This window comes from Vibrio glycogenivorans (assembly GCF_051660965.1).
In the GTDB taxonomy this organism is placed as follows: Bacteria; Pseudomonadota; Gammaproteobacteria; order Enterobacterales; family Vibrionaceae; genus Vibrio.
This window is the reverse complement of sequence record NZ_JBPVIS010000005.1, coordinates 1-57,671: the sequence shown is the minus strand read 5'-3', so window position 1 is coordinate 57,671 and position 57,671 is coordinate 1. Positions and strand designations below refer to the sequence as shown.

Here is a 57,671-nt window from a genome sequence, read left to right as displayed (position 1 = left end):
GAAGTGAATAGTGTCCATGCGAACCGTGAGTATGAGTTGAACGAGGTCATGCGTGACCAAGCGCTTGAAGCCGCTTTACGTGAATACAACGTTGATGTGACCCTTCATCACGACCGCTGCCTAATGGTGCCAGGGAGTGTGACCAATAAACAAGGGCACTATTTCAAAGTTTTTACCCCGTTCAAGAAAGCTCTACTATCGCAATGGCAGCCCGCACAAATCGTCAAGAACAAACCGGCCAGCCATATTGCGACGACTGAGGCTGACTGGCCACTGCTCGATGGCGAAACCTCTTCGTTTAGCTATCCGCGTCAAGCGAGTGATGATTGGGCGGTGACTACCTCGGCGATTCGTGCGAAGTTGCGTGAATTCTGTCAGCAAAGTGTCGGGCACTATCACCAAGAGCGGGACTTTCCTTCTCTGGATTCCACCAGTCGCCTATCGCCTTACTTGGCGATAGGCGCACTCTCGGTCAGGCAATGCGTTGCACGTATGGCAGTCAATGGGCAACACCAAGAGCAGGGGGGGGAGGTGTGGCTTAGCGAGCTTATCTGGCGAGATTTTTATCAACACCTTATCTACTTTGAGCCACGTCTTTGTCAGCACCAGGACTTTATTGCTTGGGGAGCCAACGTCAAGTGGAGTGAGTCTGAGCAACATCTGTTGGCGTGGCAACAGGGGCGAACTGGTTACCCGATTGTCGATGCAGCGATGCGCCAGTTAAATCAGACGGGTTGGATGCACAATCGATTAAGAATGGTGGTAGCGAGCTTTTTAACCAAAGATTTGCATATCGATTGGCGCAAGGGTGAACACTATTTTATGACGCAATTGATTGATGGTGATTTTGCCTCCAACAATGGCGGCTGGCAATGGTGTGCTTCCACCGGTTGTGATGGCCAGCCCTACTTTCGCATCTTTAATCCCACCAGTCAGGGAGAAAGATTTGACCCTGAGGGTGATTTTGTCTGTCACTGGATACCTGAGCTAAAACAAGTGCCTACACGATATGTCCACACACCTTGGCTGTGGAGTGGATTCAATGGTCTGGATTATCCGCCACCAATAGTTGATCACAAAGCAGAAAGAGAGATAACCTTAGCGGCGTATAAACAAGCAAAGGATGTCGAATGAAGCTACGTAACTGCTTGTCTCTGTGCTGGTTGGTCAGCACATCTGCGCTATCTGCAGCCTACAGCCTGCCTCCGGAAGGCAGCAGTATTGTTGGTCGCACTCAGTATCATGTTGTAGAGCAGGGCGAGACACTGGCGAACATTGCCAAACATTATGATGTGGGCTTTCTGTCTTTAACTGCAGCAAACAAAGGTGTGGACCCATTCTTACCACAGGCTGAGCACGTCCTGACGATACCGAGTGAGATCATTTTGCCACAAGTGGAGCGGACCGGGATTGTGATCAACCTGGCCGAGCTGCGTTTGTACTATTTTGAGCCGGAGGAAGAGATCGTACACATCTTTCCTGTTGGTATAGGTCGAATTGGTCGTGATACTCCAGAGATGACCACACGCATCAGTCAAATGCGTGAGGCGCCAACTTGGACACCACCACAATCAGTACGAAGAGACTATCTTGCCAAGGGAATTGAGCTGCCTGCGGTTGTCCAAGCCGGTCCCGACAATCCATTGGGCGAGTACGCGATGCGACTTGCTTATGGCAACGGTGAGTATCTGATCCACGGCACCAATAAAGAGTTTGGTATTGGGCTTAGGGTGAGTGCTGGCTGTATCCGTATGGAGCCAAAAGACATTGAGTGGTTATTTCACCAGGTTGAGCGTGGCACACAGGTTAGGATCATCAATGAGCCAGTCAAAATGACGCTTGAGCCAGATCGCAGCGTGTTTATTGAGGCGCACGAGCCTTTGACGCGCAGTGATGGGTCGAAAAAGTCACTCGAGCTACCGATTGAGCTAGAGTGGTGGTTAGAAGAATATGAGCTCTCTCCAAGTAAAGCCAACTCGGTGTTACGGGCGCAAAATGGTGTACCCGTTGAGGTTGTCGCCTCTCAGCTGTGAGGTCGCCTTAATATAGTGTGAAAATAAAAAAGAGCCGTTGTTAGGCTCTTTTTTTCTGAGTTTGAACGATAACAAACGCTTACTTAGTGTATGACTGCGCGATGTTGTCGATGCGCTCGTTAGCTCGCGCCGCTTCTCTTTGAGCTGACATCGCTGCATCAGCAACTTTCTGCATATCAGCATTTTGCATTGCCTTCATTGAAGAAACTTCTTGGCTTAGTTGGCTAACTTGTGCGTTTAGTTCGTTTAGTTGAGCAGTGGTTTCCTCATCTGGACCTGATGCACAGCCCGCTAATAGAAGTACAGAAGACGCCGCAGCTGCGATTAACATTTTGTTCATCATGAACTCCTTGCATGGATTTTGGTATCAAATAACGCCCTATACATTCTTTTCATATAGTGACACAGCAAGTGTAGACAGTTTCCGACGTAACACAAAGGTCAGAAAAGTTAAAAAAAACCAAGAATTTAAGGATTGCGTAAATATGTTGACCAAGTTCTCACATTTGATAAGAATTTTGACTATTACAGTCGATCTTTTCGCCTAGTGTTGCTACCCAAATAAAAAAGTTAATTACTATTATATAGTTAAGTAGTGAAGATTACTTGCTACAGATGTCAAGTTGGCTTTTGGCTGCATTTTCACTGGAAGGGACTACAATCGAACTAGATTTGGGTCAAAGTAGGTTTTGATGTACTATGACGCGCTTTTTATTCTTTCCTTGGAGATAGCTTTTGCAGTTTAAAGATTTGGGCCTTGATAATCGCCTTTTAAAGACACTCAATCATTTTGATTTCCGCAAGCCAACGGAGATCCAACAGAAGGCAGTGCCGGTGGTGATTGCAGGTAAGGATTTGTTGGCGTCATCGAAGACAGGGTCGGGTAAGACACTGGCTTTTGTGTTGCCGATGTTACACAAATCACTCAAGACCAAAGCCTTCTCTGCGAAAGATCCTCGCGCTGTGATCCTCGCGCCGACGCGTGAGTTGGCCAAGCAGGTATACGGCGAACTGCGTTCAATGCTCGCTGGTCTCTCTTATGAAGCAACCTTGATTCTCGGTGGCGAGAACTTCAATGACCAAGTTAAGGCTCTACGCCGCTATCCGAAGTTTATTGTGGCAACGCCAGGGCGTTTGGCTGACCACCTTGAACATCGCTCACTATTTCTTGATGGCCTAGATACGCTGATCCTCGATGAGGCGGATCGTATGTTGGATCTCGGCTTTGCTCCAGAGTTGCGCCGCATTCACAACGCCGCTAAGCACCGTCGCCGTCAAACTTTGATGTTCTCTGCAACGCTGGATCACGCTGAGGTTAATGATATCGCGGCAGAGATGCTCGACAATCCAAAGCGTATTGCGATTGGCGTATCAAATGAAGAACATAAAGACATTACCCAGCGCTTCTATCTTTGTGATCACCTCGACCATAAAGAAGCCATCTTAGAGCGTGTCTTGGAGGAGGCAGAGTATCGCCAAGTCATCATCTTTACTGCAACGCGTGATGATACTGAGCGTCTAACCTCCAAGTTGAATGAGAAGAAACTCAAGGCAGTCGCTCTGAGCGGCAATCTGAACCAGACTCAGCGTAATACCATCATGAGTCAGTTTGAGCGTGCAGTATTCAAGATTTTGGTGACCACCGATGTCGCCTCGCGAGGTTTGGATATTGCTAATGTGACCCATGTAATTAACTTTGATATGCCAAAGCATACCGAAGAGTATGTGCACCGTGTTGGACGTACTGGTCGTGCGGGTAATAAAGGGGATGCTATCTCCTTGGTGGGCCCTAAAGACTGGGCGAGTTTCAAGCGTGTTGAGACTTACCTGCAACAGGATCTGAGCTTTTCTGAGCTCGAAGGACTGAAGGGTAAGTTTAAAGGTATCAAGCCACGTAAGCCCGATTTCCGCAAGAAGAAAGCAGACCCGCGTAAGACTAAAGGCACTAATAAGCGCGTAGCAAAGAAGCAGCCAGCCAAGCGAGATAAGGGCTTTTATCAAAACGTTGCTGTGGGTGACGCTGTTTTTGTTCCAAAAAAGAAAGTCGCACCAAAAGTTGACGATGAGTAATCATCTTTAATCATCAAAAAGGTGGCCCGTTGGCCACCTTTTTTGTATTTGTTGTCTTCTCTGTCAGGTGATTTTGGCAAATATTACGGTTAATAAGAGCAAAAAATAGCCGTTCGCAATAAAAAAAATACGGTTTTTCTGAGGTTTTTGGCCACATAAAACGGCGGCATTTTGTACAAATTTGCACGTTGAAAATCATGTAACGAGCTAAGCCTAATCTGTGTGTGAGTTCAAGCTTGCAACAACTAATTCGTATACTTTACAACGTGTACAGCAACGTATACTTGATGGTTTCAATTCAACAAGGTACCAAAGTCGATTTATAACAATGACTTAAGTTGAGCTTTAGGTTTTTGATTAAGAGCTTTGATTAGACGGGCGTTAACAGGTAGCTAACATTGCAGCTTCGATTTCGTGATTCTAGCCACCTTTTAACAATACGAGATGGGCACAAGATCCCAAAATGACACAAGGTCATCTATGTGTCACATGTCACCGAGACTTCAATTTACTGAAACATAACTGTCATATTCACAGCCTAAAGTGGGCACCGTTCAAGTAAACAACGGCAATGATGCCAACAAAGGAATTTTGTGATGAAAAAGACAGTACTCGGTGCAATCGCACTTCTAAGCGCAATGGCAGTGACTCCTGTTTCTGCTAAAGAAACCATCTCTGCAGTAGGTTCTAGCAGCGTAACTCCACTAATGGAAGTTTTCTCTGAAACATACATGAAGACGAACAACAACGTTTTCATTGAAGTACAAGGCCCTGGCTCTTCAGCTGGTGTTCGCGCTGCAAAAGCAGGCACTGCTGACCTAGGTATGTCTTCACGTGCTCTTAAGGCAGATGAAAAAGAGCCATCTCTAGTTGAACTAACTGTTGCTCTAGACGGTATCGCTGTTGTTGTTAACCCAAACAACAACATCGAAGGCCTAACAGCTGAGCAAGTAACAGCTATCTACAAAGGCGAAGTAGCTAACTGGAAAGAAGTTGGCGGCGAAGACAAGCCAATCGTTGCGGTTACACGTGATACAGCATCTGGTACTCGTGGTGCATTCGAAGACATCATGGACCTTAAGCAAAAAATCGGTGACGTAACTGTTACTGCTATCTCTCAGCGCGCTCAAGTTGCTAACGGTAACGGTGCTCTAAAAACTATGGTTGCTTCTAACCCATACGCTATCGGTTACATCTCTCTAGGTACAGTTGACGCAACAGTTAACGCACTACCTATCGACGGTGTTGAAGCGTCTGTAGACAACGTTAAGAACGGCTCTTACAAAGTTGCTCGTCCTTTCCTAGTTCTTTACAAAGAAGGCCAGCCTTCAGCTGAAGCACAAAAATTCCTAGACTGGATGGTTGCATCTGAAGCGCAATCTCTAGCGGAATCTAAAGGCTACATCTCTGCTCAATAATCAGCAGACCATACAGTAAAAATTAAGTTGCTCAGCCCGCATTTTGGGCTGAGCCTTTTCCATCTCTTTCGATAACTGTTTCGATTTTGAGAATTTTAATATGACCATCGCATCTAGTAGTGAAAAGCTTATGAACTCTGAAGCTAATGCTATCAAAAAGTCTGGTTTACGCGAGCAAAAGCGCGTTGACTGGAGAGAACGTATTTTCCACGGCCTGTTTTTAACCAGTGCCGTAATCGGTATTGTATCCCTAGCGATCATCGCGTACTTCATCGTGCGTGAGAGTATCCCGGCCTTCCAGCAAGTGGGTGTTGCGGGTATCGTTATGGGTCAACACTGGCTACCGCCAGCACTTTACGGTGTTGCAACCATGATTGTTGCCTCACTGGTATCGACGCTAGGCGCTGTGATTGTTGGTGTGCCAATCGGCGTACTGACCGCCATCTTTATCGCAGAAATCGCACCAAAGCGTGTTGCTAACATTATTCGCCCAGCGGTTGAGCTTCTGGCGGGTATCCCATCGGTGGTATACGGCTTCTTCGGTCTAGTTATCATCGTGCCGCTGATTCAACAGATCTTTAATGTGCCTGCAGGTAACACCATCCTTGCCGGTATCATCGTTCTGGGTGTGATGATCCTGCCAACGGTAATCACCGTCTCTGAAACGTCTATCCGCGCGGTGCCTCGTACTTACAAAGAAGGCTCACTGGCGCTAGGCGCTTCAAAAATCTACACCATCTTTAAGCTTCTTGTCCCAGCGGCGCGCTCAGGCATTATGACTGGCGTTATCTTGGGTATCGGTCGTGCACTGGGTGAAACCATGGCAATCATCATGGTTATGGGTAACGCACCAGCGATGCCTGAAGGCCTGCTTGACTCTGCGCGTACGCTAACAGCGAACATCGCGATTGAGATGTCATACGCAAGTGGTGTTCACGCTAACGCACTTTATGCAACCGGTGTTGTACTTCTAGTGTTCATCATGATGTTGAATGCTGCTCTTCTATACCTAAACCGTGAGAAAGCGAGATAAGAACTATGGATCGCGTAAAACTAAAGCAGTCACGAGACTTTAAAGACAAGATTCTTAATGGCTTTGTATGGGCAGCAGCAGCAGCGACTGTGGGCTTCCTGTTCTGGATTATCTGGTACATCCTTGCTAACGGTCTACAACACGTAGATTGGGCATTTATTACTGGTAACTACACGCGCACCGGCGACAGTCAGGGTATCTTCCCAATGATTGTCTCGACAATTTACATGGTTATCGCATCGATTGCTGTAGCCGCGCCTCTGGGCATTATGACGGCAATCTACCTAACTGAGTACGCTCAAGTAGGCAGCCGTTTGGTGAAAGTGATCCGTTTCTGTACGGAATCACTGGCGGGTATCCCGTCAATCATCTTCGGTCTATTTGGTATGACCTTCTTTGTAACGATTCTTGGCTTTGGCTTCTCGATTCTATCGGGTGCACTGACGCTAAGTATCCTGATTCTTCCGGTTATCATCCGTACTACCGAAGAAGCATTGATGGCAGTACCACAGACCTACCGTGAAGGCTCATACGGCCTTGGCGCTTCAAAAATTTACACTATCTGGCGTTTGATCTTGCCAAGCGCAATGCCAGGTATCTTAACCTCGGTCATTCTAAGTATTGGTCGTGTCATCGGTGAATCTGCTCCTGTATTCCTTACAGCGGGTATGGTTGCGCGTATTCCTGACTCGCTATTCGATTCAGGTCGTACGCTAACGGTTCACCTATTTAAGTTGACTACTGAGCTGTTCTCTATTGAAGAGTGGAACCAAGCTTACGGTACGGCCACAGTGCTTATCGTTGTAGTACTTCTGATCAACATGATTACTAAGCTGATTGCGAGCCGCTTCAATACGGCAACTTACTAATTACGCACATTACAAGTTACGCATAGCTATTTAGACACGAATTTAAGATTTAAGAGATTAAGACAATGAACAAGTTTGATATTGAAAACCTAGACCTATTCTACGGCGACAACCAGGCACTAAAATCGATCAACCTACCGATCCCGACTAAGCAAGTAACAGCGCTTATCGGCCCATCAGGCTGTGGTAAGTCAACGCTACTGCGCTGCTTGAACCGCATGAACGACCTGATTGAAGGCGTTAAGATCACCGGTAAGCTTGAGATGGATGGTACAGACATCTACGGCAACATCGATGTGGCGGACCTGCGTATCAAGGTTGGCATGGTATTCCAGAAGCCAAACCCGTTCCCAATGAGCATCTACGAGAACGTAGCGTACGGCCTACGTGCTCAAGGTATCAAAGATAAGAATCATATCGACCTAGTGGTAGAGCAATCACTGCGCGGTGCAGCGCTTTGGGATGAGGTGAAAGACCGCCTCAAATCTCACGCCTTTGGCCTTTCTGGTGGTCAGCAGCAGCGTCTATGTATTGCACGTACGATTGCGATGCAACCTGATGTCATCCTAATGGATGAACCAACATCAGCGCTTGACCCAATCGCAACCCACAAAATCGAAGAGCTGATGGAAGAGCTTAAGAAAAACTACACGATCGTTATCGTAACTCACTCAATGCAGCAGGCGCGTCGTATCTCTGACCGCACAGCATTCTTCCTAATGGGTGAGCTTGTTGAGCATAACGACACCGCAGTTATCTTTAGTAACCCAAGCGATGATCGCACTCAGGGTTACGTAAACGGTGACTTCGGCTAATCGCATTTACTGGCATATAACACTATAACTATAAGCGATGGTAACTTTGCCCCTCTTGATGAGGGGCTTTTTTATGCCTCAAACAAAAGGGGGGCGGGGTTCGGGGGCGGGCGTTGCCCTTCGGGGAGCGGGGTGTTTCTCGGGCGCTTGTAGTTTGGGGGATTGTTTTGGCTCAAGGAGCCTCCTGCGGGTCTTGGGCGAATAAAACCAAGGAGCGGGGTTCGAGTTCGGGCGTTGCCCTTCGGGGAGCGAGGTGTTTCTCGGGTGCTGGTAGTTTGGGGGAATTGTTTTGGCTCAGGTAGCCTCCTTAGGGTCTTGGGCGAATAAAACCAAGGAGCGGGGTTCGAGTACGGGCGTTGCCCTTCGGGGAGCGAGGAGTTTCTTGGGCGCTTGTAGTTTAAGGCATTATTTTGGCTCAAGTGGCACGAATAAAACACAGGGGCGGGGTTCGAGTACGGGCGATGCCCCGCGAGGAGCGAGGTGTTTCTTGGGTGCTGGTAGTTTTGGGACAGTGTCTGGGTTCAATTGGTTGCGAGTAAAGCCAAGGAGAGAGGGTAGGCGCTGCTTTTCGAGGAGCGAGACGTTTCTTGGGGGTAGGCGGTGTCCTTCGAGGTTTTATGCGCTGGTTATGGGAGAATTTACTGAGAGTGTTCTAGGGCCTTACGAGGTATGGTTAATTTCAGGTTTTGGCAATACACTCGCTCCTCGAAACGAAGTGTCCTCGAACCCCGCCCCTAAAAAAAAGCCCAGCAACTGCTGGGCTTTTTTGGGTTCGTGTAACTCAGTTAGAAAATGAGATGCGCGACACCTGCAATCACAGGCAGGGTGACTAGCGTGCGCAGGATAAAGATAATAAACAGCTCACCGATGTTGACTGGGATCTTGCTGCCTAGTAGTAGGGCGCCGACTTCTGACATGTAGATCAGCTGAGTGACTGACATGGCTGCGATAACGAAGCGGGTCATTTCGCTGTCGATAGAAGCAGCTAGGATTGCTGGGATAAACATGTCTGCAAAGCCCACCACGATGGTTTGAGAGGCTTGTACGGCTTCTGGTACGCCTAGCAGCTCAAGGAATGGGATGAATGGCTGACCTAGGAATGAGAAGACTGAGGTGTACTCTGCAATCACGAGGGCAATGGTGCCAAGGCCCATGACAACGGGCAATACGCCAAACACCATATCAAGCGCGTTCTTGATCCCCTCGCTAGCCACCGATTTGGCTGATTTGACTTGGCTTGCTTTGAACATGGCAAGCTTAAGGCCCCACGACCAAGTGGTTTGCCCCTCAGGGATGACATTGTCGTCTTTACTTGGCGCGCTGCCATCGATGTATAGGTCTTGTTTGCGGCTCAGTGGTGGTAAGCGTGGCACGATGATCGCAGCCACTAGGCCAGCTAGGCAAACCGCGCCGTAGAATGGCAGGAACAGGTACTCAAGCTCAACCTGTGCAATCACAACTAGGCTGAACGTGATCGATACCGCTGAGAAGGTGGTGCCGACAATCGCCGCTTCACGTTGGGTGTAGAACTTCTGCTCATACTGTTTGCTGGTCATTAGGATGCCGACGCTACCATCACCAAGCCAAGAGGCAATACAGTCGATTGCGCTGCGGCCCGGCAGGTTGAAGATTGGGCGCATCACTTTACTCAGCAGTGTACCGAAAAGCTCAAGCAGGCCAAAATTTAGTAGGAATGGGAGTAGTAGACCGGCAAAGATAAACACTGAGAATAGCGTTGGTAGCAGGCCTTCTAGGACCAAACCACCGGTGTCTTCATGCCAAATCGCCTCCGGTCCCATTTGTAGGTAGGTCATGACAACCGCGATGCCACCAATCACACGCACAGCGAGCCACAGTGGCGAAGGTGACAGCAATCCATCGACAAAGGTGTTGTTGGCAATAAAACGCGGTTTTACGAAGCGGTACAGGACCGAGGCCAGCGCCATAAAGGCGATAATGGCGGTGATCAATGGCACAATGACATTGCTCATAGCCGCTTGCAATGATTTAGCCAGCACGGCTACAGGGATGGTTAGGTCACCATTAAAGCTGATCGGGGCCATAAACAGGAACAGGCCAATCAGTGATGGGATCAAAAAGACCCAGAGGGTGGATTTCTTGTGTTTTTTCTCAAGTATAGATGCGTGGTCTTGCATGGCGTGACTCGTGTTACCGCTAATTAATGGTGATTGCCTATCTGGGAATACTTATGCACTAAAATTCTGCTTTTAGTCATGGGCGCAGATAATATATGCAATCTAGGTGTACTGGCAATAGATATTCACGTTTTTTTGCTAACTATTCAGAGTAATATGTTGCAAAAAAGTGAAAGCGTCTGCTTTTCATTTATTTACTTCTCAGGTAACGTGTTTTTTGACCTTCGCTTATTGGAGACCGTGATGGGACGACGAATCTTCTCTATGCCAGTACTGCTGTTTATTCCACTTGCTTTGCTTGTGATAGTGAGTGTAGCCGCTGTTTATCGCTTTTCCCTTAGTGATGAGCAGATAGTCGCGAAGTTTATTCCTGCCCAAGAGGCTAATCCGGTCGTCAAAGCGGTCTTTGGTCTCTCTTTGCCCGGTGCTTTGGTCATGCCAGTTCCCGAGACTAACGCCAACGTCGTCTTCAATCGCATTGATGTCGATAAGGCATTGGTGCTTGGGGATTACGACTCTGGTCAAGAGCGAGGTCAAGCAGCCTTGTTGTTTGCGCCCATCACCGCTGTCGAGTTGGCACTTGGACGTGGCTTTATCGCCGTGGTGGTGGTGTCCAATCAAGGCAGCGGGCATTTCTACTACTTGGCTTCTTTTGGTGTCGATCGGCAGCAAACTCGGCTTGTGGCGCTTGATAGCTACTTTCTCGGTGATCGCATTGTCCCGGAAGGACTGTCGTTGGAAGGTCATTCATTGACGGTCAATTATCTGCAATACGCTCCCGGACAGGCACTGGCTGAGGATCCACAAGAAAAGGCTGAAAAACAGTTGTTTGTCAGCATAAACGGTACATTTAGCGATAAATAGCCTCATTACAATTGTGTGACATACGTTTTGATTCTCAATGTAACAATGACTTTTTATTGAAAAACAGATATTCTTACTGGGTTTTAGTCCTGAGCTTTCTTAACATAACAGTTACCAGGACATCGGGTAATTCCTAACTTTTTGACGATATTGATGTGTTTTTCAAAGATTTTACTAAACGTTTTGTGAGATTGAGCTACAAACAGAAGCTTGCTCTGTGTTCCTCCCCAATCTTGCTTGCTGGCGTACTTGGGTTTGTTCCCGAGGCGAACCAGCCACAAGTGATTACTCTCAATGTTGAGCCTTTGTCACTCTCAGTCCAGGCTGAGCTAGAGGTGATCGACGTACCCGACTACCCAAATTATGAGTATGTCATCCAAAAGGGTGACAACCTAAGCACCATCTTTAATAAACTTGGCTTCGGTTATCAAGAGATGATGCGCGTTCAAGAGACGGACGTAAACTTCCTGTCTCTCGATACCCTGCGCCCAGGAAACACATTGCGTTTCTGGAGTGAAGAGCAGCACCGTCTGAGCAAGATGATGCTCGAGTTCAGCCCTGTTGATAAGGTGGTTTACACTAAGCTCGATGATGGTAGTTTTGATTACGAGCGCATAGAAGAGCCAGGTGAGTGGCAGAATCGGGCCTACATCGGTGAGATCCATGGTAGTTTCTCGCAGTCAGTCAATGGGGCTGGCATGGGTAATACGGAAATCGAGAATGTGGTTGGCTTGCTAAAAGACAAGCTTAACTTTTCCAGAGATCTCCGCGCTGGAGATCGCTTTGAGATTGTACAATCTAGACAGTATTACCAAGGGGAGTTGACCGGCAACTCAGAGGTTCAGGCCATTCGTATATTTAACCGTGGGCGAGAGATCACGGCCTATCTGCATAGCGATGGCCAGTATTACGATAAGGACGGTGAAAGCCTGCAGCGCGCGTTTCGTCGCAAACCGATGGATGGCAACTATCGCTTAAGCTCTCACTTCAATCCAAATCGTAAACACCCTGTGACAGGGCGCGTATCGCCGCACAACGGGACGGACTGGGCAACGCCGACTGGTACCCCGATTGTTTCGACGGGCGATGGCGTGGTGGCAATGACGCGTAATCACCCTTACGCAGGGAAATACGTGGTTATCCAGCACGGCACTACCTATAAGACTCGTTACTTGCACCTAAGCAAAATTTTGGTCAAGCAAGGGCAAGCTGTTAAGCGTGGGCAACGCATTGGTCTAGCTGGGGCAACGGGTCGAGTGACCGGACCGCATATCCACTATGAATTGATTGTTCGTGGTCGCGCTGTAAACCCAGTGACCGCCGACATTCCAATGGCAACCTCAGTGCCGAAGAATGAAATGGCGAAATTCACTGCCAAGCGTGACGAGCTCAACAACTGGCTCCGTGAACAAGAAGTCCTCTTGGCGAGCCAAAGCGAAGAAGACGCTAACGCAAGCTAACTTAGGCTTTTGGTTAAAATAGATAGTGAAAACGGCGCTGATGCTTCAGCGTCGTTTTTTATTATGCAAGCTTGAGTTTCGCTGCGCTCCGAGGGACGGGGACGCTTCGCTACGGGGAGCGAGTAATCCCAGCGCGTGATAAGTTCCTTATTCCCCAGAGGACCCTCAGAGGGTGGTAAACTCCTCGCATCTCGGAGGCTTTGCCCGTACTCGCACCTCGAAACTGTTTTTTAGGAGTAGATTTAGTTGAGATTTTTGTCGAATTTTAAGTTTAGGGCCTGGGTTATAGGGTGCGGTTTGCTGTTTCCTTTAGCTGGGTTTGCCAGTCATCCGTTGTTTGCGCCGTTTACTAGCCTTGATACACCGATGATGGATGTCCAAGGTGTTTATCAAGATCAGGCCACCTTTGAGTGTGCATTGGGAGAGGATGAATGGCGGTATTGTGCGGAATTTAGTTATTATGACCTGCCTGTTTTTGCCCAGTTTTTTTCAGATGAAGGGCAAATCAACCAGGTGCGGTTAGAGTTGGCTAGCAGTGCTTTTCACTTAAGTCAGCTGCAGTTCAATTTACGACGAGATGGATTTCAGCCACACAGGGTGAGTTACGCCGAGCATGACTTTAATGTACAAGAGGCGCTCAAGCACAGCCCCCCTGAAGTGGTCGATCGTCAGTTGATTGAGTTAATTAATCAGCGGCCAAGGAATAGCATCCTATCCATGCAGTGGGTCAAGTCGAGTAACGAGGTGTTGATTCAAGCTAAAATTCAAGATGATGGCACTGACCTCGTGCTAGAAATGACCCGGCAATAGCGTCAGAGATCAAGTACGAATAAGCAAAATTATGACTTAGCTTATGGAGATCGGATGTTGCAGTCGCGTGCTAGTATCAGTTGGATATACTCAGCGTAACACTGACTATGGAGAGAAACACAGATGTTAAATCGAGTTCAGATTGCGCCACAAGGCCCAGAGTTTTCTGAGGTAGTGCAAGGTTATTGGCGTCTAACTGAGTGGGGTATGACTGCGAAGCAGCGACTAGATTTTATCAAGCAACACATTGCTCTTGGCGTGACGACTGTGGATCATGCCGACATATATGGCAACTACGAGTGTGAGCACTTATTCGGTGAAGCACTGGCGTTGGATAAAAGTATTCGTCGTCAAATTGAGATCGTCACCAAGTGTGATATCAACTTATGCAGCGATAAGTTCCCTGCTCGCAAAGTGAACCACTATGACACCAGTGCCGCGCACATCTATCAGTCGGTGAACAATTCACTGCAACGCTTGGGGGTGGATGATATTGATGTGTTGCTCATCCATCGACCTGATGCGCTGATGGACGCAGATGAGGTGGCAAAAGCCTTCCAAGAGCTGCATAAAGTGGGCAAGGTTAAACATTTTGGCGTATCTAACTTTTCCACCCATCAATTTGACCTGCTGCAATCTCGTCTGGGCAAGTCGCTGGTGACGAATCAGGTTGAGATCAACCCACTCAATTTTGAGGTGGCGCATGATGGTACGCTTGATCAACTGCAGCGTCTGCGAATCAGGCCGATGGCCTGGTCATGTCTGGCCGGTGGTCAGCTGTTCCATGCTCAATCTGAGCAGTCAAAACGCGTAGTGCAAGTACTGGAGGAGATCCGCGTTGAACTGGGTGCCGATAGTATCGACCAAGTGATTTATGCCTGGGTACGCCGCTTGCCATCGGGTCCACTGACGATTGTTGGTTCGGGCAAGATTGAGCGCGTTGAGGCGGCAGTGAAAGCCACAGAGCTCGAGCTGACACGCGAGCAGTGGTATCGCGTCTGGGTTGCTTCAAAAGGACATGGGGTGCCATAGAGCGCTCTTCCTGCCAGCGCGCATCTAGCGCTGGCAGTCTGTGACAAGCATGAGTCGTCTAGGGTTGTTCGGTGATGGAAATAGGGTCACCGTAGCAACTTGGCTCACGCGGACATGCCGTGCCACGCGCACAAATCACTTGGGCAGGGACATTTGCACCGCGCTCAATCCAGTTAATATTGAGAATCTTGGCGATGGTGACCAGGTCTTTGCGAATTGGCGCAGGAATCGTGGTGCTACCTCCCGATTGGACGCAGGCAATTTTCAGTTGCTCTGCCATACTCGCCGCATCTCCTCCCTGTGCCTCAATGGCTGGATTTAGGTCGATACCCGCACACAAGACTCGGTTGTTTCCCGCCAGATCAAGCATATTGGCAGATTCACAGCAATAGATCCGTGGCTCATTACCGACATTGAGTATCGAGATCTGCGCAGAGCTTCCTGCTTGTGGCTGTGAGAGTCGACGGAACACTGCCCAGTGCTGACACGGGTCGTTCACTTGACGCATGTTGCCCCAAGGCAGTGGGATGCCGTTCCCACGATAAACGGCCTTAAGTTTATTCTGTCCGTACGCATCGAAGTAGTGCCAGTGAGGGTAGGGTGAGACAACAGTCATGCGTCGCATCGCGACAGAGGGCGAGACGCCGGCCTTGATATGAGCACTGATTTCGTAGCCGTTACGATCGAGCAGTTGACGAAAGGGTACTTTAGGGCAGAGTAGTGCCCCCGCAAAAAAACTCGATTCAAAGTCGCGCCAAGCCTGCAAGATATCTTGTGAGTTAAGCTCGACATGATCACTTTGGTGGATATTATCCTCCCAAGTATTGGCGGAGCCAACCAGCAAGACATTCTTGAGACTTTCGCGGTTGTGTAGCACACAGTGCCCAATATAAACACTCAAGTCGTATTTGAGCCTAGTTGGAAATTTCTTAAGTATTTCATTGAGGTAGATAGTGTTAGGTGGCTCAAAAAAAGAGCTGATCACCTGCTTAGCACTCACCCCCAGCTCATCCACCACATCTTGTGGCGTACGCTGTGTCCAGCGAATGGTTACGCCCAAGGATTTAGCAATATCGATGAGATCCTCGACGCTAAGGTTGAGCCGCTTTAATCCCACCTCTTCTGCAGCGCGCTCTAGGTCGGGAAAATGGTTTTGATGGCTCTCTTGGTGAGCACGGATCAGCAGGTGAGCAAATTGACGACCGGTGATCCCAGCCTGAGAGAGCATCTCAGGGATAGCAATTTGCAAAATATCATTAGAAAACAAGAACCCAGGCTCAAGTGCCATCCCACTGATACCACCTCTACGCCCCTTATCTGGTGTGATCGCCTCCTGCTCGGGCTCATCATCGAGAAACCACACTGGCTCTTTTTGAAACACCTGGGCGATCACCGAAAGCATGTCCACACTCGGGACACGTTTACCGCGCTCTATCATAGATAGATAGGAGACTGAGGGGGCGTAATCGGGGTCAATACGAATACAACGGGCCGATAGGTCTTCCATGGTCAGGTGATTGCGCTTGCGCAGGTTTCTGATCTTGGTCCCGAGAAAGTGTGACTGACGAACAAGGCTTTTTGACAGGCTCATTTTGTAAAATTCACAGTGTAAAATTTTTGTTGTGAAATTGTAGTTAATATTCGGCTAATCTTCCAAGTAAGCAGCAACACAAATTGATCTAGAACAATAAATGCTCAATGACAATGCCTGCGCTAACGAGACGAATTTTGAATGCGGTGTGAGGGGACGACCATGAACATGCTAACGATGAATAACTCATCCTATAAGAACTCTAATAAACCATTTATCGCCCAAGCTGTCGTTGCAGTCGAGACCCTAGCGTCTGACGCAAGAGAGCAAAAGACCTGCCAAGGAAAGCAGATCTTAGACGAGCTATTTCCACTTGAAACCGGCTCTCACCAAGAGGTGACCGCCTACATGATCGACTATCGCCACCTAGTGGCGTACTTCAAGGACGGCACCCACACAGGTTTGCGTCATCCTAAACACTTCGTGGCCTACAACGGCGAAAAAGAGACGCCTTGTTCAATCCTATTGCGTGATGGAAAAGAGAGCCACGTCGAGGTAATGATAGGCTGTAACCGCGGCACAGGCTGCGTAGAGCTCACCACGATTGAAGACATCCAGATCGAGTGCAGCTCAACCCTATCCCAGCAAAATTCCCCTTGTCAGTTCGCCATGCGCCACTGGATAAGCCTGATTAAGAGCGACCGCAAAGGCAAACCCGCCGCCCGCAGCGAAGACAAAGAGTTCACCGCCAAAGACGGCAACGACTACGTCCTAGAAACTTCGTACCAGCTTTAAACAACGCGCAAGTCTCGAAGGTGTTTTTCTCGCCTCTCGACTCTCGACTCTCGCTTCTCGCAGCAAAGCGATCTGGACGCCAATAGCAGTCCAAAAAAAAAAACCAGCCAAGGCTGGTTTTTGTCGTAGTTTGCTTTGCTGAGCAATGTGTAGAAACTGTAGTTACGCTTATGCGCACTCTAGCGCGTCGAAGTCTACGCCGCGTTCTTTGTATAGGCGCTGACAGGCACGGCCGTCGTTGTGGAATAGGTGACAGCGGTGAGCTGGGATACCGATGCTCAGAGAATCGCCCACTTCAACTTCTAGTGTATCTGGCTGGCGGTAGATAACGTCGGCATCAGAGCCTTTGAGATTGAGGTACGCTTGAGTTTCGTTACCCAGCTTCTCAACAATCATGATCTCGCCATCGATGGTTGCATCACCTTCACCCGCTTTCAGCAAGTGCTCTGGACGTACGCCCATTGACATACGCTCGCCGCGAACCACAGTGGTGCCATCAACTGGAATCCAGAATGAAGTACCGTTCGGCAATTGAACCTTCACGCGTTCTTTCTCTGTCTCTTCAATGAACACACTCATAAAGTTCATCTTTGGTGAGCCGATGAAGCCTGCAACGAAGCGGTTTTGTGGGTAGTGGTAAAGCTCAAGTGGACGGCCTACTTGCGATACGTAACCGCCGTCTAGTACCACGATTTTATCTGCCATGGTCATCGCTTCAACCTGGTCGTGTGTTACGTAGATCATGGTACAGCCAAGTTTACGCTGCAGCTTAGTGATTTCAGAGCGCATCTGTACGCGCAGCGCCGCATCAAGGTTAGATAGAGGCTCATCGAGTAGGAACACGTTTGGTTGAGAAACCAGTGTGCGACCAATCGCAACACGTTGACGCTGACCGCCAGAAAGTGCTTTTGGCTGACGCTCTAGAAGGTGGCTTAGCTGCAGGATATCTGCCGCGTGCTCGACACGTTTGCTGATCTCGTCTTTGTCGGCTTTAGCCAGCTTAAGACCAAACGACATGTTGTCATAAAGGTTAAGGTGTGGGTAAAGTGCGTAAGACTGGAACACCATACCAACGCCACGCTTAGACGGCTCAACGTCGTTCATGCGCTCATCGCCAATGTACAGGTCACCAGAGGTGATGTCTTCAAGACCAGCGATACAGCGTAGCAGTGTTGACTTACCACAGCCTGATGGACCAACGAAGACAACAAACTCGCCTTCTTTAATGTCCAAGTCAACATTTTTTGAAATCAGTACATCTCCGTACGCTTTACATACGTTTTTTAACGTGACATTCGCCATCTTAGCTCGTCCTCGATCAATATTTTTATCATAGTTACTGCCTCTGCTGTCCCAGCCATCGGCAGTAATTGTGGGCATTTTGTAAGGTGTTATACCTAAATCACCTCGAAACCGACGCCACCTAGAAGTTCAACTCACCAAGAAAAATAACGACACTGTAGAAAAACGCAAATGATTTCCTGATGGTGGTTGATTTGGAGTTTTACAAAGGTTCCTGATTTCTGAAGTTACTTAGGTATAAGTAGTTACTTAGCTATATATAGTGGCAATACCTTAAGAAAAAAGGGTGATGAACACAAATGGGAAGCTCTGTGTTCCATCACCCGTCACGCCAAAGGGTTGAATTGCCTCCCCCGTATAGCAAAGACGTCTCCCCCGTAAGTACTAACTACCACGAACATCTTTGCTATAACAGCAATCCAACTCGGCAATGCAAGCCAGTTACAAGCAACTGGAAAGGGTTCTTACCATCCACTCTTGGATAGCTGTAGTTTCTCGATTTTAATCAAGCCTCACATCCTCCCAGTCAACTTTTTTGCAGGGGGAGTAGAAGGGGAGGAGGGATAAAAGGGATGAACCGGCAATAAGAGATCGAGGTCAAAAAATCTCCGCCATCTTTGGTGAATTTGGTCACAATTGATTTCGGTTTTGTGATCGAGGTCGTCAACATCTGCAGATTTGGATCACGGATTTACGCCATACTAGCGAGGGCGTAGAAACTAGGATGATGAGGTTATTGCTGTTTTCTCTAATTATATATGAGGACTAGGCGAAACCTCTGAAGACGGTCGAGCCCTACAACAAAAGTATAAAAAGGATATAAAGATGAAAAATGCCCTAAGCACAGTAGCACTAGGTACCCTTGTCGCACTTGGCTCGTTTGGCGCACACGCTGCTATCGAAGAAGGACAACTAACCATCTGGATCAACGGTGACAAAGGTTACAACGGTCTAGCAGAAGTTGGTAAGAAGTTTGAAGAAGACACAGGTATCAAGGTGACAGTAGCTTACCCTGATGGCCTAGAAAACCGTTTCCCACAAGTAGCGGCGACTGGTGACGGTCCTGATATCGTGTTCTGGGCACACGACCGTTTTGGTGGTTACGCAGAAGCGGGCCTTCTAACAGAAGTTAAGCCTTCGAAAGAAATTAAAGACGGTATCGTAGATTTCGCATGGGATGCGGTACGTTTTGATGGCAAATTCATCGGCTACCCAGTAGCGGTAGAGTCTCTATCTCTTATCTACAACAAAGACCTAGTTCCAAACCCACCAAAGAACTGGGAAGAAGTTGAAGCACTAGACAAAGAGCTACAAAAAGACGGCAAGAAAGCCATCATGTGGAACCTAAAAGAACCGTACTTCACTTGGCCACTAATGGCTGCTGACGGTGGTTACGCATTTAAATACACCTCTGCAGGCTACGACGTGACTGACGCAGGTGTTGCCAACGAAGGCGTAAAAGACGCAATGAACTTCGTTAAAGGCCTAGTTGATAAAGGCGTGATCTCGCCAGACATGGACTACTCAGTATCTGAGGCTGAGTTCAGCCAAGGTAACGTAGCAATGACAATCAACGGTCCATGGTCTTGGGGCAACATCGAGACTGCAGGCATCAACTACGGCGTGACAACACTGCCTAAGTTCCAAGGTCAGTCTTCTAAGCCATTCGTTGGTGTACTAACAGCAGGTATCAGCACTGCATCACCAAACAAAGACCTAGCGGTTGAGTTCATCGAGAACTACCTACTGACTAACGACGGTCTACGTATGGTTGATAACGACAAGCCACTAGGCGCGGTTGCACTGAAATCGTTCCAGAAAGAGCTAGACGCTGACGCGCGCATCGCAGCGACTATGGACAACGCGATGAACGGCGAAATCATGCCAAATATCCCACAAATGAACGCATTCTGGGGTAGCACTAAGAGCGCAATCATCAACGTTGTTGATGGTCGCCAATCGGTTGACGCTGCACTGACTGATGCAGAAAAACAAATGACTAAGTAATTGCTTAACTTTTTTAGGAGGGGGTAACCCCTCCTTTATTTCTCTATTTTTTTATTTTTTATTCGCTAGCAGGTTTCTCTATGCAGTCAGTTCAAGGTACAGATGTGATGACATCTTCCGCACCGAGTATGCCGTCAAGTAAGAGTGTGTTTATTAAATGGTCTTTACTTGGCCTAGTCGGTTTGGTTAATGGTTACGCGACAATTTTGATGTATTCGCGTGGTGAGTTGGCTTTTGCTCTGCTAACCCTAATATTAACGGCACTTGCCCTGTTTATATTCGGTAGTAAGAAGACATACGCCCACCGTTACATTTACCCAGGTATCGCGGGGATGATTCTGTTCATCCTATTCCCTCTTGCCTATACCGTTGGTCTTGCTTTTACCAACTATAGTGCCAAGAACCAACTCTCTTTTGAACGCGCCCAGAGCGTACTCTTAGATCGCACTTACCAAAGTGGCGATAGCTACTCATTCAACCTATACCACGTGGGTGAGGGGCATCAAATCATCGTCAACAAGGATGATGAGCTTCTGGCAACTCCCGTGTTCAAAGAGTCTGAGCTGGCTGACCAAGATTTTGAATTAACCCCAATTTCTGCAGAGCAGGGCGACAAAGCGGTGATCAAAGACATCATCGCCCTGCGCTCTAAACTCTCCGGTATCGACCTTGTGTTCCCATCGGGTGACGCCATCCGTATGAGTGGCCTGCGCAAGTTCGCTGCGGTTGAGCCTCTCTACACATTGCAAGAAGATGGCAAAGGTCTCATCAACAACAGCACAGGCGAATGGTTACAGCCAAACATGGAAACCGGTTTCTATCAGCCTGTCGACGAAAACGGTGAGTTTACCGGCAATACAGTGGCACCGGGCTTTATCGTTGGTATTGGTAGCCATAACTTTGAGCGTGTGTGGAAAGATGATGGCATCAAGCAGCCATTTATCAGCATCTTTATCTGGACCATCGTATTCTCTGCCGTGAGTGTCGGCCTAACCGTGATCATCGGTTTGATTTTGGCCAGTGTGGTTCAATGGGAAGCGCTAAAAGGTCGCGCTATCTATCGAGTCCTACTGATCTTGCCTTACGCCGTGCCTGCGTTTATCTCGATCTTGATCTTTAAAGGTCTCTTTAACCAGAGCTTTGGTGAGGTCAACATGGTGCTCGAGGGCCTATTTGGTATCAGCCCATCATGGTTCTCAGACCCGTTCTTGGCAAAATTGATGATTATTATCGTCAATACCTGGCTTGGTTTCCCTTACATGATGATCCTGTGTATGGGTCTATTGAAGGCGATCCCTGATGACCTGTATGAAGCATCGGCGATTGATGGCTCGAACTTTATCTCGAACTTCACCAAGATCACTATGCCACTGATGATCAAGCCGCTTACGCCGCTATTGATTGCAAGTTTCGCATTTAACTTCAACAACTTCGTACTGATTCAGTTGTTGACTAATGGTGGTCCAAATATGATTGGTACCTCCGAGCCTGCGGGCCATACCGACCTTCTGGTTAACTTCACCTACCGAATCGCATTCGAGGGTGCAGGCGGTCAAGACTTCGGTCTAGCAAGTGCAATCGCGACGCTCATCTTCCTATTGGTAGGCGCACTCGCACTGTTGAACCTACGTGTCACTAAAGTAGCTCAAGACTAAGGAGGCTCAAAATGGCAATGGTACAAGGAAAATCATTAAAATACCGCGTTTGGGCAACTCACATCGCTATGTGGGCATTCCTATCGCTTATCATCTTCCCACTGCTGATGATCATTGCGATCTCGTTCCGTGAGGGTAACTTCGCAACGGGTAGCTTGATCCCTGAGAATCCATCTCTTGAGCACTGGAAACTGGCTCTGGGTTTCTCGGTTGAGAAAGCGGACGGCACTATCGTACCACCGCCGTTCCCAGTACTAACCTGGCTGTGGAACTCAATCAAGGTTGCGGGTATCTCCTCGATTCTGATTGTGTGTCTGTCTACCACTTCGGCTTACGCGTTTGCGCGTATGAAGTTCAAGGGTAAGAACACCATCCTTAAAGCGATGATGATCTTCCAGATGTTCCCAGCCGTACTGGCGCTTGTGGCTCTGTATGCCTTGTTCGACAAGTTGGGTCAATACATCCCATTCCTTGGCTTGAACACCCACGGTGGTCTGATCTTCGCCTACCTAGGTGGTATCGCACTGCACGTGTGGACTATTAAAGGCTACTTCGAGACGATTGATGGTTCTCTAGAAGAAGCAGCAGCACTGGATGGTGCGACGCCATGGCAGGCATTCAGACTGGTTCTTCTGCCTCTGTCTGTGCCAATTCTAGCGGTTGTATTTATTCTGTCGTTCATCATGGTGGTGGGTGAAGTACCGGTAGCATCACTACTACTGTCTGATGTAAACTCGTACACACTAGCAGTGGGTATGCAGCAATACCTACACCCTCAGAACTACCTGTGGGGTGACTTTGCAGCGGCAGCCGTGCTGTCAGCATTCCCAATCACAATCGTATTCCTGCTTGCACAGCGCTGGTTGGTTGGTGGTCTAACCGCCGGTGGTGTTAAAGGATAATAACGAACAGGGTGGCCTTCGGGTCACCCAGTTGATTTGATTAACTCTTCTTGATTGATGTGGAATTAGGTTAAGAAGAAACTTTGGTTTGGCCGCCGACATGTTAGTGAAATCAACACCTTTGCAGTTACGCATAGCTGGCTGTCAACGTATTCCTTACTAGTTGTAACCGCGACAGTAATTTGTAACGAGAGCTCGGATTTACATCCGGGCTTTTTTTATGTTTTTCAAACATAAAAAATAGGGGCGGGGTTCGGGTTACACTTCGTTCCGAGTAGCGAGGTGTTTTTTTGTGCTGTCAGCCTTTCATAGCTCATGGTTTGTTATGAACTGAAGCTAGAAGGGAGTATGGCGAAGTTCTTTAGAGGGTAAAGGCGTGCTTTGTTAAGAGGTATGAGGCGTTCACCACATGCACCAAACTCCTCGCTCCTCGTAGGGCGTTAGCCCGTCCCCGCACCTCGAACCTGTGGTTTAGAGTTCTTTATTCGAAGGCGCACAACCAAGGTGCTGGAGCAGAATATACAAGCTCTCTTGGTCAAGGGCGACGCGGCGGAAGAGGTCGGCAAACAGGTCATCACCGCCAAAACAGGTTTGGATGTAGTGATTGATCTCTTGGTCGTTGTAGCCTTCAACGTACATGGTTCGCACCCATTGATACTCGACCGATTGAAGGTTATTAAGGGTTTTCTCGCTAAGAGTGGTGCGTGCCAAAGGGGAACTCCATGCATTAATGAAGCTGCAGTGGGTGCAAAGCACGTGCAACTTTCCTAAGATGCCGCCGATTTAACCAGCTTAACGTTAAGGAATGATGACAGCGTGAGTCAAAGATGGCCGATTGGCGCAGATATGAGCGGGTTAATAGAAAAAAGCCCAAGCAAAGCTTGGGCTAGGGAAGGGGCTGATGCATTCAACTAAGCTTGCTCAAGCTGATCGATAGGGAGCCAGTTGACCTTGACTCCGGCTTGGAGAAACATATCTTGGCTGACCTTAATCTTGTCTCCCCAGCGTGACAGAAAGTCCTCACTTTGCTCTGGGCAGTGCACGGCAGCAATGCCGGTTTGAATGATCTTGGCGGCACAGTTTGGGCAAGGAAAGTGGGTCACCCAGATGTCACAACCATCGAGGTCGCGCTTAGCAAACAGGATCGCGTTTTCTTCGGCATGCAGTGTTTTTAGGTACTTCATGTCGCGATCATCGGTATCAGCACTGTCAGAGATCCCGTGTGGATAGCCATTGAAACCCACCGAGACAATACGGTTATTTTTGGTGATCACAGCACCGACTTGTGTCGAGGGATCTTTACTCCACGACCCCACCAGTTGTGCCATTTGGTAAAAGCGTTGTGCCCATTTTGTAATCATAGGTTTTCTTCAGATCTAATCATTGAGTTATAAGAACTATGTAACCGGATTATTCCTTAAATTCAAGGCTTTTCACATTTTGAAACCAAACGGTCATCTGTGTCTAAAGACCATTACAAGCGGCCTAAATTAGCCAAGCAAGACTAAAACCAACTATAAAATAGCGTGTGGTTTATAAGGTTATGATATTAAAGAGAAATAACCCTTTCGGCATACGCGTGTTCGCAACAAACCTTTTGCACCTTGACCATAAGCGAGTAAAATTGTGGTCTGTCCAGTTTTTTCTGGAATGATTTTTTGAGGTATTTATGAAAGTTGTGGACATCTTTAAACATCGCAGTGAAGCGGTCTCTAAGTATCAAGAGGAGCTGTTGCGGAAGGTATCTCCAAGTGTTCTTGAATATTGGCATGAGATCCGTAGCAAAGCGAACAATCGCGCCCTGTTTACTCGCCTGAGAGATTTGAGCGAGCCAGCGGTGAACGAGCCGAGCATTGAGCCGGTTGAAAAGCCCGCTGCGCCGACCTTTGAGATCAAACCAGAGGCACAAGCCCTCTACACCGAGCTGCAAACCAAACTTGGTGAGGTCATCCACACCGGTGACTGGATAACAGTTGATCAAGAGCGCATCAATAACTTTGGTGCGGTAACAGAAGATCAGCAGTGGATCCACACCGACCCTGAACGCGCTGCCGACGAGTCGCCATTTAAAACCACGATTGCCCATGGTTTTTTGACCCTGGCTCTGCTCCCGCGTCTCACCGACTCAGTCGACCCAGGAAACAATCTTTTCCCAACGGCGAAGATGGTGGTCAATATCGGCCTGAACTCAGTACGCTTCCCGTACCCAGTAAAATCAGGCAACAGAGTACGCGCCGAGAGTACCCTAACCAAGGTGACCCCAATCAAAAAAGGCCTAGAAATCGAACGCGAGATCAAGGTCCAAATCGAAGGCGTCCGCCGCCCTGGCGCCGTAGTCACCTCAGTGATCCAATTACACTTCTGATTTGCCCCAATATTCACAAAGCCGAGCACAAGCTCGGCTTTGTCGTATAAGAAACCAATAAAGGAGCGGGGGAGCGAGTATTTGACCGCGTGCCTTGAACTCCTCGCTCCTCGTAGGGCAAAGCCCGTACCCGAGCCTCGCCCCTCAAAGGATTACTCATCCTTTGCTAGAGGAGTATACCCATGCTCCTCAATCAATTCCCGAGCGCGCTCACTTTGCAAATAAGCAAGAAACTGCTTGCCCTCTTGGCTGAGTTTCTCTGGGTTATACACCAAGAGAAATGGACGAGAGAGTTGATACTTACCCATTGCGATACTGTCATTGTCCCCTTCAATACCCTCAAACAAGACGGGTTTGACTGAGCGATCCACCGAGCCCGTAGAAATAAAACCAATCGCCTGGCGATTGTGATTCACAATCGTCTTGACCATGCTGTTGCTGTTCACAACCAAGTTGTTTGGGTCAATGGCAGAGACAGAGCGATCATTGATCACTTTGGTCAGGCCAAGCAGGCTCTCAAAGCTGTAACGTGTACCGGATGAGGCTTCTCGAGTCACAACGGCAATGGTTTGGTCATGTCCACCTAACGCCTTCCAGTTGGTCACTTTGCCTTTGTAAATGTCATAAAGCTGCTCTCGGGTGAGATTACCCACGGGGTTAGCGCTGTTTACTACTACGGTCAGTCCATCATGGGCCAGTTGGGTGACAGTATATTCAGCACGCTGCTCTCGCTCGGTCAGATAGCGAGATGTCATGGCGATCTCGACTACGCCATTAGCGACTAAGGTAATCCCTGCTGTAGAACCGATGCCCTGCACAGCAACAAACGATTCTGGGTGACTACGGTTATACTCTTCTGCCAGCACGTCCATTAACCTTGCCACGGACGTCGAACCTGAAATGGTGATTTCTTTTGCCATCACTGAGCTCACCGTGAGTCCCAGAGACAAAACCAGTGCCATTAATACTCGATACATACTACTCTCCATGTGTTAGCCGGTTAATGATTCTATCGCTATCTTGCGACACTTTTATGGAACTGTGAAGCTGCCGAGAGGAAAATAGTAGATCCCGTAGCCAAATCAATGGCAAAGTAAAACGTAGTCTATCAGTTGGTGTTTAAACTGCTTGAAAACTTGCCTGGTGGTGGTTCAGGTAGTCTAAAATTGGATTGAGATTCGTACCGCCTATAACGGCCTTGGACGTTCGGGCTGCGGGGACGTTTCGCACAGGGAGTTTGTATGAGTTTAGTCAACTTACTGCAAAGGCAAGTCGAGAGCCGAGCGAGCGCGGCATGCCATAATCGCAATCGTAATCTACCGGTCGACTTTGGCGTGTCGTGCTTTGAAGCGATCCCCAATGGCGTTGAGTTTATCAAGCGCCACTATCTCCTTGATTCCGCCCACAGCGACTACTCAACAGGCGTTGCCCGCATTGTATGGAACCAGGATACCAAGCTATGGGAGTTACAAATCCCCGTTGAGTCAGACACCATCAAAAACCCACAAACCCTCTCCGATTGGATGCACTACCCCTACCTAGCCAGCAGCAACGACCTAACGGCTTTGATCCGTGAAGTAGAAAAAGACCCGAAAGGTTGTTTTTGGTAACCGGCTTTCGCCAGGTACGCTTCGCTCCGAGGAGTAAGTACGCTGCGCTTTGGGGTACAGGTTCGCTTCGCTCCGGGGTGCGGGTACGCTGCGCTTCGAGGAGCGAGGAGCTCGAAGCGCGCTAGAAACACCTCGCTCCCCGTAGGGCAAAGCCCGTCCACGCACCTCGCCCCCCTATGTTTTAGGTGCGAAAAGTTCACAGCGCGCTGAAATCTCGCCTCTACCCCTTAGGGTAGCCCGCAGGGTTGTAGCGGCCGGGCTTATGGTTCATTGCTAGGATCAGGTTGGTCAGAATAGCTGCGCCAATCGAAAGGCCGATGATCCACAACGGCATGATCAGCAGTGAGAGTGCGACGATGGTGCAGTCTAGGCCCATCTGAACTTTACCCGCGCGTAGGTTAAACCGCTCTTGTAAAAACAGCGCGAGGATATTAAATCCGCCTAGGCTCATACGATGGCGAAAGATCACAAGCATGCCCATGCCAATCAAAGTGCCGCCCATTGCTGCGCCATAGACAGCGTTGACCATAGCAAAATCGATAACTAGGTAAAGGTAGTCCACCATCACTGACACTAGAGTCACGGCGATAAAGGTGTTGATGGTAAAGCGCCAACCCATACGGGTGACTGATAAGAGGTAAAAGGGCAGGTTAATGGCAAAAAACACCTGGCCAAAGGAGAGCTCAGAGATCTTGGTGATATACAGCGCCAAACCCGCTGTCCCGCCAGTAAGCAGGCCCACCTGATTAAACAAAGCCACGCCAAGCGACACCAAAGCGCACCCGGTGACCAGTGCTAGCAGGTTTTCTACTAGTGAGTGCTCATTATCCATATGAATACACATCCTATTGTTCTTTAAAGACTTATTGCTCAAGGATAGTGATTGGCGCACGATTGTCGAATTGGGGAACGAATTAGGTTGTTACGTAGTGTAAAGCTTTAAAGACAGAGGCGAGAAGCGAGAGTCGAGAGGCGAGGAAAACATCGTGCGCTGAATGTGTCAGTTCCCAAAGTTAGATGGCGTCGGTAGTGGAACGTTCGCGTATCTTGTTGTTTAGGGTGTAAAAAAAGCCAGACAAAATGTCTGGCTTAAAATTAGATGCGGGGAGCGCACACTATGTTCTGAATAGCGACAATTTGTCTGCGCGCGCCAAACTCCTCGACTCTCGAAGGGCGATAGCCCGCTCCCGCTTCTCGCTACTGCTCTTCTGCCGGTTGGTCAGCGAACACTTCAACAGGTTTGGCAACAAGACTACGCGTCTCTTGGTTAACCTCAACAAGCGTAACCTTAAGCGTGTCGCCTAGGCGGTATACGACCTCTTTGTCGATCGATAGTGTACCTTGGTCGCCGTCGCAGGCAAGGCGCTGCTTGTTGTCTAGCACAACTGAGCCTGGGATAAACGCGCTTGCGCCGTTTTCTAGTAGGCGTACGCGCATACCCGCGCGGTTGATATCGAAGATCTCTGCGGTAAATGCTGTCTGTGTGCTTGGCTCTTCAGATAGCGTGCGTGCATATAGCCAGTCACCCACGGTGCGCTCAGCAATTTTGTGGAACTTACGGTGCAGGGCAAGCTCTTCACCGACGGTCTCGTCTGGGCGCTGCACTGGCTCTTTGTTCATGATGTGCGCTTTGAGCATGCGGTGGTTAATCATGTCACCGTATTTACGGATTGGCGATGTCCAAGTTGCGTAGATATCCAGACCCATGGCGAAGTGTGGTAGTGGCTCGTTGCCGACCTCGCTGTAGGTTTGGAACTTGCGAATGCGGTTATCAAGGTAAGCTGTCTCTTGCGTTGATAGCCAGCGGCGCAGCTCAGCAAAGCCTTCTAGAGTGGCGATTGATTCAACCGTAAACGGCTGCGCTTGGTCCGCGTTGACTAGTTCAATCACATCTTGCAGCTTCTCGGTCTTGATGCCCGCATGGGTATTGAACACACCTGAGCCAAAGTGGCTTTGTAGCGTCTTACCAGCACAGATGTTGGCGGTGATCATCGCTTCTTCAACCAAGCGGTTGGCGCTGCGGCGCATATCGGCATGGATAGCCACCACATCGTTGTCTTCGCTTAGCTCGAAGCGGTAGTCAGGGCGGTCAGGGAAAACCACTGCATTGTTTTCACGCCAATCGGCACGCGCCAGTGAGAAGTCGTAAAGGTCACGCACAACCTGCGCAATCTCATCGCTTGGTGTCCAGTGCTTTGAGCTGCCGTTCTCTAGCCAGTCAGAGACATGGTCGTAAGCTAGGCGAGCGTGTGACTTCATATTGGCTGCAAAGAATTGGATATCGTCACCAATCACGCCATCTTTAGACACGGTGACGGTGCAGCATAGCGTTGGACGAACTTCACCTTCGATCAGTGAACACAGCTCATCAGCCAGATCGCGAGGTAACATTGGGATGTTGCGACCTGGTAGATAGATAGTGTAGCCACGTTGGCGCGCTACTTTGTCCATATCATCTTCTGGCACAATGTACGCAGTAGGATCAGCGATAGCGATGGTCAGCTCAAAGTCACCGTTGTCGGTCTTTTTCGCAAACAAGGCATCGTCCATATCCTTGGTTGACTCACCATCGATAGTCACAAACGGCACGTGGGTCATATCGACACGCTCAAGGTCTGCATCATCTTTGATTACCCAGTTCTCGATGCCTTCAGGCTCGGTATTTGGCAGATCGTTCTGTGCAAGTGTTACCCACCAAGGCGCAATCTTGTCGTTGGCATCGGTGATTTTTTCAGAGATCTCAACGAAGAAGTCGTTGTCACCCTTAAGTGGGTGACGGATCAGGTGCGCAACAACCCAGTCACCCTCGGCAAACTGATCTTGCTTAAGACCCTTTTTGGTTTTTGCTTTCAGTGACAGCTTTTTCAGCTGTGGGTGATCAGGAACTACGTTCAATTTACCCTTAAACAGCTTAATGCGACCAATAAAGCGGCCCACGCCTTGCTCGATCAGCTCTTGCGGCTCAGCGACTTCTTTTTCTTTTTCAGTGCGGATGATGGCACTGACCTTGTCACCATGCATACACTTTTTCATGTACGGTGGCGGGATAAAGAAGCTGGTTTTGTTGTCGACTTCTAAAAAGCCGAAACCACGGTCGGTCGCTTTGATGGTGCCTTCTTTTTTAGGCAGGTTTTCTTGGATTTGCTGCTTAAGTTGAGCCAGTAGAGGATTGTCTTGAAACATAGTCTCGGGTGTTAGTTACAGAATCTGCGCCCACTATAATCATTGAACGTGACAATATCTATACTATTGTGTGTACGGAAAAGGCATTTAGCGCGATGTTGAGCGTGAGGTGTGTTCAAAAGTTGAACAGCATGAATCGCTTGCGAGTTAGCAATAAATTGCGACAAAATGATTGCGTTGGCGTTTTTGTGCTGCATTTCATACAAGTGTAAAGAAAATATGTGAGCAGCCTCAATTTTTTCTGGCTTTTTTTGTGTATTTGCGGAATAATCCCCGCCCTTGATGATGTCCCTAGTGCTTGATGCGATTTAAAACTTATCCGCATCTGAATGGAATCAGCTCTTTATTGGATTGGTATTGGATTTGGTAGAGCTCGCGGGACCTTTTGTTTAATCTTTTATGGGATCCCCAATGCAAGATTCTGTTATCAAATTTAGCGATCTATCGCTGAATGATTCTATCCTTTCTGCTCTTGACGGAATGGGTTTTGTTTCTCCGACTCCTATCCAGGCAGCGGCTATTCCTCACCTAATGAAAGGTGTTGACGCACTAGGTAAAGCGCAGACCGGTACTGGTAAAACAGCGGCTTTCTCTCTTCCTCTTCTTAATAAGCTTGATCTCTCACAGCGTAAGCCTCAAGCGATTGTTCTTGCTCCAACTCGCGAACTAGCGATCCAGGTTGCAGCAGAAATGAAGAACCTAGGTAAGAACATCTCTGGCCTCAAAGTTCTTGAAATCTACGGTGGTACTTCAATCGTCGATCAAATGCGTGCACTGAAAAGCGGTGCGCACGTTGTGGTTGGTACTCCTGGTCGTGTTCAAGACCTAATCAACCGCGACCGTCTACACCTAGACGAAGTCCACACGTTTGTTCTTGATGAAGCAGACGAAATGCTGAACATGGGTTTTGTTGACGACGTAACTGAGATCATGGAGCACGCTCCTGAGTCAGCGCAGCGCGTACTGTTCTCTGCAACTATGCCTCCGATGCTGAAAAACATCGTTGAGCGCTTCCTGCGTGAGCCAGTGACTATCGACGTTGCGGGTAAAAACCACACAGTAGACAAAGTAGAGCAGCAGTTCTGGGTTGTTAAAGGTGTAGAGAAAGACGAAGCTATGTCTCGTCTACTTGAAACCGAAGAGACTGATGCGTCAATCGTATTCGTACGTACTCGCCAAGACACCGAGCGTCTGTCTGACTGGCTAACGGCACGTGGCTTCAAATCAGCTGCTCTGCACGGTGATATCCCTCAGTCTCAACGTGAGCGCACAGTGGATAACATCAAGCAAGGCGTGATTGATATCCTAGTTGCAACTGACGTTGTGGCTCGTGGTCTTGATGTACCGCGTATTACCCACGTATTCAACTACGATATCCCATTCGATGTTGAGTCATACATCCACCGTATCGGTCGTACTGGCCGTGCCGGTCGTAAGGGTAAAGCGATCCTATTGGTTCGCACTAACCAAATGCGTATGCTTCGCACTATCGAGCGCGTGACTAAGTCATCAATGGAAGAGATCCAACTTCCACTACGCGATAAAGTAGCAGAAGCACGTCTAGTTAAGCTAGCGGCTGAGCTAGAAGCAGACAAAGAACACAAATCACTAGAGAAATTTGCTGAGCTAATCGAGAAGCTGCAAGAGTCTCTAGAGATCGATGCAACGACCCTAGCTGCGATTCTTCTTAAGCGTCAGCAAGGCAAGCGTCCTCTATTCTACATTGGCGAAGACCCAATGATCGCGGCTATTGAGCGTGACAAGCAGCGTCGTCGTGACCGTCGTGAAGGTGGCCGTGATGGTAACCGTGGTGGCCGTGACTTCAACACTCAAGACTGGGATACGTACCAGCTTCAGGTTGGTCGCGAGCAAGGCGTTCAGGTTAAAGATATCGTTGGCGCACTAGCAAACGAGCTTGGCCTAACCAAAGGCTCTATCGGTGCGATCAAGCTAGACCGCGGCGAGACTTACGTACAGCTACCAAAAGCAATGCCATCTGAAGTGGCTGGCAAGCTAAGCAAACTACGTATCCGTCAGAAAGAAGCGGGCGCAGTTGTGGTTGATTTCAACGATTTCCGTGAGCCTCGTGGTCGTCGTGATGGCAACCGTGATGGCGGTCATCGTGGTCGTCGTGATGGTGACCGTGGCGGTTACCGTGGCAACCGTGAAGGCGGTCGTCGTGAGGGTGGTCGTCGTGAAGGTGGCTTCCGTGATCGCGATGGTAACCGTGAGGGCGGTGAGCGTCGTTTCGACCGTAACCGTGGTGGCGACCACCGTGGTAACTACCGTGGCGAACGCGGTCATGGCCGTCGCCGTGACAACCAAGAATAATATCTGATACTTAAGTGTATTTATTGTTAAAGGAGAGCCGAGTGCTCTCCTTTTTTATTTCATGTCTATTATTGATCCCATATACCCATTGATGTGGAGATCAAATGGCATCCTACGGCGCTACCCTCAAACAGCATATCCCCCCTCCGTGGGTGCTGGTTTTGATTGGCTTAGTACTCAACGTCATGGCCATTTTAGTCTCAAGCTTAGTGTTGGACTCGATCAACCAAAACATCAGCGCCCTGAAGGCCAGAGAGGCGCAGAATCAGTATGCTATTACCCTAGATTGGAACAGTGTGGAAACCTTGGAGCGTAAACGTGAGGTGACACTGCTGCATATGCACCTTGCTAATCTGGCGCCTGCGAATCCGAAGATAACTCAGAGCTTGATCGATCAATTGCAACTGTGGACCTCAACCATGGTTTCCGAGTTGTCTGTTGAGACAGTCAGTGAGGTGATGCTCGCGATTGACCAAAGCCAGCAGCAGTTTCGCAATCGGATTGATAGCCATTACTTGGATAACCTTGAGGTGGCAGAGCAGGTCCAAAGTTGGGAAGAGAAATTGGTGCACTATAAGAATATTGCCTTGTTTTTGCAGATCTTCGGCTTGGCGTTGATCCTCGCGCGTGACCTAGCGCGTTAATCAAAGGGGCGGGGAGCGGGTTTCACTGCGTTCCGAGGGGCGAGGAACACATCGATAGGTGTAGCTTCGAGCACCTCGTATGGTGGGTGAAAACCTGGTTGCTTATTGTCCCTAGGTCATCCTAATCAGCGATTCCACTGTCAGGATTGTGAAAACTTTTGTCACATTTTTTGATTAAAGTTTGATCGGTAAATTTGGTGAGTTAGGTTATTGATATTTTTGCTAATTAAGGCTCTATTGCCCGTCATTGTTGGGTTTTGCTGGTCATTTGATGTCGTAAAATTACGAGTTTGCAGTTTTATTGATCGATCAAATAATATACTATCTCGTCGCGCGGTTAAGTCACGGAAAAGAAAAGATTATCAATGGCTCAAAGTGGTCATTAATACACCATCTTCGATGGATTTCACTATGCACAATTACTCATAATCACCTGCTTATGTAGGGGACTGAGTAGTTTTGGGGGATTGTATATTTCGTTAAATATATAACTAACGTTCACTTTTTATTGCCAAGTTTGCTGTTCTGACAATGAAAATTTTTGCACTTTTAGGGGTATGGATAGCTTGTGCCGTACCCGCGGTGGCTGTTGCTGCCCACAATAATAATCCGCTGAGTGAGCTTTCTCCGGCGGAACAAGTTATAGAAAAAACGTTTAATAAAGTTGGCTTGGAAGGGGTATTGAGTTATGAGCTTTATCGTGATGCGTACCTTGCTTATCAGGAAATCAGCGAGCGTAGAAAGCCGCTCTTGACCATTATCGATTACAGTCGTCCCTCTACTGAAAAACGCTTTTTTGTGATCGATTTGGATAAGAATGAGTTGGTGTACAACACCTATGTTTCCCATGGGGTGAACAGTGGTGGTAAGAATGCCACGCGCTTTTCGAACGTGGTCAACTCAAGAAAAACCTCTCTCGGCGCTTTCTTGACCGATGATACCTACTACGGAAGCAACGGTTACTCGCTGCGTCTTGATGGTTTGAATCAAGGGATTAATGATCGTGCGCGTGAGCGTTATATCGTGATCCATGGCGCCGACTATGCGACTGAGTCGTTCATCCAGCGTAATGGCTACCTTGGCCGCAGTTGGGGTTGTCCGGCGCTGCCGCCGGAGTTGACGCGTGAGATTATTGATTTGATCAAAGACGGTAGCGTGATTTACGCTAGCGCATAAATCAGAGGCGAGAATCGAGGTCGTTTCACTGCGAGGACGCTTCGCTCGAGGTGGTAGTACACTTGACAGCGACGGCAGTGGTTGAAAAAATTCTCGCTTCTCGCTTCTCGCTTCTCGCTTCTCGCTTCTCGCTTCTCGCTTCTCGCTTCTCGCTTCTCGCTTCTCGCTTCTCGCTTCTCGCTTCTCGCTTCTCGCTTCTCGCTTCTCGCTTCTTATTCAGATTCGAGAGTCGAGATCGGGCTTTGCCCTGCGAGGACGCTTCGCTAGAGGTGGAGTAGCACTTGACAGCGGTGGTGAAGGTTGGAAAAAATTCTCGCCTCTCGCCTCTCGCCTCTCGCCTCTCGCCTCTCGCCTCTCGCCTCTCGCCTCTCGCCTCTCGCCTCTCGCCTCTCGCCTCTCGCCTCTCGCCTCTCGCCTCTCGCCTCTCGCCCTACGGGCGTTCGCCAAGAGCTAGGCGGCGTTCGATGTCTTCGATGACTTGTGGTAGGTCGGCGATGGTGTCGATTAGGTAGTGGGGTGATGATTTTTGCATTACTGAGCGGGCTTTTTCGCGTGCTGCGCTTAGTGTTGCTTCATCTGCGGCTTGATACTCTGCAAAGGTTAAGCCTGCTTCGTTGCCTGATAGTAGTAGGCCTACGGTCCACATACCGGCATTATGGCCCTCATCGATACCTGGTACGGCATCATCAACCTTAATACACGCGCCGACATTGGTTACGCCAAGGTCGATCACGTTCTTCAGTGCCATAAATGGGGCTGGGCGGCCGCCTTGAGGGAGATCGTCAGTGGCGACAATGCAGTCTGGTTGGTAGCCATAGTCGGCTGCAACCGGGATCAGCACATCCATAACCTCGCGTGGGTAGCCTGAGCAAGAGCCGATTTTGATGCCTTGCTGTTTGAGGTTATTGACCACTTCAACCGCATTGAGGATCGGCTCTGCATGGTCTGATACTTTGGCTTTTTGCAGGGGCATAAACATCTCATAGATGCGATCCACATCTTCATCGTTCATCGAGCGGCCGAATTTTTCTGTCCAACGCTTATCAACCGATTCCAGTTTGCCGACCGCTTTGATGTGATCCCACTTGCCAAGTCCCATAGGCACGCGGGCTTCTGCAAGGCTAATATCGAACTCAAAGCCACGCTTAAAGGCTTCAACGAAGATCGAGGTTGGGGCAAAAGAGCCAAAATCGACAATAGTGCCGGCCCAGTCGAAGATGACTGCTTGAATTTGTGATGGGTTGTTCATGTTGATTCCTTTGATTATTTCACTACTGGGTAGCCGAAGGTTTGGCTAACTTGTTGAATAGCTGACTCAAAAATGTCCAGCGCAGCCTGTAAGTCGGCGCGCTCAATGATCAGCGGTGGGCTCAGTTGCACCACGTTGCCTTGGGAGACTTTAAAGCTCAGGCCATTATTCAGGCATTGGTACAGCACGGCTTCAGCCTCAGCAAATGCACGCTGTTTAGTGTCGCGATCAGTCACCAGCTCAACGCCCCACAATAGGCCGATACCGCGCACATCACCGATGATGGGGTAAGTGTCTTTCATACGATTGAGCTGCTGGTGAACAAACTCACTGTCGGCTTTGACTTTGTCTAGGAGCTGCTCTTGCTCAATCGCTTCCATCGTCGCCAAAGCGGCGGCGCAGCCAATCGGGCTCTTCTCGTGGGTGTAGTGACCCAATGAGACTTGCGCCGCAGTGTTGTACTTATCTTTGGTCACCATCGCCGCGATAGGCACTAAGCCACCACCTAGGCCCTTGCCGATACACAGAATATCTGGCTCGATGTCGTAGGCTTGGTAGGTGAACCATTCGCCACTGCGACCCATGCCGTTAGGGATATCATCGATGATCAGCATTACGTTGTGCTTGTCACAGATCTCGCGCACGCGTTTCCAATAGGCTTTGCTTGGTACTTGAACGTCGGTATTACGCACTGCCTCAGCGATAAATGCACCGATAGCGCCTTCTTTCTCAATCACGTACTCAAGGTAGTCGGCGTAATGCACATCGCGCTCTTCTTCGCTGGCATCTGGGCGTGGGAAAGCGCCGCGGTAAGACACCGCCGGCGGAATGCGCTCAACGCCAGCCATTAACGGCCCCATACCCTCACGAAAACAGGCTTCGCCGCCGACAGAAATCGCATCAAGAGAAGCGCCATGAAAAGAGTCCCACAGGGAAACCACTTTGAAGTTGTTGGTCACATGACGTGCCAGTTTGAGTGCCATACCAACCACAGACGTACCGCCTGGGGCAAACAGCACACGGTTGAGTTCGCCGCCGCAGATCTCGGTCAGCTTTTCCGCACACGCTACTGCGGTTTCATTGGTAAAGCGGCGTGGAGAGAAGGGCAGGTTGGCCATCTGCTCGGTGACTTTATTGATCACATGTGGATGGCCATAGCCAAGCTGATGAACATTATTACCGTGAAAGTCCATGTAGCGCTTGCCCGTGGTGTCTTGCAGGTAGATGCCTTCTGCCGCCTCGAGCGTATCAAGACATGGCGTCGACATCGCCTGATGAAGAAACACATCCTCGTCGCGCTTTAGCAGCGCTTGCGTGCGTTCATCTTGCAATGACTGGTTCCACGCCTGGCGAGCAGGTGTGGTATTGATGTCGCCCTCGCTGCGAAAGTGCGTGCCGCTATCCTCGCTGTGCATCTCTGGTGTAATTAGGCTCATGCTGATACCTCCCAGTACATCGCTTTACCCACGGCCTCAATCAGGCGCTCAATATCTTGCGGGTGCACATCACCTATATTGCCGATACGGAAACAGTCGGCGTTGGAGACCTTGCCCGGGTAGATAACAAAACCCTGCTCTTTCAGGTGCAGGTAGAACTGCTTAAATTGATAATCGCTGTGGGTTGGCGAGTAGAACGAGGTAATGATCGGTGAGTGCAGTGACTCATCAAGCAGCGGCGTAAAACCGAGCTTTTTCATTCCAGCAACCAAAGTAGTTTGGTTGGTTAGATAACGCTGGTGACGAGCCTCGATACCGCCCTCTTGCTCGAGTTCAATCAGAGCTTGATAGAAGGCACGCACGGTGTGAGTTGGCGAGGTGAAGCGCCATTTACCATGATTGGCCTGCATGCAGTGCCACTGCTCATAAAGGTCAAGGCTCAGTGAACGCGCACGCCCCTGACACAACTCCAGTTGCTCTAGCTTAGCAATCACAAAGCCAAAGCCGGGAACGCCCTGGATACACTTATTCGCCGAGCTGATCATAAAGTCGATGCCCATCTCACCGATATCCATCGGAATGCCACCAAAGCTCGACATCGCATCAAGGATGACAACTTTTCCATATTGCTTGGCTAGTTTTGCTACCGCTTCAATCGGATTAAGCATGCCGGTAGTGGTTTCACAATGGACAATTGCCACATGAGTGATGCCAGCGTCTTGGATTAGCGCCTGCTCAACCTCAGTGAGGTTTGGCTGAGTGGTCTCACCCGGAGCTATCACCTGACAGTCGATGTTCAGGTAGGCCGCAATTTGCGCGATACGTGCACCGTAAGCGCCATTATCGATAACCAATAGCTTATCGTCTTGCTTCATTGTTGAGCCAATGGCGGCCTCTACCGAAGCGGTGCCGCTACCTTGCATCAGGACACTGGTATAGCCAGGTTGTGATGTCGCGAGCTTGGTCAGTTTACTGCGGATAACCTCAACAACATCTTTGTTGTAGTCATCGTCCCAGGTGCACCAGTCTTTAAGCATCGCCGAGCGAACAGTCTCTGTGGTTGATAAAGGGCCTGGTGTTAAAAGTAGGTAATCGTTTCTCATCGTTAATCTGTCTCTTGGACTATACCAATCTGGTGGCACTTTAGCAGTGGCAGGATTGGCGGGTAAATACCCAAAGACGGATCTTAATAAAACTTTCATACAGGTAGATGCGGTGTTTTCTTGCATCGTGCGCTGAATAAAACTGTCATAATCTGTTTTAAAACTGCCATCAAGCGTTCACAAAATCGTCACATCCCCAAACTAGTGTAATTAGCGTTATCTGGTACAGACCAAATTTACGGACGAACAAACTTACACAATCTTTATTGGAGAAGATAATGAGCAACCGTTTTGTTAAAGGTTCAATCGCAGCCCTAGTTTCTCTACTAGCGACTAACGCATTTGCAGCACAAGAAGTAACTGTATACACCGCGTTTGAAACTGACATCCTGGCGAAATACAAGAACGCATTTGAGAAAGACAACCCAGATATCTCAATCAAATGGGTACGTGATTCAACAGGTATCATGACCGCTAAGCTACTGGCTGAGAAAGACAACCCACACGCAGACGTAGTATGGGGCCTAGCGGGCTCTTCAATGGCTCTGTTGAAGAACGAAGGTATCCTATCGGCTTACACTCCAAAGGGTGTTGAGAACCTACGCGCTAGCCTAAACGACCCAGAGGGTGAGCAGGCGTGGTACGGTAATGATGCCTTCTTTAACGCAATCTGTTTCAACGAAATCGTGGCTAAGCAGCACAATCTGCCAATGCCAACTAGCTGGGATGATCTGACAAAACCTGAGTACAAGGGCCACATCTCAATGCCAAACCCAGCCTCATCAGGTACAGGTTACATGCAGGTATCGGCATGGCTGCAAAACATGGGTGAAGAGCAAGGTTGGAGCTACATGCAAAAGCTTGATGACAACATCGCTCACTACACGCACTCAGGCTCTAAGCCATGTGTTGAAGCCGGTATGGGTGAGGTTGCGATTGGTATCTCTATGGCCAGCCGCGGCGCACGACTAAAGACGCAAGGCGCACCACTAGAGGTGATCACGCCAGCGGGTATCGGTTGGGAATCTGAAGCAGTAGGCCTAGTAAAAGCGTCTGACGCAGCCCAGCGTGTTGTTGATTGGTCTATCTCAAAAGCGGCAAACGAGCTGTACGTAGAAATGTACCCAGTGGTTGGCCACAAAGAGGTTGAAGCGACCGTTGCTCACTTCCCAGATGTTGAGTCAAACATGGCAGAAATGGACTTCGGCCGCATGGGCAACGAGCGCGCTGACGTACTGAAAAAATGGGCAGCCAAGTTCGACGCGAAATCTGAACCACGCTCTTAAGGTTCAGCGAACCTAGATAATACAAAGGCTGACGCGAGAGTGTCGGCCTCTTTTTTTAGGTGCGAGGCGCGGGGACGGGCTCCGCCCTACGAGGAGCGAGTAGTCTCCATTCGACTGAAAGTTATTGGGTGTGACGAAACTCTAACGTTCGCCAAACCCCTCGCTCCCCGAAGCAACGCGTCCCCGCCCCTCGAACCTTTCTTAACCGTTTTGATAAAAAACTGTCACCCCAATGCAATATTACACTTCTAGTATTGGTATATACCATGTCAAGGAGTGTCGAGAGATGACCACCCAACCATACCTGAATATTGAAAATGTAGTGAAGCAGTTTGGCCAGTTCACTGCGTTAAAACAGATTTCTCTGGCGATTGAAAAAGGAGAGTTTGTTTGTTTCCTCGGCCCGTCTGGCTGTGGTAAGACAACGCTTCTGCGCGCGATTGCAGGCTTAGATCTACCGACCTCGGGCGCCATTTCACAAGAGGGGAAAGACACCACATTCCTCCCACCAGAAAAACGCGACTTCGGTATTGTGTTCCAGTCTTACGCCTTGTTCCCGAACCTAACCGTGCAAGACAACATTGCCATTGGTCTTAAGAACCAAGGGATGCCACACAAAGAGGCGATGGAGAAGGTTGAGTATTGGTTGGATATGATCGGCTTGCCAACCTCGGGTCAGAAATATCCGAGTCAGCTGTCGGGTGGTCAACAGCAGCGCGTGGCATTGGCGCGCGCGCTGGCCCTATCACCAGGCCTGTTGTTGCTGGATGAGCCTCTATCTGCTCTGGATGCGAAAGTGCGTACTCACTTGCGTGAAGAGATCTGCCAATTGCAACGCAAGCTCGGCATCACCACCATTATGGTAACCCACGATCAAGATGAGGCGTTGACGATGGCGGATCGCATCGTGGTGATGAACCATGGCGTGATTGAGCAAGTCGGCACACCGGAAGAGATCTATCAGCAGCCAGCCACGCGCTTCGTTGCCGAGTTTGTCGGCAGTATGAACTTTATCGAAACCTCAGTAGTGAGCGATAGCCAGGTGCGTATTGGCGAAAGCCTGATCAGCAAGCCAACGCTGGACAATATCAAGCTTAGCAGTGGTGATTACATTGATATCGCGGTGCGCCCCGAGCAGATCCGCTTCGTGACGGATTACAACAACGCAGTGCCAGTGAAAGTGGTGGGCGTTGAGTTTCTAGGCGCATTCTGCCGCGTAGAGTGCCGCTTGCAAGACAAGCTCGACAGCAAGCTCATTTATGTCGATATGCCAGTGCGCCAGTGCAATGAGCTCAAACTGATTCGTGGTGATGTGCGTTATATCGCATTCGACCAACAGGGCCTGCGTGGCTATGTCAGACAAGAAGTGGTCAGAAACGACGTCAACGCCGCTGATTCAGCAGCTATTCGCTCAGCAGCATAGGGAAACGATTATGGAAATCACATCAGTGAACACCAGAGCCGTTTCGTCGCGCTCTTGGTTCAATCGAGTCAGTAAAGACAACCTAGTGTTGGGCGGCTTCCTGTCGTTGCTTTCGGTGTCCATGGTTCTATTTATCTTGATGCCGCTGTGGGCGATGCTGAAAAAGAGCCTGCAAAACTCACGTGGCGAGTTCGTGGGACTGGAAAATTTTGCCACCTACTTTGCTTCTGATGCCTTGTGGCGCTCGGTAGAAAATACCTTTACTTTGGGGCTTTTGGTCACGGTTGTCGTGACGACGCTCGCCTTTGGCTACGCGTATGCGATCACCCGCTCGTGCATGCCGATGAAGGGGCTATTCCAAGTCTTGGGCACCGCGCCAATCTTGGCGCCATCATTGCTGCCCGCGATCAGCTTGATCTACTTATTCGGTAACCAAGGTGTCGCGCGTGAGTTGCTGATGGGGAATTCGGTTTACGGCATTATTGGTATCTCGATGGGCCTGATTTTCTGGACTTTCCCTCATGCACTGATGATTTTGACCACCTCGTTGCGCACCTCAGATGCGCGCTTGTATGAGGCGGCGCGTGCGCTGAAAACCTCACCGCTGAAAACCTTCTTTATTGTCACCTTGCCTGCGGCTAAGTATGGCTTGATCAGCACGCTGATTGTGGTATTTACACTGGTGGTGTGTGATTTCGGTGTGCCTAAGGTGATCGGTGGTAGCTATAACGTTCTAGCCACCGATATCTTCAAGCAAGTAGTTGGCCAGCAGAACTTTTCGATGGGTGCCGTCACCAGTATCTTGTTGCTGCTTCCTGCTGGTTTGGCGTTTGCGGCGGATCGTTGGGTGAAGAAAAAGCAAAAAAACCTGTTTGATACCCGCTCAGTCGCTTACCAGCCAGAGCCTAATAAGGTGAAAGACACACTCTGCTTTGTCTATTGCAGCCTGATCTGTGTTGCGGTGGTGGCCGTGTTGGGGATGGCCGTCTACGGCTCGCTAGTGACATTCTGGCCTTGGAACAAGACCTTAACCCTTAATAACTACAACTTCTCAGAGATGAGTACTTATGGCTGGGCGCCATTCTTTAACTCTCTCAAACTGGGTTTTTGGAGTGCGATTGTCGGTACCGTGGTGATCTTTACCGGCGCGTACTGTATTGAGAAGGGGCGCGCGTTTGCACCTGTGCGCCAATTGATGCAGATGCTCAGTATCGTGCCGATGGCCGTTCCGGGAATGGTATTAGGTTTGGGTTACATCTTCTATTTTAATGATGTCAACAATCCGCTCAATGTGCTGTACGGCACGATGATCTTCCTCGTCATCAACACAGTGGTACACTACTACACGGTGGGGCATATGACGGCGGTCACCGCACTCAAGCAGTTGCCGGCAGAGATTGAAGCGACGGCGGCGTCGGTGAAGTTGCCTCAATATAAGTTATTCTTTAAAGTGACTTTACCGGTTTGTATGCCAGCGATATTAGATATTGCCACGTACATGTTTATTAATGCCATGACCACGACATCGGCGGTGGTGTTCTTGTACTCGACCAATACCATTCCAGCCTCGGTCGCGGTGCTGAATATGGATGATGCCGGTCAGACGGGGGCCGCGGCCGCGATGGCGGTGATGATCATGTTGTCCGCAGCGTCGGCTAAGCTGCTGCACATGACACTGGGTAAGTGGATAGAGAATCGTACTCAAGCTTGGCGTAAGCGCTGATTCACGCCTCTCACGTATAAAAAACATCCCTGCTTAAGCATGCGTTAAGCAGGGATAGATAACTAAGGATACACAATTGCAGTACGTAAAAATTAAAGACGTCATTGTTGAGCAGATTGAATCTGGTATGTTAGCGCCAAGGCAAAAACTTCCTGCAGAGCGCAAACTAGCCGAGTCTTTTGATACCACTCGAGTGACCCTGCGCGAAGCGCTGTCGCTGCTAGAGTCTGAGGGGCGCATTTATCGAGAAGATCGCCGTGGCTGGTTTATCTCGCCAGAGCCGATGGTGTATGACCCAACGCAAACGCTGAACTTTATGAATATGGCTCTAGCGCAAGGGCGCAAACCAAGCACTAAGCTGCTCAGTGCCAAGACTATTATTGCACCTAAGCATGCGGCGAGTATGCTTGACTTAGCCCCTTTCTCAGAGGTGCACCGTATTCAGCGTGTTCGCTCATTGGAAGAGCGTCCAGTCATGTTCGTGACTAACTATATTCGCCCTGAGCTGTTTCCTAATCTGATGGATTATGACCTGTCCCTGTCACTGACCGATATCTACCGTGAGCACTTTGGCGTGGTCTATTCGAAGATAAAGTACCGCGTCAGCACCAGTTCACTGCTTGGCGAGACGGCGCAAGCGTTGCGTGCGACATCGGGTACCCCTGCGATGGTGGTTGAGCGAACTAATTACAGCCAAACCGGTGAGCTGATCGATTGCGATATTGAATATTGGCGCCACGATGCCATCAGCATCGAATCTCTGGCTGAACTGAAAAGATAAGTCTCCGCTTTATGTCATTTTGGGCGTTTTTTTTGGTCGTGATTTCGGCCTTCCTTCATGCTGGCTGGAATATCCTCGGTAAATCCAACCAAAGCTCTGGTCCAGCGTTTTTCCTTGCCTCAACCGGTGCGGCCGCGAGTCTGCTTACGCCGTATTTGATCTGGTATCTGGCGACGATTGGCTTTGATTCGCTACCGATGCTGTTTTGGCAACTGCTGCTAATCAGCGGCGTATGTCAGATGATCTATTTGGTCGGTCTGGCCTACGCGTATAAGCAAGCTGATATTGGCGTGATCTATCCAATGGCTCGCGCCTTGCCAGTGTTGATGGTCGGTTATGGTACCTTCTTGCTCGGCTATGAGCTGAGTTTGTCGCAGTGGCTTGGCTTTATGGTCATTACCTTAGGCTGCTTATTGGTGCCCTTGACCCGCTTTAGTGAGTTAAGTATCAAAGCCTATCTCAATCTAGGCGTCTTGTGGGCCTTGGTTGCTGCCATTGGCACCACTGGCTATTCCATCGTGGATAAAGAGGCGTTAGTTCAGCTGAACCAAGTGGCTGCTGCACTGTTGAGTGACTCATACTCAGCGATTTTCTATCTTGGGATGCAGTTTTGGGCGATGTTTTTCCCGCTGATTATCTGGGTATGCTTGTCGGGTCATCGACAAGAGCTCTCCAATGCCATCGCGATCATCAAGCCATCAGCAACGGCTGGGGTGATGATGGCGACAACCTATGGCTTGGTACTCTATGCGATGACCATGACCGACAATGTCAGCTTAGTGGTGGCGCTGCGCCAAGTCAGTATTATTTTTGGTTTGCTGATGGGAATCGTGTTCTTGGGTGAGCAGTGGTATCGCACCCGTGCAACCGGTGTTGTTTTGATTGCACTGGGCTTGGTGTTGTCATTGAGTTAGGTGCGGCTCTGAATAGTTCACCACGACGCCGTCAATCTTAGCATCACGTCGTGGTGAGCAGAGTCTCAGAAAGTTAAAGATAAATCCCCACCTAAAACTGGTTTATGCCTCAACTTGGCTGCTTGCCTCAACAATATCGGCGACCAAACCTTTCAACTCGGCAAGGTAGCTTTCAACCTCAGATTCAGAGATATCTAAGGCCGCAAACGCAATACCGGCGGTCAAGCCTTGCACATTGACCAGTGCACACATGTTCGAGACCTGACCTTCTTTGCCGCGGTGAACCAAGACACCGTTTTCTCGCACACCAGGGACTTGGGCGAGGAATTTCTCTTGCTGAACGTCGTCGAAGCTTTGGATCTGCTCTTGAATATTGTCATCAGAGCTGACGGCGAGTAGCGCTTGTCCAATACAAGAATCCGCAACATCGACCAAGTGATAGCCACCAATACCCTCGGCAGGCTCTTGCTCTGGCATAGCGTGGTACATATACACCACAGAGTTGCGCCAAAGCAAACCAACCGCAAGGATCCGGTCGTTGTAGTTATTGTGCATCGCCACTTTTACGGCGGCTCTAAATAGCGGTGAGGAGTGATAACTCTGCGCCGCAAGCAGTTGAACACCCGGTCCACAAGTGTATTTTCGCTGAGAATTTTGCTCAACCATGCCCATCAACTTCAATGTTCCTAACAGGCGAATCACCTTGGTTTCGTTGATACCGAGTCGAGCAGCAAGCTCCTTTGGACCTACCGGGGACTTACTACTAGCCAACTCCTGCAAACACACGATGCCATCGATGACGCTTTGATTCACTTGTGCAACCACATGTCCCTCCAACGGACGATTAGATAGACTGCTAAATATACAGACTAAGGGTATGTTAAGTCTAGAGATTGCTTCGCAGAAACGAGAGGCGAGATTCGAGAGGCGAGGAGTATCCCACGCGCGGTAAGAATAACTAAAAATCGAAGCATGCTCGATGAAAAAGTGTGTGGCAAAGAGTTCCCGCAAACACCTCTCGCCTCTCGCAGCAGAGCGATCTCGCTTCTCGCCTCTTTCCCCGAGGGAAAAAAAAGAGCCCCTTCAGCGTGGACGAAGAGGCTCTTTGACTTGATAGGATTTGTTTTCAGCGAGTTTTATTGTGCTTGGAAACGGCGCGTATAGATTTGCGAGTTTAGCTCTTTCGCAGCATCGATAAGTGGGCCGTAAGGAACATCGGCAACGCTGACAAAACCGACGTTGTAGTTTTCACCATCCCATGCACGACCCGTTAGAGGCGAGTCAATGTATTGGAACCAGTGAGTACCAACAAAGTAAGGGTTGTCGATAGCACTGTTCACATACTCTTGGTACTTCTTACCGCGGTCAGCTTGTGATTCTGCCATGATAAGGCCAGGGTTAAGTAGACCAGAGTCCATCGAACCATTGTGGAACTCACCAATGATACTTGGCATATCGATGTCTTCTAGGAACGCCCAGTATGGTTGATCCAGGCCTTCACGGTAGTAGTTGTAGCTCATCACATCAACGTATTTCGCAGCCGCTTGCAGCGTCTCTGGCGTCATTGCCCAGTGTGCGAAACGAGGACCTAGGTACATGTGGTTTGGCATGTGACGATCCATTGCCTCGCGTACGGCCTTGAAGTACGCCTCTGCGTATTCCACTGTCAGGTCTGCAAGGTCTGCAACCACAGCTGGCGATAGGTTGGTGACCTCAAGTGGACGCTCAAGGGCCTTCCAGCTTGCAAGCTCAAGATCCCATGCCTTGTTAAAGGCGCTTAGCTGAGGGTATTTCTTCTTCAGCGAGCTAACCATTTGTGCTTTTAGCGGGCTGTCTTTCGCATCCAGTGCGAAGCCGTTGATCACGATGCCGTAGCGACCTTGGACTGACCAATCTGCGCCCCAGCTCTTCTCGTTATCAATAAATACCCCAACACACCATGGGTTGTCTTGCACCTCTGCCGCCACTTGACGCACGGTGGCATCAACGCGCTCAACAAACAGTGGGTCGAAGGTATCTGGCATTGGGCCCCAGTGGTCATTACCAGAACTTACTGTCTTAAAGTCACCGATAACCCAACCGTTAGCGAAGTAAGGTAGGCGGTCCATCTGGTAGAACTCTGGATCAACCCAGTTACCAAATGAGGTAAAGCCCCATGTGTGCATACGCTTGATGGTTTTATCGCGCCATTGCGCCATTAGGTCTTCTTCACCCTTGTGATCAAACTTACGCGACAGGTTTTCGCGGTAGAAACTGTACGTTTCACCCTGTTTGACAGGACCTTTGTGCACCAAGCGACGATAGCCATAGCTGTCCGCTTCTGGACTGTCATACTCTGGAAGCCAGGTAAACATATTGGCGCGCATTGGAGAGCTGACGAAACGTGTACCCCAAGCTTTTTCTGGTACACGGTTTAGGCCTTCTGAGTCCTCCGGCGTGTTATCGTCGGCGGCACGTTGGTAAATCTTTTTAGGGTCAAAGTCGTAACCGGTAACGGTTGAGGTGTTCGACATACGGATGTTGGCGATACCATTGGACCAGAACAGATAACCTTCTGGGTCGACCATGGTCCATTGACCCTTGTATTTCTCGACGCGGTAGTAGCCTGTCGCTTCCAATTTTGGACCATCAGCCCAGCCGTTGAACTTAGAGCGTGAAGCGATTGGTTGATCGATAAGCTCGGCTTGCTCTTTGGCAGAGACCTCAAGCAAATGTTCCATGCTATTGATCTTGTACGGGAAGTCGACCTTGGCATTTTGACCAAACTTATCGACCAGACCCACTAGGTATTCAGGATCGAAGTCTTTTGGCTCAACTAGGCGAAGGTTACTTACACGCAGGGTCTTATCTTCAAGTACACCTGAGATCATCACGCGCACTTTACTGATTGCGCTCATATCCAGCTCTTTGCTACCCGTACGCCAGATAGTCTCGACGTAGTCGTGAGACCAGCTTGGTGGATCGCTGCGGATGCCGCTGTCGAGCTCTAATGCCGGAACTTTGAGCTCCATCAGGTAAGAGTCTTTGCTGTTGGCTGGGATCACGCGGCTGCGCAGTTGGAAAACACCGTTCGCATCATGCGTGTAAATGTAGGCGTGCACAGACGAGTCTAGCGGGTTTTCAATATCCAGAGCCAAGGCCACAGTCTCTTTGTTGCTGAAATCCCAAGGCGTTTCTGGCTCAAACGAAAACGAGGCATCGTGGTGGTTCTCTGACAGTAGATTCACCTCAATCCAAGGGTCGCCGCTTTTCATCTTGGCTTCTGCGTTCTGCAGCGTCAAGATGGAGCTCAATGAGCGGTTGAACAGCGCAGCTTCTGCCGCTGTATCGGTGGCACCTGCAATTGCTTGGCCGGACAAGCCGACGACGCCTGCGATGGCAAGAGTCAAGCAATTAAACCTTCTTTGTTTCATATTATTTTCCTTAAATCACTGCGTCAGTTTGAGCTAAAACAGCGTGTTAAACTGACAAATTAAGCGCAAATTAATCCCTATAAATCAATGAGCACAAACTAGGTTCATGCTCACCTTTTATTATTCTTAACCTCTTACCTTCACTTCATACAGGCCAACTTGGTCGTTCATTGAGCTCAGAAGTTCGACCCTGATCTTGCGTGTCGAGACAGGTTCAATCGCATGCTTGACACATTTTTGGTAGTTGCCTTCCACGCTCACTACTGGCTTAAACTCATCGTTGTCGAGGTAGCTGATGCGGTAGCTTTGGGCGATGTAGTCAAGGGTCGAGTTGAAGTTCTCGTACTCAATTCTTCGCGTCAGATCGGCGGCAAACACCAGTTCAATCTGGCTAATATCCACTTCGCTATCCCACTCCAGCTCAACATAAGGCTGAGCGTCGGCTTTATCAGCTAGCCATAGGTGCGGCAAGCCATAAGGACGGTTAAAGCCGTTGATGACATTGTCGGCTTGATAAACGTCTTGAGCCGGTGTGGTGCGGTAACACGCAGTCAGAGGGGCGCGCTGCCAAACCTTGGGTGACATCTCAAGGGTTTTGTAGTCGACCTCGTTTTCGGCAAAGTTCTCTTTCGAACGGAACATGATGCCGGTTGGCTGCTCGCGGCCACCAATCGCTAGTGCGATATCGGTGTTGGTGACCAACTCGACTAGGACGTAGCGTTGCTCGATTTTGATATCAGCCGGTAGCGTGACCCAAACAAAGTTATCGTTCTTATCGACATTGACCTTACCGCTGAATACGCACTGGTCTGGACCATAGTTTTCGGCCTTTTCCGGCAGGTAGATATTGTACTCAAGGGCGGTGTTGGCTTTCGCTCTGAGCAAGATCTCTACCTGGTCGAGCTTCTCGACGACTGGAATCGACAGGGCAAGGTTTTCATCCAATCGTTTATCCGAGTCAAAGCCTTTGTACAGCTCGTACATCACTTTTTGGAAAGATGGACCGACTTCGGTGGTTTGCGACTCTTGCTCTTTAAGCTCGCGAACTTTCGGGATCAAGTGCTTTAACCCGCTGTCAGTGAGGACTTTTTCCAAGTCGACCTCAATCGGCTCGTTGTAGCCAAGCGCTGCGTGCGAGCTGGCTGTTACTTTGGCTTGCGGCGCAATGTCGGTGGCATCTTTGCGCTGCTTACCCACGATATATTGGTCAGCGTTTAGCAGCTCTTGTTGCAGCTCTTCTAGGTGATCGGTGTAGATATCACGCGGATTACAGTCGTACTTATGACATAGCGCCGCCGCCATACCCACGGCCTGACCTAGGGTAGAGAGCGTCGCAGTCACACGCGCTGAGCCAAAGGCGACGTGCGAGGTCGACATACAGCGACCACACATAAACAGGTTGCTGACGTTCTTTGAGTAACCACAACGATAAGGGATCTGGTAGATGCCATTAAAGTTGATGTGCTTGTTAACCAAGTCTTCGTCAAAGAAGCCCTTGATCGCATGCAGGTCAATGTTCCAGCCGCCGTGACCTACCGTATCAACGTGGTCGGGTTGAATGATGATGTCTTTTTCTGTCAGGATGTAATCACCGACTAGGCGGCGATATTCACGCGTGCCTGGAATACACGCCATGTATTCGATATCGTAGTTTTCCGATCCTGGGTATTCGCCACTGTTCTTAATATGGTCCCAAATACCCCACACTAAGCTCTTATGGTCACGGATGATCTGTTCACGGTCAAAGACATGGTCATACTCTCCACCGATTTCGTAGTACCACTTAAAGAGATCAAAGCTGTCTTTTGGAATGATACGACGGTCAAGAACATCAGATTCGGCGAGGTTAAATGCGGTCTCTGGTGCTTTGAACGGTACTTCATGGCCTGCGTCGAACGCATGGAAGGTTAGAGTCGAAGGGATAACGTATTTGTCCGCTTCCTCTGGGGCAATATTCTCATCGAAGGTTTTTGCACCTTCACGACCGAGCATAAACTCTGCCCCGGACATTGCGCCAAGCGCACCGTCACCGGTGTCGTCGATAAACCATTTCGCGTTGAAGTGGTAGCGCGTCTCGGTGGTGTTTTGTGTCCCTGAGACTGAGACAATCGTATTGCCGTCGGTTTGCGCTTCATCCACACAGGTGTTGAGGAATACCTCGATATTTTTTTCGCGGTTGATAAAGTCAATCAGCACGCCATCAAAGGTGTAACGGCTGCGCTTGATCGGCGTTCTGTTTTGGTATTCGGTGAGGATCTCTGAACAAATCCCGCCCTCGCGCGAGTTGAGGTTGAGCTTACCACCATCACAAGCTCCGTCGACCGACACGCCAATCTCAGCACTAGTGTTACCGCCAAGCACACCACGATCATTGATCAGCGCGACTTTTACCCCTTTACGCGCCGCTTGGATAGCCGCACAAATACCTGGAAAACCCGCCCCAACAATGACTAGGTCTTTATCAATTACTCTTTCTCTAAACTTCATAACTATCCCTACTTGAAAGATGTTGTTCGTTTTTGACGACGTTGTCGCACATTGAATGTCAACGGATTGATATCGTTATACCTAGGTTACCTGCGGCTATAATAGCATTCCGCATCCAGTATAAAGAACTCGCTCAAGTAATCGTCTATGCACAGGTCACAAACGTGATATCCGACATGTTTTGAGCCAAGCAAAATACAAAATAACGATTAAGGTCAAATAATCATCATCTACCATTAACAATTTGACATATAAACGCGAGCGAATTACTAACTCAGTTCGTTTGCTGTTCACTTAGAAATAATCTAGCCCGCTAATGTCATGTTTATTTATTAGGCTGGTGGTTATCAGCCTTAATAGTTTTCCCGAAACAGTGTTCTTTAATTAGAACGCTATAAATAAAATTTATTTTAATTATGTGGTTAATATTATTCGTGCGACATCAGTCAGGAACAATATTAACCACAAGAGCGATTAGTGTATTGTGATACCGAAGATACCAAAGTAATCACTTCCCCAAGACTCCAAAACTCGAATTGAGATTTTATCGGTAGAAGCACAGTTCAATGGCAGCTTGACGATTGACTGATAGTTGTTATCGACCTTGTGTATCTGAGCGCCATTTTGGTCAATCACTTCAAATGACTTCACATTACAAGGGAAGGCATTAAATTTATGTGGTTTAAGCGTTTCCAGTGATTGGTTGAGGTCACTGTCAAAGTGCAGGGTTAGGACCTTATCTTTTAGCTCAACACTCTGCTCCCACTCAAGGTGCAACGCATTGTGTGCATCGACTCGATCAACCCAGCAGTTTGACTGTGTGGTTGGTCGATACGGGAAGGATTTGACGTGGCTCACAGGGAAGATATCTACCTCACGGTCAAAGGAAATCGCGATATTCGAGTACGGCAATCTCTGAGTACGCCAGATAGTAAAGTCTGGGATATTGTATTCTGCATCAAATGTCTGCGTATCGTCCTCACCACGATAAACCGTGATGATTGAACTGATGTGCTCAGATGAGGCGCCCACCTCTACGTCTGAGTTTTGATTAAATGCGATGTAGATGTACTCATCGCTCTCGATATTCAGGTTCGGCTCGATGTGTAGGCTCGATTCGCCTTGTTGCACCTTAAGCGTTGATTCAAACACGGCAAAGCTTGGTGTGTAACCCGGTCCTTTGGTTTTGAACACTCTCACGTCAACGGCGGTCTCTTTTTGCGCGCGAACCGGTACGGTAAAGGCGGGTAACTGGCCACTTGGGACTGGCATTAGCACTGCGTAGTCATGGTTAAGTGGGAAGTACTCACCTTGGTGAGTGAGGCCAGTAAACTTAAAGCTGCTCGATGATTTGAGCGTTGCGCTTTGAACCAAGTCCTCTTGGTCCTTCGGAAGAATATTCGGCACAAACTGACCCGTACGCATCAAGCGGACATGCAGCTTTTCGAGGTTCTCTTCGCGAATGATATCTTTCGGCAGCAGGTTGTTCTCTACACACACAGCGGCGGCAACCCCTGACGCTTGGCCACACAGCGCACCCGTGAGCATCACGCGAGTACTGCCAAATGCAATATGCGACACTGAGGTCAAGCGACCACCAATCATCAGGTTACTGATATTGCGGCTGTATAGGCAGCGGAATGGGATCGGGTAGATGGTTGGCATGTGCCATTGGAAACACGCCTCATAGTTAGAGAACATGCCATCAGCTGGGTGAAGGTCAATCGACCAGCCACCATAGGCAACGTTGTCCGGATGGTTGTGAGCGTTCATCACATCGTGTTGATTCAGAACATAATCACCTAAGAAGCGGCGGCCTTGTCGCTTGCCAGGGATAGAGCCCACCCAAGCAAGGTTTTTGGTTTTGGCTTCAGGGAACTTGCCCGAGTTTTTGATGTAATTCCAAGTGGTAAACAGCGCTTTTCTCAGCTCGAACTTAATAGTTTCATTTTCATGAATCGTGTCTAGGCGACCGCCGTACTCAAGCCACCAGAAGTGACAGCCCTCATCAAGCAACTTAATGTCTTTATAACGTGGTAGACAGGTAATGTCGTCATAGATGTAGCCTGGCGGGGTGTAGTGAACCTCTTTCCCGCACTCCTCGACCTCAAACATCAGCGAGCTGCCGAGTTTGTCTCCGTAGCTCTCATCGCGAACCATAGTCTCGTTGTATAGCTCTTTTTTCTCAGGCACATCAATAAAGTCTGCCCCGGCGGCAAAGCCGAGGATACCGTCGCCAGAGCAGTCGCTGTAAAGCTTGGCTTGGAACTCATAGCGGGTTTCGTTTGAGCTGTTGTAACCCAACACCGCCACAATTTGATCATTATGAGTCTCCACATCACTGATTGCGGTGTTGAGAAACAAAGAAAGGTTGGGCTCGGCCAGCACTTTCTCAAGTAGGATGTCATCATAGATATAGCTATTGCCATCGGGGTTGCGATGGTTGTTTTCAACCAGGATCTCGTTGACCACGCCACCTTCACGGCTCCACTTATGGTTTGAATCCATATGTGCCGTCGCGCCCAGTGCCCATACGCGCACCTCTGATGAGCTGTTACCACCTAATACCGGTCTGTCTTGGACTAACGCCACCTTAATCCCTGCTCTCGCGGCTGCCAATGCAGTACAGACGCCGGGCAGCCCGCCGCCGACGACGACGAAATCAAACTCGAGCTGCTCTTTCCTTGTTCTACTATTCACCATAACTACCTAATACTTCAATTCCAATAATGCTATAATAGCCTTTTGCTCCTTGTGATTGCTATAGTAGCACTTTGAACTGTGATTTGGATCGATGATTGGTCTACCTGTTAGCCAAAAATTATGCGAATGATCATATTTTGCGTCGCTATAGATGACATTTTTGTTCAATCAGCTTCAAGATCGGCCTTTGGTTGACAAGAGAGACCATCAGGTAACTTCACACCGCTACCTTGTTAAGGCTAGTGAGGTGACTAGGTGAGTGTCTTTTGGTTTGGTTAGGGAAGCAGCTTGTTGAGAGTTTTTCGCTATGGTCACTTATAGTGACGGACGAACTAAAAACTGACTCTCGATAATAAAGATGAATACAACTAATCGCTGTAAAGAGAACTCGGCATACTAATTAAGTGACATTAAAGAGAGTATTGATAAAATATACCATTCCTGCCCAAGGTTTATGGCTTACTGATTCGGTTTATAATTGCAAATTCATTTGCCATTTTTGCATTTTGAGTGCTGACAAGTCGTTATCATTATTTATGTTACACACTGGTTGATTCGCTTTTATTGCAATATTTGGAGACTGTTTTCAGACTATTTTGTGACCATTGTAATCGTTTTACCTAGGTCGGAGCGAAATAGTGTGCCAAGTGTCACATTGGCGCATATGACCGATATCTTCACTCAACGATTCCGCATAGAATGAACCCAAATGCTATTATAGCATCTTGTTTTGATATGGAGATTGTATATGCTGGCAGCATACGGGAACGTCATAAAATATGTGTCAATTGTTATATTAGGGGGCCTGGTCTTTGGCTTGGATGCCGGGATCATCGCGGGGATCATTGGCTTTGCAAGGGCGGAATTCGCGCTCGACGACTTGCAAGTCGGTATGCTGGTTGCCGCGCCAGCGCTGGGCGCTATCTTTGCCCTGGCGATATGTGGCCGTATTGTCAACACGTTTGGCCGTAAGAAAACCCTAATGGGGATTGCGTTCCTTTACTTGGTTTCTGCCATCGCTTCCACCTTTGCACCTAACTATCACTTCTTAGTCATGGCGCGTCTTCTCGGTGGTATGGCGTTCTGCTCGCTCAGTACCACAGCGCTTTATACCGGCGAACTCGCACCTTCAAAGGTTCGAGGCAAATTGATTGCCTTTAACCAAGTCTTGGTGGGGATTGGCTTTTTTGCCGCGCACAGTGTTAACTATTGGTTTATCCAGCTGGTGGATGACAGTTCGTTCTTCTTTAATACCCACAATGTCTGGCGCTCGATGTTTGCCGTGGAAATTCCATTGGCGCTTATGTGGTTCCTGTTGCTATTTAGAATTCCAGAGTCTCCTCGCTGGTTGATGTACAAAGATCGCGTTGAAGAGGCGAAGAAGATCATTGAAAACGTTAACCGTCCAGAGGATGTCAAAGAAGTCATCGAGGGCATTAAAGACAGTATCGCCAAGGCGGCGTGTAACACCACCACCACGCACCAATTCAAGCTGTTCTTCTCGCCGAAGATGCGCAAGGTTCTGCTTTTGGGTTTGGGCTTAAACTTTATTCAAACCTCTAGTGGCGCCGATGCGATCAGCTATTATTCTCCAATCATTTTCCAACAAGTTGGCCTTGGGCAAGACTCTGCCTTTATGCAAGCCGCGATCTTGGGTCTGCTGGGCGTGATCATGTCTCTGGCTGCCGTGTCTGTGGTCGACAAATTTGGTCGTAAGCCAATCTACCTCACCGGCCTGTCGGTTATCGCCATCAGTTTGCTGACCATGTCGTACTCTTTCCACAAAGCAGAGTACAAGTTTACTGATGAAAATATCGCCAAAATCGAAGACATTATCTCTGATGAGGCAGCGCTTGAAGATGTGCGTGGCATGACACTGACTTCGGATAAAGAGTTTAAGCAGGTGGCGCGTGCGCTATTTGAACAGCGCGACTATGACCTGTACGAAGGACGTATCTTTAGTGCCTTTATCGAGATTAATGCGCTAGCGGTAGTGATTGCTATCTATGCCTTTAAAGCGGCTTACTACTTCTCACTCGGCGCCTTGATGTGGGTACTACTCTCTGAGATCACACCGAATGCTATCCGCTCAGCGGCGATTCCATTCTTCTCTATGATGACCAGTGTGTTCGCCTTCTGTGTGCAAAAATACTTCCCAGTGGTGTTAAGCCAAGCGGGGGCTGCAGGGACCTTTATGTTCTTCGCTACCTGTGCCTGCCTCGGGGTGCTCTTTATCACGCTATTTGTTCCTGAGACTAAGAACAAATCGCTGGAAGAAATTGAATCTTTAGTGACTAGAAAATCTAAGCGTTTGGAATATGCCAACGCGGCAGATTAAAAGGAATTTGTAATGAAAAAGCCTAACATATTGTTAATGATGCCAGACCAGCTTAGGCCAGACTTTTTGGGAGCTTACGGCGCGGACTTTCTTAAGACGCCGGCGTTAGACACCTTAGCTGAGAAAGGCACGGTTTACACCAACACCATCTCACCATCACCGATGTGTGTGCCTGCGCGTGGCTCGCTAATGACGGGCCTGAGCCCAGAGGGCAACGGGGTGATCGATAACTTGTCTTGGATAAGACCCGATCACCGCGAGATGAACATTTTTACTTGGCCTGAGATCCTGCAGCAAAACGGTTATGCCACTGCAGCCATCGGTAAGATGCACTTCTACCCTTGGGATGAGAGCGAAGGCTTTGAAACCCGAATTATCTCTGAGGACAAGCGTCATATCTCGGTTGAGGATGATTACTATGAGTACCTGCAGTCGGTTGATGGCAAAAAACTTCATGGTAATGACCTGAAGGGCTATGACGAGTTCAAAGGTGCGGCGGTTAATGAGCTTGCTGAAGAGCACCATATCGACCGCTGGGTCGGTCGAGAGACGTGTAAGTACCTAGAGTCACGTGATAAGGATAAGCCGTTCGCGGTAATGGTTGGTTTCCCCGGGCCACACTGTCCATACGATCCACCGGCAGATGAACTATCGCGTATTGACCCTAGCAAGATCCCAGCGGCGAATCCGCCGACGTCTGAGAGTCAGGATCACTATGAGCAGATCGTGAATGCTTACACGCGTGATTGGGCCAACACGGATATCCGTGATTTGACCGATGCGGAAATCCGCAAGATCCGTCATCACTATGCTGTTCTTGTTGAGCGTATCGACGAGGACGTGAAGAAAATTTTGGCGACGCTAGAGCAAACTGGTGAGCTGGACAATACCGTAGTGATCTTCTGCTCGGATCACGGTGATTATCTGGGTGACTTCAAGATGCTGGGTAAAGCGCCGTTCCATGAGCCAAGTATTCGTATTCCGATGATCGTGCGTGACTACCGTGCGCAGGATGCAACGACGCAGTTTAACGATAACTTGAAGAATATCTCTGACTTGTTCCCAACCATCTTGACTTACGCAGGTTGTGACATCCCGAAAGTCGATTTGTCGGGGCAAGATCTTGCAGAGGATGATGAAGACAGAATCATTATTGGTGTCACCACCTATGGTGTGATGGCGCGCTCTAAGCACCACAAGTTGGCGATTTACAACAATGAATCGATGTCATTGTTTGATATCAGCAAAGACCCAGGTGAGAGCAACAACCTGATCCATGACAGTGAACACGCTGCAATCCGAAATAAGTTGGAAATTGCCTTGGTTCAAGGTCTGGTGAAGGGGCTTAAAACCAGTAACTATGACAAGAAAGTCAATGAGTTCTCATCGACTGGCTCAAGCTCTTTCCATGAGCGAGGCTGGGAGCGCACCTACCCAACTTCGTATTAAAGAACACATGCTAGCTTAGGCTACTCCACCTGAGTTGGCGTGTTTTAGGCGATGGGATCCGCATTACGTCCCATCGCCTAACCCTCTTCACGGCACCTGCTGATAGTCATCTCTCCATTCAACATCCCCAATATCAGTCGCGGCTGTGCATACTAAGGATGTAAATAGACAATGACGGACCTCTCCTTTGGTCGTTATAAAGGCCTAGATTCGATTATTTTGACCACGCCTCAATTGCGAGCCGAGTGGTTACCCACCTACGGCAGTAAACTCTGCTCACTCAAGGTATTATCTTCAGGCGAAGAGATAGAGTTGCTCTATCAGTCCCCTGAGCAAACCCTCACACTGCCCCCCTATGGCGCCAGCTTTGCCGATTTTGACATGAGTGGCTTTGACGAGTGTTTCCCGACGATTAAAGCTTGCACCCTGCCAGGGAGTAAACACGCTATCCCTGATCACGGTGAGGTATGGGCACTGCCTTGGGAGTGCGAGGTAGGGGACGAACGCCAGCTTCATTTTAGTGTCACCAGCCCCCATTTTGGTTACACGCTACGTAAGTCGGTTAAACTCGAGCAGCATTGTCTCGAGAGCCACTATCAATTGAGTTTAGATAACAACGCAGCGCCGCTGCCGTTTATGTGGACCCCCCATGCCTTATTCAAGGCATCACCGCAGACACGTATAGTGGTCCCGTCTCACCTGCAATCCGTCATCAGCGTCTGTGACACCAGCCCGTTATTAGGCGACTTTGGCGCGCAGCACCCATGGCCACTAACCAAGACGCCATTTGGCGAGTATGATCTAGCGCAGATCGCGTCAGCGCAATCAGCCCTGTGTGATAAGTTCTATTTTAATCAGCGATTGCGCCAAGGTGATGAGTTTGGCTTTGAAAATGAGCAAGTCAAAGTAATGATGAACGTCGACCATCGCACCGTACCATGGTTGAGTATCTGGAAGAATCAAGCTGGGTTTCGTGGTCACTACAATTTCGCCCTGGAGCCCTGCACGGCCGCGTTTGATTCGATTGCTGAAGCGGCATCAAACGCGCAGTGTCAGATTATTGAGCCTGGAGAGTGCTGTGACTGGCACTTTAATCTCAATACCTTGGTTGAGGGGGGCGAGGGGCGGGGACGCTAGCGCTACGGGGAGCGAGGGGTTCTATTGTCGCGAGAGGTGCCCCGTTAAACAGAATATTTATCAAGACACCCATAACTAGTAGTTACCAAGACACCCATAGTAATTCATTAGGTTGCGGGCTTTGAAGCCGTATTTATCAGGACACCCATAGTAATTCAACGTAGAAAT

44 protein-coding genes (1 of these 44 running past the window's edge) are annotated in these 57,671 nt (G+C 49.1%); 28 read left to right on the top strand and 16 right to left on the bottom strand.

Features of this window, described 5'->3' with window-relative positions; all coding sequences use genetic code 11:
* Together phrB and ACSTTG_RS12585 are read left to right on the top strand one after the other, a co-directional pair.
* A protein-coding gene (gene phrB, locus ACSTTG_RS12590) for a deoxyribodipyrimidine photo-lyase (RefSeq protein ID WP_438475061.1) crosses the window boundary here: on the top strand, nucleotides 1-1,134 show its 3' portion. It extends 276 nt beyond the left edge of the window; the window shows 1,134 of its 1,410 coding nt (coding positions 277-1,410); its start codon lies beyond the left edge, outside the window; the stop codon is at nucleotides 1,132-1,134.
* Nucleotides 1,131-2,033, top strand: coding sequence for a L,D-transpeptidase family protein (locus tag ACSTTG_RS12585; protein ID WP_438475060.1), 903 nt, complete (start codon nucleotides 1,131-1,133; stop codon nucleotides 2,031-2,033). The genes phrB and ACSTTG_RS12585 overlap by 4 nt, the downstream gene beginning before the upstream one ends.
* 79 nt (nucleotides 2,034-2,112) lie before the next feature.
* Here the strand turns inward: ACSTTG_RS12585 and ACSTTG_RS12580 are convergent, their stop codons facing one another.
* Nucleotides 2,113-2,373, bottom strand: coding sequence for an Lpp/OprI family alanine-zipper lipoprotein (locus tag ACSTTG_RS12580; protein WP_438456777.1), 261 nt, complete (start codon nucleotides 2,371-2,373; stop codon nucleotides 2,113-2,115).
* A 395-nt stretch (nucleotides 2,374-2,768) separates the two neighbouring features.
* Between ACSTTG_RS12580 and ACSTTG_RS12575 the strand changes: the two genes are divergently transcribed.
* The 5 genes from ACSTTG_RS12575 (at nucleotide 2,769) to pstB (ending at nucleotide 8,238) form a co-directional block, all read left to right on the top strand.
* Nucleotides 2,769-4,103: a DEAD/DEAH box helicase gene (locus tag ACSTTG_RS12575; protein WP_438475059.1), complete on the top strand. Its 1,335-nt coding sequence runs from the start codon at nucleotides 2,769-2,771 to the stop codon at nucleotides 4,101-4,103.
* A gap of 596 nt (nucleotides 4,104-4,699) precedes the next feature.
* Nucleotides 4,700-5,521 (top strand): phosphate ABC transporter substrate-binding protein, encoded by an 822-nt coding sequence (locus tag ACSTTG_RS12570; RefSeq protein WP_438475058.1) that lies wholly within the window; start codon nucleotides 4,700-4,702, stop codon nucleotides 5,519-5,521.
* 100 nt (nucleotides 5,522-5,621) lie between these two features.
* Complete coding sequence (pstC, locus tag ACSTTG_RS12565) at nucleotides 5,622-6,554, top strand: phosphate ABC transporter permease subunit PstC (RefSeq protein WP_438475057.1); 933 nt, start codon at nucleotides 5,622-5,624, stop codon at nucleotides 6,552-6,554.
* Nucleotides 6,555-6,559: 5 nt separating this feature from the next.
* Nucleotides 6,560-7,423: a phosphate ABC transporter permease PstA gene (gene pstA / locus ACSTTG_RS12560; protein ID WP_438475056.1), complete on the top strand. Its 864-nt coding sequence runs from the start codon at nucleotides 6,560-6,562 to the stop codon at nucleotides 7,421-7,423.
* A gap of 65 nt (nucleotides 7,424-7,488) precedes the next feature.
* Nucleotides 7,489-8,238: a phosphate ABC transporter ATP-binding protein PstB gene (gene pstB, locus ACSTTG_RS12555; protein ID WP_438475055.1), complete on the top strand. Its 750-nt coding sequence runs from the start codon at nucleotides 7,489-7,491 to the stop codon at nucleotides 8,236-8,238.
* Nucleotides 8,239-9,023: 785 nt separating this feature from the next.
* Here the strand turns inward: pstB and ACSTTG_RS12550 are convergent.
* Complete coding sequence (locus ACSTTG_RS12550; RefSeq protein WP_438475054.1) at nucleotides 9,024-10,394, bottom strand: YjiH family protein; 1,371 nt, start codon at nucleotides 10,392-10,394, stop codon at nucleotides 9,024-9,026.
* 243 nt (nucleotides 10,395-10,637) lie between these two features.
* Here ACSTTG_RS12550 and ACSTTG_RS12545 point away from each other — a divergent pair, with 243 nt between their 5' ends.
* From ACSTTG_RS12545 to ACSTTG_RS12530, 4 genes are all read left to right on the top strand, one after another.
* Nucleotides 10,638-11,258, top strand: a complete 621-nt coding sequence (locus ACSTTG_RS12545) for a hypothetical protein (protein ID WP_438456784.1) — start codon at nucleotides 10,638-10,640, stop codon at nucleotides 11,256-11,258.
* A 155-nt stretch (nucleotides 11,259-11,413) separates the two neighbouring features.
* Entirely contained in the window at nucleotides 11,414-12,718 is a 1,305-nt protein-coding gene (gene shyA, locus ACSTTG_RS12540; protein WP_438475053.1) for a peptidoglycan DD-endopeptidase ShyA, read from the top strand.
* A 297-nt stretch (nucleotides 12,719-13,015) separates the two neighbouring features.
* Entirely contained in the window at nucleotides 13,016-13,528 is a 513-nt protein-coding gene (locus tag ACSTTG_RS12535; RefSeq protein ID WP_438475052.1) for a hypothetical protein, read from the top strand.
* Nucleotides 13,529-13,651: 123 nt separating this feature from the next.
* Nucleotides 13,652-14,560: an aldo/keto reductase gene (locus ACSTTG_RS12530; protein WP_438475051.1), complete on the top strand. Its 909-nt coding sequence runs from the start codon at nucleotides 13,652-13,654 to the stop codon at nucleotides 14,558-14,560.
* Nucleotides 14,561-14,618: 58 nt separating this feature from the next.
* Here ACSTTG_RS12530 and ACSTTG_RS12525 read toward each other — a convergent pair whose 3' ends face one another.
* Nucleotides 14,619-16,151, bottom strand: a complete 1,533-nt coding sequence (locus tag ACSTTG_RS12525; RefSeq protein WP_438475050.1) for a DUF3612 domain-containing protein — start codon at nucleotides 16,149-16,151, stop codon at nucleotides 14,619-14,621.
* 162 nt (nucleotides 16,152-16,313) lie between these two features.
* On the opposite strand from ACSTTG_RS12525, the gene ACSTTG_RS12520 reads away from it, so the two are divergent.
* Nucleotides 16,314-16,886: an aldolase/citrate lyase/malate synthase family protein gene (locus ACSTTG_RS12520; RefSeq protein ID WP_438475049.1), complete on the top strand. Its 573-nt coding sequence runs from the start codon at nucleotides 16,314-16,316 to the stop codon at nucleotides 16,884-16,886.
* A 168-nt stretch (nucleotides 16,887-17,054) separates the two neighbouring features.
* Here the strand turns inward: ACSTTG_RS12520 and malK are convergent, their stop codons facing one another.
* Complete coding sequence (malK, locus tag ACSTTG_RS12515; RefSeq protein ID WP_438475084.1) at nucleotides 17,055-18,188, bottom strand: maltose/maltodextrin ABC transporter ATP-binding protein MalK; 1,134 nt, start codon at nucleotides 18,186-18,188, stop codon at nucleotides 17,055-17,057.
* Between the two features lie 825 nt (nucleotides 18,189-19,013).
* Here malK and malE point away from each other — a divergent pair.
* The 3 genes from malE (at nucleotide 19,014) to malG (ending at nucleotide 22,752) form a co-directional block, all read left to right on the top strand.
* Nucleotides 19,014-20,195 (top strand): maltose/maltodextrin ABC transporter substrate-binding protein MalE, encoded by a 1,182-nt coding sequence (gene malE / locus ACSTTG_RS12510; protein ID WP_438456790.1) that lies wholly within the window; start codon nucleotides 19,014-19,016, stop codon nucleotides 20,193-20,195.
* 80 nt (nucleotides 20,196-20,275) lie between these two features.
* On the top strand, nucleotides 20,276-21,850 hold the full coding sequence (gene malF / locus ACSTTG_RS12505) for a maltose ABC transporter permease MalF (RefSeq protein ID WP_438456791.1): 1,575 nt from the start codon (nucleotides 20,276-20,278) through the stop codon (nucleotides 21,848-21,850).
* 11 nt (nucleotides 21,851-21,861) lie between these two features.
* Nucleotides 21,862-22,752 (top strand): maltose ABC transporter permease MalG, encoded by an 891-nt coding sequence (malG, locus tag ACSTTG_RS12500; protein ID WP_264876050.1) that lies wholly within the window; start codon nucleotides 21,862-21,864, stop codon nucleotides 22,750-22,752.
* Between the two features lie 471 nt (nucleotides 22,753-23,223).
* Here malG and ACSTTG_RS12495 read toward each other — a convergent pair whose 3' ends face one another.
* Together ACSTTG_RS12495 and ACSTTG_RS12490 are read right to left on the bottom strand one after the other, a co-directional pair.
* Complete coding sequence (locus ACSTTG_RS12495) at nucleotides 23,224-23,463, bottom strand: hypothetical protein (RefSeq protein WP_438475048.1); 240 nt, start codon at nucleotides 23,461-23,463, stop codon at nucleotides 23,224-23,226.
* Nucleotides 23,464-23,663: 200 nt separating this feature from the next.
* The gene (locus ACSTTG_RS12490; protein WP_438456804.1) at nucleotides 23,664-24,113 is read right to left on the bottom strand and encodes a dCMP deaminase family protein; all 450 of its coding nucleotides are present in this window, start codon (nucleotides 24,111-24,113) and stop codon (nucleotides 23,664-23,666) included.
* A 308-nt stretch (nucleotides 24,114-24,421) separates the two neighbouring features.
* Here ACSTTG_RS12490 and ACSTTG_RS12485 point away from each other — a divergent pair, with 308 nt between their 5' ends.
* Nucleotides 24,422-25,117, top strand: a complete 696-nt coding sequence (locus ACSTTG_RS12485) for a MaoC family dehydratase (RefSeq protein ID WP_438475047.1) — start codon at nucleotides 24,422-24,424, stop codon at nucleotides 25,115-25,117.
* A 152-nt stretch (nucleotides 25,118-25,269) separates the two neighbouring features.
* On the opposite strand, the gene ACSTTG_RS12480 is transcribed toward ACSTTG_RS12485, so the two are convergent.
* Complete coding sequence (locus ACSTTG_RS12480; RefSeq protein ID WP_438475046.1) at nucleotides 25,270-26,094, bottom strand: phosphate ABC transporter substrate-binding protein; 825 nt, start codon at nucleotides 26,092-26,094, stop codon at nucleotides 25,270-25,272.
* A gap of 264 nt (nucleotides 26,095-26,358) precedes the next feature.
* Here ACSTTG_RS12480 and ACSTTG_RS12475 point away from each other — a divergent pair, with 264 nt between their 5' ends.
* Nucleotides 26,359-26,727: a DUF3024 domain-containing protein gene (locus ACSTTG_RS12475; protein WP_438475045.1), complete on the top strand. Its 369-nt coding sequence runs from the start codon at nucleotides 26,359-26,361 to the stop codon at nucleotides 26,725-26,727.
* A gap of 220 nt (nucleotides 26,728-26,947) precedes the next feature.
* Here the strand turns inward: ACSTTG_RS12475 and ACSTTG_RS12470 are convergent, their stop codons facing one another.
* The gene (locus ACSTTG_RS12470) at nucleotides 26,948-27,559 is read right to left on the bottom strand and encodes a YitT family protein (protein ID WP_438475044.1); all 612 of its coding nucleotides are present in this window, start codon (nucleotides 27,557-27,559) and stop codon (nucleotides 26,948-26,950) included.
* Between the two features lie 365 nt (nucleotides 27,560-27,924).
* Nucleotides 27,925-29,910, bottom strand: a complete 1,986-nt coding sequence (gene rnb, locus ACSTTG_RS12465) for an exoribonuclease II (RefSeq protein WP_438475043.1) — start codon at nucleotides 29,908-29,910, stop codon at nucleotides 27,925-27,927.
* A 411-nt stretch (nucleotides 29,911-30,321) separates the two neighbouring features.
* On the opposite strand from rnb, the gene ACSTTG_RS12460 reads away from it, so the two are divergent.
* The 3 genes from ACSTTG_RS12460 (at nucleotide 30,322) to ACSTTG_RS12450 (ending at nucleotide 34,061) form a co-directional block, all read left to right on the top strand.
* Nucleotides 30,322-32,241 carry a DEAD/DEAH box helicase gene (locus ACSTTG_RS12460; RefSeq protein WP_438475042.1) on the top strand — a complete coding sequence of 640 codons (1,920 nt, stop codon included), beginning with the start codon at nucleotides 30,322-30,324 and terminating at the stop codon, nucleotides 32,239-32,241.
* Between the two features lie 104 nt (nucleotides 32,242-32,345).
* Complete coding sequence (locus ACSTTG_RS12455) at nucleotides 32,346-32,885, top strand: DNA mismatch repair protein (RefSeq protein WP_438475041.1); 540 nt, start codon at nucleotides 32,346-32,348, stop codon at nucleotides 32,883-32,885.
* A gap of 531 nt (nucleotides 32,886-33,416) precedes the next feature.
* The gene (locus ACSTTG_RS12450) at nucleotides 33,417-34,061 is read left to right on the top strand and encodes a murein L,D-transpeptidase catalytic domain family protein (RefSeq protein ID WP_438456814.1); all 645 of its coding nucleotides are present in this window, start codon (nucleotides 33,417-33,419) and stop codon (nucleotides 34,059-34,061) included.
* 430 nt (nucleotides 34,062-34,491) lie between these two features.
* On the opposite strand, the gene phnX is transcribed toward ACSTTG_RS12450, so the two are convergent.
* The 3 genes from phnX to phnW are packed head-to-tail and all read right to left on the bottom strand — an operon-like array spanning nucleotide 34,492 to nucleotide 37,849.
* Complete coding sequence (gene phnX / locus ACSTTG_RS12445) at nucleotides 34,492-35,310, bottom strand: phosphonoacetaldehyde hydrolase (protein WP_438456815.1); 819 nt, start codon at nucleotides 35,308-35,310, stop codon at nucleotides 34,492-34,494.
* 14 nt (nucleotides 35,311-35,324) lie between these two features.
* On the bottom strand, nucleotides 35,325-36,725 hold the full coding sequence (locus tag ACSTTG_RS12440; RefSeq protein ID WP_438475083.1) for an aspartate aminotransferase family protein: 1,401 nt from the start codon (nucleotides 36,723-36,725) through the stop codon (nucleotides 35,325-35,327).
* A gap of 17 nt (nucleotides 36,726-36,742) precedes the next feature.
* A complete protein-coding gene (gene phnW / locus ACSTTG_RS12435; protein WP_438475040.1) occupies nucleotides 36,743-37,849 on the bottom strand; it encodes a 2-aminoethylphosphonate--pyruvate transaminase in 1,107 nt (368 codons plus the stop codon).
* Between the two features lie 278 nt (nucleotides 37,850-38,127).
* Here phnW and ACSTTG_RS12430 point away from each other — a divergent pair, with 278 nt between their 5' ends.
* The 5 genes from ACSTTG_RS12430 (at nucleotide 38,128) to ACSTTG_RS12410 (ending at nucleotide 43,976) form a co-directional block, all read left to right on the top strand.
* Nucleotides 38,128-39,135, top strand: coding sequence for a putative 2-aminoethylphosphonate ABC transporter substrate-binding protein (locus ACSTTG_RS12430; protein ID WP_438456817.1), 1,008 nt, complete (start codon nucleotides 38,128-38,130; stop codon nucleotides 39,133-39,135).
* Nucleotides 39,136-39,421: 286 nt separating this feature from the next.
* The gene (locus ACSTTG_RS12425; RefSeq protein WP_438475039.1) at nucleotides 39,422-40,558 is read left to right on the top strand and encodes a putative 2-aminoethylphosphonate ABC transporter ATP-binding protein; all 1,137 of its coding nucleotides are present in this window, start codon (nucleotides 39,422-39,424) and stop codon (nucleotides 40,556-40,558) included.
* A gap of 10 nt (nucleotides 40,559-40,568) precedes the next feature.
* Nucleotides 40,569-42,281, top strand: a complete 1,713-nt coding sequence (locus ACSTTG_RS12420) for a putative 2-aminoethylphosphonate ABC transporter permease subunit (protein ID WP_438475082.1) — start codon at nucleotides 40,569-40,571, stop codon at nucleotides 42,279-42,281.
* 76 nt (nucleotides 42,282-42,357) lie between these two features.
* Complete coding sequence (gene phnR / locus ACSTTG_RS12415) at nucleotides 42,358-43,062, top strand: phosphonate utilization transcriptional regulator PhnR (RefSeq protein WP_438456820.1); 705 nt, start codon at nucleotides 42,358-42,360, stop codon at nucleotides 43,060-43,062.
* Nucleotides 43,063-43,073: 11 nt separating this feature from the next.
* Nucleotides 43,074-43,976, top strand: a complete 903-nt coding sequence (locus ACSTTG_RS12410) for an EamA family transporter (RefSeq protein WP_438456821.1) — start codon at nucleotides 43,074-43,076, stop codon at nucleotides 43,974-43,976.
* Between the two features lie 102 nt (nucleotides 43,977-44,078).
* Here ACSTTG_RS12410 and ACSTTG_RS12405 read toward each other — a convergent pair whose 3' ends face one another.
* The 4 genes from ACSTTG_RS12405 to ACSTTG_RS12390 all read right to left on the bottom strand — a co-directional run bounded on the left by ACSTTG_RS12405 (nucleotide 44,079) and on the right by ACSTTG_RS12390 (nucleotide 52,576).
* Nucleotides 44,079-44,801: a helix-turn-helix domain-containing protein gene (locus tag ACSTTG_RS12405; protein WP_438456822.1), complete on the bottom strand. Its 723-nt coding sequence runs from the start codon at nucleotides 44,799-44,801 to the stop codon at nucleotides 44,079-44,081.
* Nucleotides 44,802-45,112: 311 nt separating this feature from the next.
* Nucleotides 45,113-47,389, bottom strand: a complete 2,277-nt coding sequence (locus ACSTTG_RS12400) for an agarase (RefSeq protein ID WP_438475038.1) — start codon at nucleotides 47,387-47,389, stop codon at nucleotides 45,113-45,115.
* Nucleotides 47,390-47,515: 126 nt separating this feature from the next.
* Complete coding sequence (locus ACSTTG_RS12395; protein WP_438475037.1) at nucleotides 47,516-49,876, bottom strand: FAD-dependent oxidoreductase; 2,361 nt, start codon at nucleotides 49,874-49,876, stop codon at nucleotides 47,516-47,518.
* A 474-nt stretch (nucleotides 49,877-50,350) separates the two neighbouring features.
* The gene (locus ACSTTG_RS12390) at nucleotides 50,351-52,576 is read right to left on the bottom strand and encodes an FAD-dependent oxidoreductase (protein WP_438475036.1); all 2,226 of its coding nucleotides are present in this window, start codon (nucleotides 52,574-52,576) and stop codon (nucleotides 50,351-50,353) included.
* A 751-nt stretch (nucleotides 52,577-53,327) separates the two neighbouring features.
* Here ACSTTG_RS12390 and ACSTTG_RS12385 point away from each other — a divergent pair.
* The 3 genes from ACSTTG_RS12385 to ACSTTG_RS12375 all read left to right on the top strand — a co-directional run bounded on the left by ACSTTG_RS12385 (nucleotide 53,328) and on the right by ACSTTG_RS12375 (nucleotide 57,503).
* Entirely contained in the window at nucleotides 53,328-54,917 is a 1,590-nt protein-coding gene (locus ACSTTG_RS12385) for an MFS transporter (RefSeq protein ID WP_438456826.1), read from the top strand.
* Nucleotides 54,918-54,929: 12 nt separating this feature from the next.
* The gene (locus ACSTTG_RS12380; RefSeq protein WP_438475035.1) at nucleotides 54,930-56,366 is read left to right on the top strand and encodes a sulfatase family protein; all 1,437 of its coding nucleotides are present in this window, start codon (nucleotides 54,930-54,932) and stop codon (nucleotides 56,364-56,366) included.
* 171 nt (nucleotides 56,367-56,537) lie between these two features.
* Entirely contained in the window at nucleotides 56,538-57,503 is a 966-nt protein-coding gene (locus ACSTTG_RS12375; RefSeq protein ID WP_438475034.1) for an aldose epimerase family protein, read from the top strand.
* Nucleotides 57,504-57,671 lie beyond the last annotated feature (168 nt).

Coding starts and splice junctions, on each gene's coding strand:
- ACSTTG_RS12585 (WP_438475060.1), top strand. CDS start 1,131: ATGAAGCTACGTAACTGCTTGTCTCTGTGCTGGTTGGTCAGCACATCT.
- ACSTTG_RS12580 (WP_438456777.1), bottom strand. CDS start 2,373: ATGAACAAAATGTTAATCGCAGCTGCGGCGTCTTCTGTACTTCTATTA.
- ACSTTG_RS12570 (WP_438475058.1), top strand. CDS start 4,700: ATGAAAAAGACAGTACTCGGTGCAATCGCACTTCTAAGCGCAATGGCA.
- pstC (WP_438475057.1), top strand. CDS start 5,622: ATGACCATCGCATCTAGTAGTGAAAAGCTTATGAACTCTGAAGCTAAT.
- pstA (WP_438475056.1), top strand. CDS start 6,560: ATGGATCGCGTAAAACTAAAGCAGTCACGAGACTTTAAAGACAAGATT.
- pstB (WP_438475055.1), top strand. CDS start 7,489: ATGAACAAGTTTGATATTGAAAACCTAGACCTATTCTACGGCGACAAC.
- ACSTTG_RS12550 (WP_438475054.1), bottom strand. CDS start 10,394: ATGCAAGACCACGCATCTATACTTGAGAAAAAACACAAGAAATCCACC.
- ACSTTG_RS12545 (WP_438456784.1), top strand. CDS start 10,638: ATGGGACGACGAATCTTCTCTATGCCAGTACTGCTGTTTATTCCACTT.
- ACSTTG_RS12530 (WP_438475051.1), top strand. CDS start 13,652: ATGTTAAATCGAGTTCAGATTGCGCCACAAGGCCCAGAGTTTTCTGAG.
- ACSTTG_RS12525 (WP_438475050.1), bottom strand. CDS start 16,151: ATGAGCCTGTCAAAAAGCCTTGTTCGTCAGTCACACTTTCTCGGGACC.
- ACSTTG_RS12520 (WP_438475049.1), top strand. CDS start 16,314: ATGAACATGCTAACGATGAATAACTCATCCTATAAGAACTCTAATAAA.
- malK (WP_438475084.1), bottom strand. CDS start 18,188: ATGGCGAATGTCACGTTAAAAAACGTATGTAAAGCGTACGGAGATGTA.
- malE (WP_438456790.1), top strand. CDS start 19,014: ATGAAAAATGCCCTAAGCACAGTAGCACTAGGTACCCTTGTCGCACTT.
- malF (WP_438456791.1), top strand. CDS start 20,276: ATGCAGTCAGTTCAAGGTACAGATGTGATGACATCTTCCGCACCGAGT.
- malG (WP_264876050.1), top strand. CDS start 21,862: ATGGCAATGGTACAAGGAAAATCATTAAAATACCGCGTTTGGGCAACT.
- ACSTTG_RS12490 (WP_438456804.1), bottom strand. CDS start 24,113: ATGATTACAAAATGGGCACAACGCTTTTACCAAATGGCACAACTGGTG.
- ACSTTG_RS12485 (WP_438475047.1), top strand. CDS start 24,422: ATGAAAGTTGTGGACATCTTTAAACATCGCAGTGAAGCGGTCTCTAAG.
- ACSTTG_RS12480 (WP_438475046.1), bottom strand. CDS start 26,094: ATGTATCGAGTATTAATGGCACTGGTTTTGTCTCTGGGACTCACGGTG.
- ACSTTG_RS12475 (WP_438475045.1), top strand. CDS start 26,359: ATGAGTTTAGTCAACTTACTGCAAAGGCAAGTCGAGAGCCGAGCGAGC.
- ACSTTG_RS12470 (WP_438475044.1), bottom strand. CDS start 27,559: ATGGATAATGAGCACTCACTAGTAGAAAACCTGCTAGCACTGGTCACC.
- rnb (WP_438475043.1), bottom strand. CDS start 29,910: ATGTTTCAAGACAATCCTCTACTGGCTCAACTTAAGCAGCAAATCCAA.
- ACSTTG_RS12460 (WP_438475042.1), top strand. CDS start 30,322: ATGCAAGATTCTGTTATCAAATTTAGCGATCTATCGCTGAATGATTCT.
- ACSTTG_RS12455 (WP_438475041.1), top strand. CDS start 32,346: ATGGCATCCTACGGCGCTACCCTCAAACAGCATATCCCCCCTCCGTGG.
- ACSTTG_RS12450 (WP_438456814.1), top strand. CDS start 33,417: ATGAAAATTTTTGCACTTTTAGGGGTATGGATAGCTTGTGCCGTACCC.
- phnX (WP_438456815.1), bottom strand. CDS start 35,310: ATGAACAACCCATCACAAATTCAAGCAGTCATCTTCGACTGGGCCGGC.
- ACSTTG_RS12440 (WP_438475083.1), bottom strand. CDS start 36,725: ATGCACAGCGAGGATAGCGGCACGCACTTTCGCAGCGAGGGCGACATC.
- phnW (WP_438475040.1), bottom strand. CDS start 37,849: ATGAGAAACGATTACCTACTTTTAACACCAGGCCCTTTATCAACCACA.
- ACSTTG_RS12430 (WP_438456817.1), top strand. CDS start 38,128: ATGAGCAACCGTTTTGTTAAAGGTTCAATCGCAGCCCTAGTTTCTCTA.
- ACSTTG_RS12425 (WP_438475039.1), top strand. CDS start 39,422: ATGACCACCCAACCATACCTGAATATTGAAAATGTAGTGAAGCAGTTT.
- ACSTTG_RS12420 (WP_438475082.1), top strand. CDS start 40,569: ATGGAAATCACATCAGTGAACACCAGAGCCGTTTCGTCGCGCTCTTGG.
- ACSTTG_RS12410 (WP_438456821.1), top strand. CDS start 43,074: ATGTCATTTTGGGCGTTTTTTTTGGTCGTGATTTCGGCCTTCCTTCAT.
- ACSTTG_RS12400 (WP_438475038.1), bottom strand. CDS start 47,389: ATGAAACAAAGAAGGTTTAATTGCTTGACTCTTGCCATCGCAGGCGTC.
- ACSTTG_RS12395 (WP_438475037.1), bottom strand. CDS start 49,876: ATGAAGTTTAGAGAAAGAGTAATTGATAAAGACCTAGTCATTGTTGGG.
- ACSTTG_RS12385 (WP_438456826.1), top strand. CDS start 53,328: ATGCTGGCAGCATACGGGAACGTCATAAAATATGTGTCAATTGTTATA.
- ACSTTG_RS12380 (WP_438475035.1), top strand. CDS start 54,930: ATGAAAAAGCCTAACATATTGTTAATGATGCCAGACCAGCTTAGGCCA.
- ACSTTG_RS12375 (WP_438475034.1), top strand. CDS start 56,538: ATGACGGACCTCTCCTTTGGTCGTTATAAAGGCCTAGATTCGATTATT.